Source organism: Selenomonas sp. FOBRC9, assembly GCF_000287655.1.
GTDB lineage: Bacteria > Bacillota > Negativicutes > Selenomonadales > Selenomonadaceae > Centipeda > Centipeda artemidis.
The window spans coordinates 1-57,671 of record NZ_ALJR01000025.1 but is presented as its reverse complement, the minus strand read 5'-3'; the positions used below and the strand labels follow the sequence as shown (position 1 = coordinate 57,671).

Here is a 57,671-nt window from a genome sequence, read left to right as displayed (position 1 = left end):
TCCGGCGGCAGTTCACGCTCCTTGAGAGCGAGCTGCGCCGCTACCTTGCGCAGCAGGCGCGTGTTCTTGTGCTGGCGGGTGGGAGCGAACGGGCAAACCTCCTCCGCGATATGCTTGCAGGATGGAAGCTGCCTGCGGCGCTCCTCCGGCGGGAGGCGACACCTGCGCCGGGAGAGATCTCGGCTGCGGGCGGAGCGCTGCGCGCAGGCTTTGAGCTGCCGGCAGCGAATGTCGTCATCCTCACCGAGCAGGACATCTTTGGGCGGCACAAGGCAAAGCTGCGCCGCAGTGCGGGCGCGGGCGAACGCATCCGGCATTTCCGTGAGATTGCGCCCGGCGACTACGTTGTGCATGTCTCGCACGGCATCGGCAAGTACCTCGGCGTGGAGACGCTCGAGGTGGCGGGCGTACACCGCGACTACCTGCACATTCAGTACGGGGGTGACGACAAGCTCTTCGTCCCGACGGATCAGGTCGGTCTCCTGCAAAAATACATCGGCGCGGAGGGGGCGGCGCCGCGTCTGCACCGCATGGGGACGGCGGATTGGGCGCGCGCACGCGCGAAGGCGCAGAAATCCGTCGAGGACATCGCGGATCATTTGCTCGAGATCTATGCCAAGAGAAAACTCGCCGCAGGTCACGCCTTTACACCGGACGACGCGATGCAGCACGAGTTCGAAGAGGCGTTTCCGTACGAGGAGACGGAGGATCAGCTGCATGCCATCGAGGAGATCAAGCGCGATATGGAGAGCGAGCGCCCGATGGATCGCCTGCTCTGCGGCGATGTTGGATTCGGCAAGACCGAGGTCGCCGTCCGCGCTGCGTTTAAGGCGGCGATGGACGGATTTCAGGTCGCAGTGCTCGTGCCGACGACGGTGCTCGCGCAGCAGCATTATCAGACCTTTGCCGCGCGCTTTGCCGACTTTGCGCCAAAGGTCGATGTGGTCTGCCGCTTTCGTACACCGCGTGAGCAGGCGGAGACGCTGCGTGAGGTGGAACGGGGGCGTGTGGACATCCTCATCGGAACACATGCAATTCTCAATCGTACGCGCGTGCATTTTCGAAAGCTTGGACTGCTCATTGTCGACGAGGAGCAGCGGTTTGGCGTGACGCAAAAGGAGCGCATTAAGGAGTTTGCCGCAGGTGTAGACGTGCTCACGCTCTCAGCGACGCCAATCCCGCGCACGCTTCACATGTCGCTTGCGGGCGCGCGCGATATGAGCATCATCGAGACGCCGCCTGCCGACCGACTGCCTGTGCAGTCCTACGTCGTGGAGAGCAGCGACGCGATGATGCGCGGTGCGATCGAGCGCGAGCTTTCGCGCAAAGGACAGGTGTATTTCATCTACAACCGCGTGGAGAGTATCGATCGGATGCGCGAGCACCTGCTGCGCCTCATGCCGGAGGCGCGTATCGCCACGGCGCACGGGCAGATGAATGAGGACATCCTCGAGCAGGTCATGATGGATTTTTACGAGGGACATTACGACATCCTCCTTGCGACGAGTATCATCGAGAACGGTATCGATGTGGCGAACGCGAATACGGTCATCATCTACGACGCGGATCGGTTCGGGCTGTCCCAACTCTATCAGATGCGCGGACGCGTGGGGCGATCGGCGAAGATGGCGTTTGCCTATTTCACCTATCGGCGCGACAAAGTGCTGAGTGAGACGGCAGAGAAGCGGCTGCAGGCAATGAAGGAGTTTGCGCAGCTCGGCTCGGGCTTTAAGATCGCGGTGCGAGACCTTGAAATCCGCGGGGCAGGGAGCCTGCTCGGGGCACAGCAGCACGGGCATATCGCGGGCGTCGGCTTTGAGATGTATGTGAAACTGCTCGAGGAGGCGGTGGCAAAACGGCGCGGCGTGGCGAAGGAATCGCCGGAGGTCGAACCGGTTATCGATCTGCCCGTCGAGGCGTATATTGATGGCGGCTACATCGAAGATGCGATGCATAAAATCGAAATTTATCAAAAGATCGCGGCGGTGCGTACCGGTGAGGATCTGGATGCGCTGCTCGACGAACTGATCGACCGGTTCGGGGAACCGACTCCGCCCGTGCTCGCACTGCTTGATATCGCGCGCATCAAGAATCTTGCACGCAGCTTTGGGGCACGCAGTATTACTGCCCACGGCGAGGCATTTGATATCAGCCTGCCCGAGGGGACAAAGCTGCCTCTGCAGGCGCTCGTGCGTCTCAACGAACGCTGGGGACGGCAGATCGGCCCCGTTCCCGAGGGCGCGGGCTACCGCATCCGGCTGAATGCGAAGGAACGCAAATATATTTTGGATACCGCACTGGAAATTGTGCAGATGATCTGCGGAGAGTGATACAATGGGAAAATATCGGCTGACGGTCGCAGGGCTCGGACCCGGGGCACCCGGACTGGTGACGCGCGAGACATGGGATCGTATCGCCACGGCACGGCACATTATCCTGCGGACGCGTATCCATCCGACGGTGGAGGCACTCGATGCAGCGGGCATATCGTATGAAAGTTACGATGATTTTTATGAGACTGCAGCGGATTTTGAGGAATTGTATGCGCGCATCGCAGGAGATCTGCTCCGACGTGCGGCACAGGAGGAGATTTTATACCTTGTGCCGGGCAGCCCGTTTGTCGCCGAGCGCACGGTGCACCTCCTGCGGGCGTGGACACACGCGGAGGGGGAGGACGTCAAGATCCTGCCCGCAATGAGTTTCTTGGAGCCGCTCTTTGCGGTGCTCGGTCTCGATCCCGTGCATGGACTTTCCATCGTGGACGCCGCCGATGAGGATCGCATTGCCGAGGGGCTGCGCGGCGATACGATTGTGACGCAGGTCTATGCGCGTGAAATAGCGTCTAATCTGAAGCTGTTGCTCATGGAGCATATGGAGGATACACGGGAGGTATACTATCTGCATCACCTCTGTCTGCCGGATGAACGGATTGCACGGATCGCTCTTTTTGAACTCGATCGGCAGGAGGATACGGATCATTTGACGAGCCTTTTCATCCCCGATACACCCCTTTTTTGGGAAAAATGATGAAAAAATATACTTTTTTTCGTGGAAATGTGGCTTTTTTCACTCTCCCCCCCTTGATTTTTCGAAGTAATTCTGTTAAATTCTCTCATGACGGTGCGGTCATTAGGGTCGCAGGGAAAAAGAAAATATCTTAAAGGAGGATGCTACTTTGAACAAACAGGAATTAGTCGCAAACGTAGCAGAGCAGGCAAATCTCACGAAGAAGGACGCGGAAAAGGCTGTCAACGCCATTTTTGAGACAATCAAGGGTGCTCTTTCCGAAGGTGACAGAGTTCAGCTGATTGGTTTCGGCACGTTCGAGGTGAAGGCGCGTCAGGCGCGCAAGGGGCGCAATCCCCGTACGGGTAAGGAGATCAATATCCCGGCTTCGAAGACGCCTGTGTTCAAGGCTGGCAAGGCTCTGAAAGATTCTGTAAACTGAGTCGAAACGGCGTGAGACCGGGTTCCCCGATGGGGGAATCCGGTCTTTTTTGTCTATACGGTGAGGTCGTATGAAAGAACTCGTTTTCGCGGCCACTGCTTTTGCAGGGCGGACGGTACTGATCTCAGGGGGGACGTCGGGGATCGGATATGCCGCGGCGGAGATCTTTCTTGCGTGCGGCGCGTCGGTCGTTCTGATGGGGCGCGATCAGGTACGCGGAGAAACGGCGCTTGTGCGTCTTGCGGGCGGTGCGCGTGCAGTCTACTGCGCGGGTGACGTACGCTTGACTGAGGACTGCCGTGCGGTGGTGGAGGAGGCGGTACACGCCTTCGGCGGGCTTGATATTCTTGTCAACGCGGCGGGAATTTATGCAGAGGGGGCGCTTGAGGAGCTTTCTGATACGACGCTCGAGGAACTCCTTGACGTCAATCTAAAGGGGACAATGCAGATGACGCGCGCGGCTCTGCCGTATCTGCGTGCTGCGCGGGGCAATATTGTGAACGTCGCGTCTGATGCGGGGCTGCATGGCAACTACTATTGCGCGGCGTATGCGGCGACAAAGGGGGCGGTCGTTGCCTTCACACGTTCACTCGCTCTTGAGACGGCACGGGACGGCCTGCGTGTCAACGCCGTTGCGCCTGCGGATATTTTAACACCGCTCACGGAGCGGCAGCTCAGACCGGATCTGCCGCGTGAGGAGCAGCTGCGCACGATGGCGGAACTCTATCCGACGGGACGCATCGGCACGCCGGAGGAAGCGGCGTCGGTGATCGCATTCCTCGCATCGTCCGGTGCGGCATGGGTGACGGGCAGTGTCTATACGGTGGACGGCGGGCTCACAGCATAGCTGCAAAAAAACTTTTGTCCGCGGCATGGAATTGTGATACAATAAACGTATTCAGCGGAGGAGGCGATCATGGGGCGCGTTCATATTCTCATTTTGACCGCTTCCATCGGCGCCGGACATACGCGGGCGGCGGAGGCGATTCGTGCGGCAATTGCTGCGCGTGCGGGCGAGGACGTGCGTATTTCCGTTGTGGATTTTATGGCGCGCGACGTCTCTGTGATTCACTACCTCATGAAGCGTGTTTATCTCATGATGCTGCGTTTTGTCCCGAATTTGTACGATGTGTTCTTCCGCTTTGCGGGGAGTGCGGCGGGGGGCGGCGTGGTGCGCTCCGCATTTGCGTGGGTGATGGTGCGGACGATGGGGCGGCTTATACGCTCTTATCGTCCGGATCTCGTTGTTGCGACGCACCCTTTTCCGGAGGGGGCTGCGGCGTTGTGGCGGGCGCGATACGGCGGGGACTTTTTGCTCGCGGCGCTTCTGACGGATTATGCACTCCACCGGATCTGGCTCTCACGCGGTGTGGATACCTACTTCGTCGCGACCGAAGCGATGGCGGCGCAGATGGCGGAGCTGGGGATTGACCACAGCTTAGTGCATGTGACGGGCATCCCCATTGCGCGTGCAGAGCGTCATGTGAACCGCGCAGCGGCGAAGGAGCGCGCAGGAGTTCCCTTCGAACTGCCGGCGCTTCTACTCATGGGTGGTGGGCTCGGGCTCGGCGATATAGAGCGGACGCTGTGTGCACTCGAGACAAGTCAGGAACGGCTTGCCGTTCTTGTTGTGGCGGGGCACAATGCGGCACTTGCCGCGGATGCGCGGCGTGCAGCCCGGACATCGCGCCATCTGATCCGTGTATGGGATTATACCGATGAGGTACCGCTGCTCATGCGGGCGGCGGATCTGCTTATTACAAAACCGGGGGCACTCACAATCAGCGAGGCGTTTGCAGCGGGGCTGCCGCTTCTGCTGCATGATCCGATCCCGGGACCTGAGACGGAGAATGCGGTCTACGCGACACGGCGGGGCGCCGCAGTATGGCTGCATCCGGGCGAGCAGATCGTACCCGCCGTCGCGGAGATTCTCGCAAATCGATTGCCTGCAATGCGCAAAGCAGCGCACGCATCGGCACGAGAAGAGGCGGCGGACTGCGCGGCGCAGATATTGATGGAGATGTGCAGGAGCAAGAGAGGAGATAGAGATGGCGCGAAAGAGACCGTCTAGACGACCGCGCTGGTTCGTCATTGTACTCATCCTCATTCTGGGCTATTTTGGCTCGATTCTTGTGTCGCAAGGGCTTTATCTCTCCCATGTCCACGAAGATCAGCGAGGTGCGGCGGAACGCCTTGCGGCAGCGCAGGCGGAGAACGAGCGCCTCTTGGCAGAAAAGCAGCACCTTGGCGAACTCCCATATATCGAAAAATTGGCACGGGAAGAGCTGGGAATGACGCGCGTCGGAGAACTGCCCTATGCCCCCGGAAAACGCAGCGGCGGCAACTGATTTTCTTGACACACGGCGTATGTGTTGGGTATAATAAACGGGTCATCAATCATCGGGGGCGACCCCGCCGGTTTTGTATTGAAGGGAAGAAGTGTTTTGGCCATTGAAGTTGGCAGTGTAGTAGAAGGCGTCGTTACAGGGATCACGAATTTTGGCGCTTTCGTCGAACTCCCGGAAGGAAAGACAGGGCTCATTCACATCTCGGAGGTTGCCGATGTCTATGTGAACGACGTGCATGATTTCCTCAAGGAGCGCGATACGGTTCGCGTGAAAGTTCTCACCGTGGATGACCGCGGTAAGATCGGTCTTTCCATCAAGGCGCTTCAAGATAAGGCGCAGGCACCGGCGCAGCCGTCCGCCGCCCCCGCGCGCCCACCGCGTCCCCCCCGCGATATGCGGCGCACGGCGGCATCACGGCAGCCGGGATCTCCCTCGTTCGAGGATAAGCTCTCCCGGTTCCTGAAGGACAGCGACGAACGTCTGACGGATCTGCGCCGCAAGACGGACTCCAAGCGGGGCGGCAGAGGATCGCGCCGCGGATGATGTAAAGTAAGCGGCAGCGCATGGGTGCGGCAAAACATCCGGTTGGAACGCCCCTCATGCGGGGCATTACTGTAAAATGGGTGAAGGGCACTCTGTAAGGAGTGTCCTTTCTTTGTTGGAGGCGTCTGTGCAAACAAAGGTTGAACATGTTCTGCGCGCGCACGATTTTTTTTCACCGCTGCGCCATATCCTCGTCGCGTGTTCCGGCGGTGTGGATTCGCTCGCACTGCTTGATGTGCTCGACCGCTTCCGTCGTGCAGGGGGCGCGCATATTACATGTGCACATGTGGAGCACGGTATCCGCGGGGCGGCATCACGCGCGGATGCGCGGTTCGTCAAAGACTATTGTGCGGTGCAGGGCATTCCTTTCACCTGTGCAGCGGTGGATGCGCCCGCCTACGCGCGGGCACATCGAATGTCCCTTGAGACGTCAGCACGGATCCTGCGCTATGAATTTTTATATCGCGCGCGCGAAGAATGTGGCTGTGACTGTATTGCGACGGCACATCATGCGGACGATCTCGCCGAGACGGTTCTCATGCGCATCCTGCGGGGGACGGGAACGGCGGGGCTGGCTGCCATGCAGGAATGGGACGGTGTGCTGCTGCGCCCGCTCCTCACGGCGACACGGACAGAGATTGTCTCTTATGCACGTGCCCGCGCGCTTGCGCCGCGTTCTGATGAAACGAACGAGATGTGCGACGCGATGCGCAACCGGATACGGAACAAACTCCTGCCGATCCTGCGTGCCGACTATAATCCCGCAGTAGGGGCAGCGCTCGTGCGCTTGAGCACGCTCGCGCGGGAGGAAGATGAATTCATCGCGGAGCTTTCCGCCGATGCACTCAGACGGGCGGAGGACGCGGGGGGGCTCTCCACAGCCGTCCTGTGCGGGCTCCATCCCGCACTGCAGCGGCGCGTCCTGCGGCTCTATTGGCAGAAGGCAACGGCGGGGGGCAAGGATTTTTCCTATCTCCACGAGGAGCAGATGCGCAGCCTGATTTTCGTGAGGGGCGTTGCGCAGATCGATATGCCGCACGGTTATACGGCGGTCTGCCAATACGGGCGGCTGATACTGAAAAAGAAAGAAATACAAAACGATCAACCAAAAGATCCTGAAATTATACTTCCCATAGAACGTGAATATGCTATAATAGACTTTCAAGACTTTCAAATCCGTACCAGACGGATCCGGGGTGTCCGCCCTGCGGACTGCCTGCGCCGTGCGGGCGCGTATACGATCTACGCGGATGCGGCGCATCTGCCGCCCCTTATCCTGCGCACACGACGCGCCGGAGATTATCTGCGGCTTCCGGTCGGTCAAAAAAAACTCAAGAAGATTCTCATCGACGACCGTGTACCGCAGGAACAAAGGAACCGAATGCCGCTGATCGCCGTTGCGGGCGGCAGCGAGATCCTATGGATCGTCGGCGGCAGGCGGAGCATCCTCGCTCCGCTCACGGAGGAGACCGGAGAAATTGTAGAGATCAAATGTGTGAAGGAGACGATAGCCACATGATGAGCGACGATATTGAACGCATATCCTTTTCCGAAGAGGAAATTGCGGCGCGCGTACGCGAGCTCGGCGCGCAGATTGCCGCCGACTACCGCGATGCAAAGGAGACGGTCTACTGTGTCGGCATCCTCAAGGGAGCCGCCGTGTTCTTTACCGATCTGGTTCGCGCTATCGAACATCCTGTGTCCTTTGACTTTATGATCGTGTCGAGTTACGGCGATGCGACCGTGTCGAGCGGACAGGTTAAAATTTTGAAAGACCTCGATTTTTCGATTGAAAATAAACACGTCATTATCGTTGAGGACATCATTGACTCGGGGACGACAATGCGATATCTGCGACAAATGCTGGAGGGGCGGCATCCGAAGAGCATCAAGCTTTGTGCGTTCCTCTCAAAGCCGTCGCGCCGTGTTGCGCCCGTCGAGATCAACTACCTTGGCTATGAGGTGCCGGATGAGTTTCTCGTGGGCTATGGGCTCGACTATGCGGAAAAATACCGGAACCTTCCCTATATCGGTGTATTGAAACATTCCGTTTATGAGTAATTCGGAGGAGGGATGAGTTGAATCAATCACTTTTACGCAATCTCGCATTTTATGCGCTGATGTTCTTTGTCGTATGGACGGCTGCCGACTATATGTCGGGGGAGCACCGCAATGCACAGCAAAGTACGGCGCTTGGATACAGTGAATTCACGGCGAAGGTGAACGCGGGTGAGGTCGATAAAGTCGTCATCATTCAAAACAATATACGCGGAACGCTCAAGGACGGTACGGCGTTTACGACCATTACCCCCGAGGCGCCGAACAGTGACCGGGATCTCTATCAGCGTCTTTCGGAAAAAGGCGTCAATATCTCTGCGGAGAATCCACCCGAACCGCCGTGGTGGCAGACGCTGCTCTCCTCGCTCATTCCAATCGCGCTGCTCATTGGATTCTGGTTCTTCATGATGCAGCAGTCGCAGATGGGCGGCGGACGGCTGATGAATTTCGGCAGGTCACGCGTGCGGCTCATGATCAGCGACAAGAAAAAGGTGACGTTCGCCGATGTTGCGGGTGCGGACGAGGCGAAACAGGAACTCGAGGAAGTCGTTGAGTTTCTAAAAACCCCTGATAAATTCAACGAGCTCGGTGCGCGTATACCAAAAGGGGTTTTGCTCTTCGGCCCTCCGGGCACAGGAAAAACCCTGCTCGCAAAGGCTGTTGCAGGCGAGGCGGGCGTGCAGTTCTTTACCATCAGTGGTTCCGACTTTGTCGAGATGTTTGTCGGTGTCGGCGCTTCGCGCGTGCGCGATCTCTTTGATCAGGCAAAGAAAGCCGCGCCCTGCATTGTCTTCATTGATGAGATTGATGCAGTCGGTCGTCAGCGCGGTACAGGACTCGGAGGCGGGCACGACGAGCGCGAGCAGACCCTCAATCAGCTCCTCGTGGAGATGGATGGCTTTGCGTCCAACGAGGGGATTATTATCATCGCGGCGACGAACCGTCCCGATGTACTCGACCCTGCGCTGCTGCGCCCCGGACGCTTTGATCGGCAGATTGTCGTCGATAAGCCTGATGTGCGCGGGCGCGAGGCGATCCTCAAGGTGCATACAAAGGGGAAACCCGTTGCGGACGATGTGAATCTCGACGTTCTCGCACGGCGTACGCCCGGTTTTACGGGCGCAGATCTCAGCAATCTCGTCAACGAGGCGGCGCTGCTTGCCGCACGGCGCAACAAGAAGCAAATCCACATGGCGGAAACGGAGGAAGCGATCGAGCGTGTCATGGCGGGTCCCGAACGCAAATCTCATGTCATGAACGAGGAGGAGAAGCGACTTACCGCCTATCACGAGGGCGGGCATACGCTCGTCGGCATGATGCTCGAGCACGCCGATCCCGTGCATAAGGTTACGATCATTCCGCGCGGGCGTGCGGGCGGATATATGCTCTCTCTGCCGAAGGAGGATCGTTCCTACCGCACGCGCTCGGAGCTGCTCGACCGCATCAAGGTTGCACTTGGCGGACGTGTCGCCGAGGAAGTTGTGCTCGGCGAGATCAGCACGGGCGCATCGAGCGACATACAGACCGCAACGCAGATCATCCGCAGCATGATCATGCAGTATGGCATGAGTGATACGATCGGACCCATCGCCTACGGAGAGGAGAACCATCAGGTATTCCTTGGACGCGACTTCAATCGCGACCGCAATTACTCCGAGGACATCGCGGGGCAGATCGACCGCGAGGTGCGCCGCTATATCGACGAAGCCTACGAAGCGTGCCGCACGATCATCGTCGAGAACCGCGACAAGCTCGACCTCATTGCAAACGCGCTGCTCGAACGAGAGACGCTGAATGCGGCGGAGCTTGAGGAACTGATGAACCGGGGGCATATTGCCGAAAAGTCGGACGAGTCTGAGGACGATGATGATGACGATACCGCGTTCCTCATCCCCGTGGATGTTGTGATCGACGACTCCTCGCAAACGAGCGAAGAGGCGGAGCGTACCGTAGAGGAGCGTACGGTTCCCATTCCAACGGCGGAGCCCAAATTCAACCTGACTCAGTGGAATAAGTAACGCAGCTAAGGTGCTGCCGCATGGAATCGGCGTGCGGCAGCACCTCTTCTTTTAGAACTGAAGGTATTTCGTCGATAATAAATAGAGTATCAATATCTGTGCTTTGATTGGTAAAGTGCAGAGAGAAATGAGAGGGCGCATATGCATTGGTTTGATGAGATACTAGGCGCGGCGGATGATGCCGTTCGTTATGTTGATAAGACGCTGCGTGAACCGGGAGGGCTCACGGAGGAATCAAGAGACGTCCTTGAGAATCTGGCGGCGGTGATGGAGCACGTTGCGGAGCGTCTCGCGCAGGAAGGGGCGTTCTCATCGAAAAATGCCGCCGCTACGCGCTGAACACGGCGCACTCCGCGCAAAAGGCGCTTGCCGCGCAGACATCACAGGCGGCGTACAATCTATTTGCGTTCGAGGTACAGCCGCTCTTTTCGGATCTCCGGTATCAGCTCGATCTCGAATACAACGTCCTGCGCGACGAGGCGGCGCGCGAGGCTCGTCTGAATCAAGTGCTTGCGGCGTTCGAAGCGGCACGGCGGCGTCCGCGGCGCACGGACTTTAAGTACCGCGTCACCATCATCGTTCCTGCGTACAACAAGGTGGAGTTCTCGCGCTGCGCGCTCGAGAGCCTGTTCCGCCATACGGATTTTTCACGCGGAGACATCGAGCTGATCACGATCAACGACGGCTCGACGGACGGGACGGAGGAATATTTTAACAGCCTGCCCCATGAGAAGAAGATCAACCTCAAATACAATGTCTACAATCACCTCGGATGGGGCATCGCGCGCCATATCGCGGAAGGGGCGTACGTCGTCTATTTCTCGAACGACGCCGTAGCGACGCCGCACTGGCTTGAGAATTTGCTCCGGGTGCATGAGGAGATGCCCAAGGTCTTTTGGTCTGTCCCGAACTGCGGCGAGAACTGCATCTCGAACGAGCAGGGGATTCCCGTCGACTATGACAACACCTTCGCGGACATGGGGAAAATGGAGGCGTTCGCCGCGCGCAATAATCGCTCGAACCCGCTGCTATGGGAGGAGCGGGCGGCGCTCATGCCCTTTGTCAGCGTCGTGCCGAATCTCTTTGACGTGCCGGAGATCTGCGCGGATTACACCTATACCATGTGTGATTTCGAGGACGACGATTTCTCAACGATGCTTCGGCGGTGGGGATTCAAACAGATCCTCGCAAAGGATACGTTTGTGCATCATTTCGGCGGGGTGACGCTCAGCGAGGTGCGCAGAAAATCCGTCAACTTTGCAAGTCTGGTCAAGATGCGTCCCGTTTTTCGTGAAAAATGGAAGGTCGATCCATGGCAGTCTCTCGCACGCATACCGCATCTCAAAGAGGCGCTTTCGGCGTGGACTTGTACGAATAATCCGGTGCGTGCGCTTGTGATTGAGCCGATGTTCGGCGAGGGGATTTTCACGATACGGAATTTCTTTCGGCGCACGCAAAAGCGCGTAACGATCGATGCAGTCGTTGCGGATGAGCGGTATCTGCCGGACAGCAAGTATACGGCGGATCATGTGTATGCGCTGCCGCATCTCGACAATATAGAGGAACATATCCGGGAAAAATACGACATCATCGTTATGGGCGCGGCGCTCAATGATCTTTCCGTGCGGCGCGTTGTTCCGTTCTTCCGAATGTGTCGGCGTATGCTGCGTGCCGGGGGATTCATCCGGTGCCGCATTGTCAATTACAGCAGCGCTGAGAATATTCTGCAAAGGCTGCCGAACAGCATTCCGCCTCTTGTCTACGATATTGTTCCCGGTGCGGACGGGTACCGTGCGTTTTCCATTGATGAGACGGTCGGCGCCCTGCAGAGAGAGCTCGGCGCAAGGGAAATTAGTCTGCACTACATTACAACCGGGCATTTTTTCCCCGGCACAGAGGAATTCGAAGCCCTCGCGGCGCGCCTGACGGACTGCACGGATGCGCAGCGCGGCACGCTCCGAAACCTTCTGTACGGCGATCTTTTGATTCTGCATATTACGTAGTGTATCGTGCATATCGTCTTCCAGCGCATCAATAGGGAGGAAGCAGCGTGCCAAAATTAAGTATTATTATCCCCGTGTATCGGATGAAGTCGCAATTGCAACAGTGTTTGGCATCGATTCGCCGCACCGTTCGGATTCCCTATGAGATCATCGTCGTTGACGACGGCTCGCCGCAGGGCGAAGAACCGGCGTACGAACTTTCCAACGAAGATGGGATTCGGATGCTGCGGTCAAAGGAGCATCGCTCCATGGGACATGCGCTGTGTATGGGACTGCAGGAAGCGGACGGCGATGTCATCCTGTTCCTCCACGCGGACATTATGCTGAGTCCCTATACGGTGGAGGATATGCTCGATGCCCTCATCGCGCGCCCGGAGATCGGTGTGGTGAGTGCGGTCACGATGCGGATGAATGAGCACCGGCAGTTCAGTTCGCAGCCGAGCTATCGGGGGTGGGAGGATTTTGCAGCGGCGGCAGAGCAGCGCAGGAGCGGCGGTCTTACGATGCATCCAACGCTCTATTTGGAGCTGTTTTGCTTGATGGCACGAAGGGATGCCGTATGCGCGGCGGGGCTTCCTGACGAGGCGTATCGGACACCGTGTATGACGGCGATCGACTATACATTGCGTATGGTGAGGGCGGGGTATCGCTTAGGGCTTTTGTCGTCCGTCTATGTACATCATCAAGAGAACGCGCATGCGCAGAACATAGATGCTTACGATAAGGAAATATTGGCGGAAGCCGATCTGTTTCATGAAAAATGGGGCGTGAGTCTCACTTATTCGTTCGGCGTTCGAGACGACCTCTTCTCACTGATGGATCTGTCCTTGGAGGGGCTCCGCATCCTAGAAATCGGATGTGCGTGCGGGGCAACGCTCATGGAGATCGGCGCACGCAGCCCTTCGGCAAAACTGTACGGCGTGGAGCTGAACGAAAGGGCGGCTGAGATTGCACGGACGTATGCCGACGTGCTCGCGATGGATGTGGAACGCGTGGATGAAAACGACATTCGGGAGCGGTTCGACTACATCCTCATGCCCGATGTGATCGAGCACTTGCTTGATCCGTGGACGGCGCTCCGCAATATGCGAAAACTCCTCGCGCCGGGTGGATGCATCGTTGCGGGCATCCCCAATGTCGCGCATATCTCGAACCTCTACCATCTCCTGCGCGGGATGTGGCAATATGAAGATGCGGGGCTTTTAGACCGCACGCATTTCCGCTTTTTCACACAGCGCGAGATCGCGCTGATGTTTGAGGGGGCGGGACTCCGCATTGAGGATATGATGCTGCGCCGATTCGAGATGCCCGCGCCGATCATGGAACTTCGCAGGGAACTGCTCTCTCTGCAGTCGATCAAGGTGCGCCCCGAGGATCTGGATGCATATCAATGGTGCGTCCGCGCGCGGAGAGAATAAAATCTATTTTTTTGTAGCGTAGAGTCGTTATCTGCTGTATAATGGGGCGGATAACGGCTTTTTTGTTTGGAGGCATAATATGCGTAGTGATGTGCTGGAACTCCTGCGTGAAGCGGGCGGTTATATATCGGGTGAACGGATGGCGGAGCGTCTCGGTGTGACGCGTGCCGCGATATGGAAGAAGATCGCGGCGCTGCGTGAGCAGGGCTATGACATCGCGAGCGCGCCCCGGAGTGGCTATGCACTGCGCGGTGCGCCGGACAGCCTGATCGAAGCGGAGATCCGCAAAGACCTGGATACGTCGCTCATCGGACGCCGCGTTGCTTGCTACGGCGCGGTGGATTCGACAAATCTCATCGCGAAGGAGCTCGCACGCGAGGGGGCGGCGGACGGCACGGTCGTCGTCGCCGAGAGTCAGGGCACGGGACGCGGACGGCTCGAACGCCGCTTCTTCTCGCCGCCGGGCAAGGGCATCTGGGTGAGCATCCTGCTGCGTCCCTCGTTCCTGCCGCAGGATGCGCCGAAGTGCACGCTGATGGCGGCGGTCGCCGTAGCGCGCGCGATGGAGAAATTCGGACTGCACGCCGAAATCAAATGGCCGAACGACATTCTCCACGACGGGAAAAAACTCGTTGGCATCCTCACGGAGATGAGCGCCGAGATGGATCGCGTGAATTACATCGTCGTCGGCATCGGCATCAATGTGAACATCGCTCCCGAGGATTTCCCCGCCGACCTGCGGGAGATTGCGACCTCGCTCATGCAGATGAAGGGGGCGCCGCTCCCCCGCGTGGCGTTCCTGCAGGAGCTCTTGCGCGCGCTGGACGATCTTTACAGCACTGTGCAGCGCGAAGGATTTGCCCCCGTGCTCGCGGCGTGGCGCACCTATGCGGTCACGCTCGGCAGACCCGTCCGCGTGATCGCCGCGGCGGGCGAAACCTTTGACGGGGTCGCGGCGGATATTGACGAAGAGGGCGCGCTGCTCATCGACACGGCGTCCGGACGGCGGCGCGTGCTGGCGGGGGATGTCTCCATCCGCCCGCAGCAATAGATGAGATATCATACGGAGGGAAAGAGCTTTGCTACTGGTACTGGACATCGGCAACAGCAACATTGTGATGGGCGCATATGAGGGCAGGAAACTCCTGCGTCACTGGCGCATTTCGACCGATCGGCAAAAGACGGTCGACGAGTACGGCATCCTCATCAACGAACTATTTCGGTATCAAAATATCAGCATGGAGGACATCAAGGCGATCATCATCTCGTCCGTTGTGCCGCCGCTCATCGTGCCGCTGCGCAAGATGTGCGAGCGTTACTTCCATATCCGCCCGCTGATCGTCGGCCCCGGGATTCGCACGGGCATCCGTCTCAACTATGAAAATCCGCGCTCCATCGGCGCCGACCGCATCGTGAACGTCGTCGGCGCGCACGAACAGTACGGCGGCCCGCTCATCGTCATCGACATCGGGACGGCGACAACATTCGACGTCGTTGCGGAAAACGGGGACTTCCTCGGCGGCGTGATCGCACCGGGACTCGGGCTGAGCGCCGAGGCGCTGTTTCAGCGCGCCGCCCAGCTCCCGCGCATCGAGCTCGTCCCGCCGAAGACGGTCGTCTGCCGCAGCACGATACAGGGAATGCAGGCGGGCATCATCTACGGCTATGTCGGACAGATCGACGAGATCGTCCGCCGCATCAAGGAGGAGACGGGGCAGGAGATGAAGGTCGTCGCGACGGGCGGCTTTGCCCGCATGGTGGCAAAGGAGTCCAAGACGATCGACAAGGTGGATCACTTCCTCACGCTCACGGGACTGCGCGTCCTGTATGAGAGAAATCAGTCGTGAATCCGCTGAAACTCGGCGGCTTTACCTTTCCCGAGCCCGTATTCCTCGCGCCGATGGCAGGCGTGACCGATACCGCGTACCGCATCATCGCGAGCGAGATGGGGTGTCCGCTTGCCTTCGCCGAGATGGTGAGCAGTCAGGGCATACATTACCGCAACGAGCACACGCTTCTCATGCTGCGCTCGGAACCCGCCGAGCGCCCGCTCGCCATGCAGATCTTTGCAAAGTCCGCGGCGATGGCGGCTGAGGCGGCGGCGTATATCGAGGAACTCGGCACGGCGGACATCCTCGACTTTAACATGGGCTGTCCCGCGCCGAAGGTCGTCAAAAACGGCGAAGGATCGGCGCTCATGCGCGAGCCGAAGAAAGCGGAGGAGATTTTAACGGCGATCCGCCGTGCAGTGAAGCTGCCCTTCACCGTCAAGATGCGGCTCGGCTGGGACGACGACTCACGCAACGCCGTTGAGATCGCGCGCATCGCCGAGGCGGCGGGCGTCGACGCCGTCGCCGTCCACGGGCGGACGCGCGCGCAGTTCTACAGCGGCAGCGCGGACTATGAAGCGATTGCCGAGGTCAAACGTGCCGTCGGGATTCCCGTCATTGTCAGCGGCGATATTCGCCGTCCCACCGATCTGAAGCGTGCCCTCGCCATCACGGGCGCGGACGGCGTCATGATCGGACGCGGCGCACAGGGAAATCCATGGGTGTTCCCGCAGCTCATTCATTGGCTGCGGACGGGCGAAGAACTCCCACCCCCGACGCCCGCAGAGCGCGCGGCAGTCGTCCTCAGACACCTCGACCTCCTCATCTCCTACAAGGGGGACTATATCGGCATCCGCGAGATGCGCAAACACGCCGCATGGTACACGCGCGGACTCCCCGGAAGCGCACAGCTGCGCGAGCAGTTCAACCGCGCGGACACGCGGGACGCATTTGTTGAGATCCTGCACGAAGCGGGATATATGTAGAAAGGTTCTATCATGAGCGATACCAAAGAGCAGTCCGTCTGGCTGAAATATACAAGCGAAGAGCGCGCGGCGGTGGATGACCTCGCCCGCGATTACATCGATTTCCTCTCGACCTGCAAAACCGAGCGCGAAAGCGTCGTCGAGGCGGTGCGCCTCGCAGAGGCGTGCGGCTATCGCGACCTCGGGGGGCTCGTCGCGCGCGGAGAGAAGCTGAAGGCGGGCGACAAAGTCTACGCCGTCAATATGAAAAAGGCGATCGTCCTCTTCCACATCGGCACAGCACCGCTCGAAGAGGGCATGAACATCCTCGGCGCGCACATCGACACCTGCCGCCTCGACGTCAAGCAGAACCCGCTCTACGAGGACGGCGGGCTCGCGTATTTTGACACGCATTACTACGGCGGCATCAAGAAGTACCAGTGGGTGACGATCCCCTTAGCGCTGCACGGCGTCGTTGTGAAAAAGGATGGCACTGTCGTCGAGATCGTCCTCGGTGAGAAGGACGGCGATCCCGTGTTCTGCGTGACCGACCTCCTCATCCACCTCTCGCAGGAACAGCTTGAAAAGACGGCGGCAAAGGTTATCGAGGGCGAAAAACTCGACATCCTCATCGGCAGCGTGCCGCTCAAAAAGGACGACAAGGAATCCGTCAAAGACGGTATCCTCGCCCTGCTGGAGGAACATTACGGCATTGCGGCGGAGGATTTCCAATCGGCGGAACTGACACTCGTTCCCGCAGGACGCGCGCGCGAGCTCGGTTTTGACCGAAGCCTCGTCCTCGGCTACGGTCAGGACGACCGCGTCTGCTCCTATACCGCGCTCCGCTCCATGCTTGAGACCGATGCGCCGCGCCGCACCGCATGTACGCTCCTCGTCGACAAGGAGGAAATCGGCAGCGTCGGCGCGACGGGAATGCAGTCGCGTTTCTTTGAGAACATGGTCGCCGAAGTCCTCTCTGCGTGCGGACAGTATAGCGACATCGCCCTGCGCCGCACGCTCATGCATTCGAAGATGCTCTCCTCGGATGTTTCCAGTGCATACGACGGGCTCTATGCCGACGCTTTTGAAAAGAAAAACGTCGCCTACCTCGGGCGCGGCATGGTATTCAACAAGTTCACGGGCGCGCGCGGAAAATCCGGCTCCAGCGACGCGAGCGCGGAGTATCTCGGCGAACTGCGCCGCATTATGGACGGCGCGGGCGTCAGCTATCAGCTCGCAGAGCTCGGGCGTGTCGACCTCGGCGGCGGCGGAACAATCGCCTATATCATGGCGAACTACGGCATGAACGTCATCGACAACGGCGTCGCCGTCATGAGTATGCACGCGCCGTGGGAAGTGACGAGTAAAGCGGATATATATGAGATGAAGAAGGGGTACGACGTATTCCTGAAGGCGTGACGCGGGAGGTGTGAGACGTGATCTTTGCGCACAGCGTTGTCATGACATCGAATGCTTCGCTAGGAGTAGCTTTTTTACTACGCCGTCGCTCGCATTCTCGTTATTCCTAGCTGTGCATCAAAGCTGACGCCTCACTTACTGTACGGTGTGCAGCGGGATTTTGGCGCATAGCTGTGTCATATCGAAAAAACACTGCGCTTGTAGTAGCTTTTCTACGCCGGCGCTTGTGTTTTTCTCATTCCTTGCTCTGCATCCAAACTTCCATGTCACTCAGGTTGCGGCGATTGGATGCGGGATTTTGGCGCCTAGCGTCGTTATACGCCCTTTACTGCGCCTGACGTATCATATGCTGCCATATACTGGAAGAGGGCGGCGCGGAGTCATGGTTCCATGAAAGAGCCATATGCCGTAGGGCGCTGCATTGATAACAAACATAGAAAATAACCGTGCATTGTGCTAAAATAATGCACGGTTTTATATTGCGCTTGGCGGAAGGAGTATTCTATGGTTTCGGAGGAAATGTATCGGCTTGGGACAAAGAAGTCTACGATTCGGTCGATTTTTGAATATGGACGGCAGCGTGCGGCTGAGGTCGGTGCGGAGAATGTGTTTGATTTCAGTCTCGGCAACCCGAATGTGCCGGCGCCGGATTTTATTCGTGACGCGGCGGTCGATATTCTGATGCATAACGATCCGATCGAGGTGCACGGTTACACGATTGCACCCGGCAAGCCCGAGGTGCGTGAAACGATTGCAGCGGATCTGTCCAAGCGGTTGGACATGCGTGTTGCAGGGAAAAATCTCTTCATGACCGCGGGCGCAGCGGCGTCCGTGACGATTGTATTCAAGGCGCTTTGCGAGGCCGGGGATGAGTTCGTCACCTCTGCGCCGTTTTTCCCGGAGTACCGTGTGTTCGTGGAGTCGGTAGGCGGTCGGCTTACTGTCGTTCCTGCAAAGACGGATGACTTTCAGATCAATTTCGATGCTTTTGAGCATGCTGTTACGTCCAAGACCAAGGCGGTCATTGTCAATTCGCCGAATAATCCGAGCGGCGCTGTCTACAACGCGGAGACGATCACTCGATTAGCAGATTTTCTGCGGCGGAAAGAAGAGGAATACGGGCATACAATCTTCATCATTGCGGATGAGCCGTATCGCGAGATTGTCTATGTCGAGGCGGCAGTGCCGTGCATCCCCAACTTTTACGACGATACGATTGTCTGTTATTCGTACAGCAAGTCTTTTTCGCTCCCCGGAGAGCGCATTGGTTACATCCTCGTGCCGGATGCAGCTGCAGATTTCGACCGCGTCTATGGAGCAATCGCAGGGGCGGCACGCGTCCTCACGCATGTCAATGCACCGTCTCTATGGCAGCTCGTAGCGGCGCGATGCGCAGGTCGAGATGCCGATCTTTCAATGTATCGCATGAATGCGTCACTGCTTTTCGAAGGACTTACGGAGGCGGGATTTTCCTGTATGCGTCCGCAGGGGGCGTTCTATCTCTTTCCACAAGCACTTGAGCCGGATGACGAAGCATTTTGCGAACGCGCAAAATCCTATGATCTTCTGCTTGTACCGGGGGCAGATTTCGGCTGTCCCGGATATTTCCGCGCGGCGTATTGTGTGAGCACGGATATGATTCGGCGTTCCTTGCCGCAATTTCAAAAACTGGTAGAATCCTATCGGTAAAATACATGAATGAACTTCATCTATAAGTTCTTCATTAAAACCTGTATTGACAATCAGTCTCTACGGGGCTATACTTAAATCTGATTCTGATTCTGATTCTGATTCTGATTCTGATTCTGATTCTGATGCGGCAGTCTATTTTATTTATTGCCAAACCTATAGGGGACATGGGGATATTGTGTAAGGAAGGTGTTCTTTTTGACCAGTGCGGAACTCTTTGAAAAAGGCGGACCGATGATGTATCTGCTGCTCCTGTGCTCGCTCACGGTGGCGGCGATTGCGATTGACCGCTTTATGCTTTATCGGCGTGCGTCGCAGGGAGCGCGCGCGCTGGAGGCTGAGGTTTCAAAATCGCTGCGCGGCAGAAAGGTGAATGAGCTTGCCCCTGCCGCAGAGGGGCAGGACAATATGGTAGCGTACCTTGTTCGGACGGCGCTTGATGCGCGCGCGGCAGGGGAAGATGTGCCGATGGCACTCGATGCGGCATACGGTGAGGCAGCAATGCTCCTGCGCGCGCGGCTCAACTATCTCTCGATGATCGTTACGATGGCACCGCTGATGGGGCTGCTTGGAACGATCTCCGGCATGATCGAGTCATTCAGTATTTTTAATTTGCAGGCAGGTCAGCCGATGGCGATTACGGGCGGCATTGGCGAGGCTCTGATTGCAACGGCAACGGGACTGTTGGTCGCGATCTTCTCGCTCGTTGTGCACACGTATTTTGCACAGCGTATGGATGTGATGCTGACCCTGCTCGAAAAGACGATGAATACATTGCAGGCCGGATTCGCGGTCGTGGACGGAGGCAATCGTCATGCGTCGTAATTTTCATGAGGTGCGCGAGCCGCTCGTCATGATTATTCCGATGATCGATATCATGCTCTTCCTGCTCGTGTTCTTCATGCTCAGTACGATGTATATGGTGAATGCGAGCACGGTGCAGGTCAATCTGCCGCAGGCGGCGACCGCGCAGCAGGATACGCGTCCGCACATCATCTCGATCACGGTCACGGAGGACGGCAAAATTCTCTTCGATCGTGACGATGAGCCGACGCGCGAGCTTTCGGCACGGGTGAAGACGCAGCTCGAGACGGACCCCGATACGGTTTTTGTCGTGCGTGGAGACAAGAAAACGGACTATCAATACGTTGTCTCCGTGTTCGATGTTCTCAAGGAAGCGGGGACGCGCCATGTGTCCATCGCAACGGAGACGGGAGGGGTCTGAGTGCACTACCGGACACATTGGCGGCTCGCCTTTGTTCTCGCATTCTTCTTCCATCTCGTCGTATGGCTCGTGCTCATGCTCCTCATCCCGATGGTGTTCAAGATGATAGAACCGCCGCCGCAGGAAGATCCGATGGAGTGGGTCGATATTGCAGAAGCTCCCGGCGATCCGCAGGAAGAGCAGCAGGAGCAGCAGCCCGAACCGCCGCCCCCGCCTCCGCCGCCTGCCGAAGAGCAGGTGGAGGAGGAACCCGCCGTCGTTGAGGCGGAGCTCCCGGAGGAGGCCACAACGGAGCTCCTCAAAGAAGCGGAGAATATGACGGATGAGCCGAAGGATAATGTCATCCGCTCGACCTCAACACAGCAGAAGGGGCTTCCGGGGAAGATCCTTCATGCCGAGCAGCCGGCATACGGCGTTATTCCGTTTAAGGGACGCATTGCAGTAACAGCGCGCATCGGCAAGGATGGAAAGGTCATTAGGACGGCCATTCAGGTGACGTCGGGCAATGCGCTCTATGACCGCTTGGCACGGCGTATCGTTGAAACCAAATGGAAATTCGAACCGGCAAAAGATATTAAGGGCGAGCCCATGGAGTCGGATATGCAGTGCCCTGTCTATTTCAACATGCCGCCCGCGAGAAAGATTAAGTAACGCTCCGGGAGATTGAGAGGTGTGTCGATGAAGCGATTCGTTTTTACAATGACACTCATCGCGCTGCTCGGCGTCGGTTTTAGCACAGCGTATGCAGAGCAGTCGGAATCGCCGCAGACTTCCGAGGAAATGCGGCAGCAAGACAGTTGGAACCAATCAAGTCCGGGGATCATCCTCCACGCCGTACAGCCGCCGCCCGGCGGGTCCTTCAAAGGGCTTGTCAGCGTTAGGGCACGCATCGGCACGGACGGCAGCGTGCTCGAAACCACGATTATGCGATCTTCCGGGAAGCTGTTATACGACAGGACGGCATGCCGCCTCGTTGAAACGGAATGGGTATTCCGGCCGGCGATGGTGAACGGAGAATACATCGTGTCTAATATTATGTGTCCCGTGTATTTCAATATGAAACCGAAACATAGGGAACGATGACGAGAGGGCTCTTTTATGAAACGCTGTATTTTAACGATGGTACTGACTGCACTCCTCGGTATGGGGGCTTTGATGCCGCAGGCAGATGCCGCAGTGGAAGAACATAGACCCGTGCAGCCGCCCCAAGTCATTCAGCGGGCGCCGCTCTATAGCCTGGGCATAGAAGGACGCGTTGCTGTGGATATGTATGTCGACGCAGAGGGGAAGGTTCCATCTGTACGGATTTGGCGTTCGTCGGGCTACCCGCTCCTTGATGCGTATATGCTGGTGTATTTTCATGCCGGAAGCGTGATATTTTCTCCTGCGCTTGATGCCGAGGGACAGCCCGTTCCCTGTTATGTCCGTCAGACATTTTCCTTCTCCAAGGGAGAAGAAACGCAGATAAAACTTGCCGAGGCGGTAAAACAGGTACAGCCGAAGATCAAGAAATACCCGGATGTGAAAACACAGACGGTTATTTCTGCAAAACTTGATGATAAGGGTAAAGTGCAGGAGACGAAAACCCTCGTCTCGTCAGGGAATGAGGAATACGATACGGCGGCAGCCGAGCTCGTGCAGAAAAAATGGAAATTCTCCCCCGCGCACGACGCGGAAGGCAAGGCTGTAGCAAGCGGGACCGCCTGCGTCATATACTTCGGGTATCTGCCCGATCCGCCCGAAATGCAGACAGGGAAGAAAGAAGGGTGATCACGCTATTATGAAAAAAATTCTTATGCTGATTGCAGCAATATTCCTGCTCCTGCCGTCTGCACCTGCGAATGCAGCGCAGACATGGCAGCAGATTCACGACCATATCCGCACCGAACTGGATAATGTTTACACGATCTATCAGTCCGGTGATGCCGAGGGGGCGAAGAACGCCGTCAACGACATCTATTACGGCATCTATGAGAAGGACGGCCTTGAGAGCGCCGTGCGCAGCGGCATCTCGTCCAAGAGTGCCAACCTCACGGAGTATCAGTTCTACACGCTGAAAAAGGTGATCCGTGCGGGGGCGACGCAGGATGAGGTGAAGGCCGAGGGGGATAAGCTCCTCGACATGATCCAAGTGGAGGTCACAACGCTCGAGAACTCCGGCGTCCAGTCGGGCGGCTGGGCGATGTTCCTCCAGGCATTCGTCATTCTGCTGCGCGAGGGCATTGAGGCGATGCTCGTCCTGCTCGGCATCATCGCCTATCTTGGACGTGCGGGGCATGAGAAGGAACTCTCCGCCATCTACAACTGGGCGATTGCGGGTATTGTGATGAGCTTCATCAGCGCCTATCTCTTCAACTCCGTGCTCGATGCGAATGCGACGGGCGCGAGCCGCGAAGCGATCGAAGGATTTACCGCGCTCTTTGCCGTCGTCGTCCTCCTTGGGACGTCGGCATGGATGGGCGGCAAGTCCAATGCGAATGCGTGGAAGAAATACATCGAGAGCAAGGTGAAGCTCAGTCTCTCGACGGGAAAGGCGCGCGCACTCGGCTTTGCCGCGTTCCTCGCCGTGTACCGCGAGGGCGCGGAGGTCATTCTCTTCTATCAGGCGCTCTTTAACAACGCGGCGGGCGATATCGATATGATCTGGGCAGGCTTTGTCGCAGCATGCGCCGTGCTTGCCATTATGTTCTTCCTCATGCAGCGGGGCGCGCTGCGCATTCCCATCGGGCCGTTCTTCAAGGTCACGAGCATCTTCATGTTCGTCCTTGCCGTTACGTTCCTCGGCGGCGGCGTCAAGGCGCTGCAGGAGGCGGATGTCGTCTCGACATCGGTCATCGAGGCGGTCCCCATTCCAAGCATCGATGTGCTTGGCCTTTACCCCACCTATGAAACCATCATTCCGCAGATTTTGCTTGTCATTATCGCTGCGGCGGTGGTATCATATAAAAAACGCTCTGCAACAGCAGCGGCGTAAGTCGTTTTTCCTCGATAGAGAGGAAAGAAGTTATTTTCTTTAAGGAGGATTTACCCATGAAGAAATCCGGTCTCAGTATGCTCAAGAAGGCTCTTGCCGTCGGCGCGATTGCGTTCTCGACCTTTGCGATCAATGCGAGCGTCAGTGAAGCTGCGTTTGAGGAATTCCCGATCGGCGACGAGCTTGAGGACACGACGAACCACTTCAAGGTTGCGCTCGTTTACTTCCAGCCGGTCACGATGGAGCCCGCAGGAATGAGCCTTCCCGCAGATCAGGCGGATATCCACATCGAGACGGATATCCATGCGACCGAAGGCAATGAGTGCGGCTTCGGCGTCGGCGAGTGGATTCCGTATCTGACGGTGCACTACAAGTTCACGAAACGCGAGACGGGTGAGAGCCTTGAGGGCGTATTCATGCCGATGAGCGCGGACGACGGCCCGCACTACGGTGCGAACGTCAAGATGCTCGGCGCGGGAACCTATGACTGCGAGTTTTCGATCGACAGCCCCGCACGTCAAAACTACATGCTCCACACGGATCCTGAGACGGGCGTTCCGGGTCACTTCTGGACCGAGCCGGTCAAGATGAGCTGGGTGTTCAACTACGTTCCGCGTAAGTGGTAATTTCCAGCGCACACATGATGGCAGCGGCGGCACGATGATATCGTGTCCGCCGTGTTCCTGCCGGTATTAGAACGGCTGCCGCCCGACCGGGACGGCGGCTTTTCTAATAGGAAAGGGAAATTCTAATGTTACAGGCATTTTTACAACAATTGGTACCGGCACTGGAAGAGAGTGTGAAACTCGCCGTGCCGCTCGGCATTTTGCTTGCAATCATTTTGCCTCTGCCCGATCAAAGTATTCGCCGCACATTTACACGCGTTCTCAAATGGGGCTTTTTCCTCTCGGTATTCATGACGGCGGTGCGCGTCGGCACGCGCTCGGCGGTGAACCGCGAGATCTTTGAGAGTATGGCGATCACTGTTGATCTCGTCGGTGCGATCGTGCTCTGCACGATTCTCCTGCGCAGCATCCACAGGACATGGACGGGAAGAGAGGAGCGCGTCTTTCGCATCGGCACGGGGGCGCTGACACTTGGACTCTTCCTCTATCACGGACTCGAACTATGGCTGATCCCCGTCGCCATCGTGCAGGTTGCGATGGGCGACTATGTGACATTGAACTTTTTCATCAAGATGCTCGGTTTTGTCGGGGGCATTTTTCTCGGCTTCCTCTCGGGCTATCTTGCCTATAAAGCGGCAGCGGCGCTCAATCATGGACGATTGGTGTTCGTATTCACCGTACAGATCATAGCGACCGCGATTCAACAGATCATCTTTGTCATGACGGTCATGATGGCGCGTCAAGTGTTTGGCGCCGAGAGTCTCATCTCTTTCATGGCGCCGTTTATCGACAATCAGAATAAAGTTATCTATGCGATCTACTTCGTGTCGATCCTCGTTCCCATCACGCTCTTTTTACAGCCGCGTCCGGAGCGTCCGGACTGGGCGAATCCGGCGCAGTACCGTCAGATTCTTTCGCGTTCCATTCGTCGGAAACGCTGGGGTTCGGGGCTCCTCGCCATGCTGTTTGTGACGGTGCTGGTCTCAAGCGTCGGCGGCTGGTACGCGAATAAGAAGGAAGCGCTCGTCCCCGCGGTCGCCGTGAAGGCAGAGGACGGTGTGGTGCACATTCCCCTCGAGGAGGTCTCGGACGGACATCTCCACCGCTTTGCGTTCCGTGCCTCGGACGGGACGGAGGTGCGCGTTATCATCGTGCAAAAGGGCGGCTCTGCCTTTGGCGTCGGACTTGACGCGTGCGAGATCTGCGGCCCGACGGGTTATTTGGAACGTGACGGTCAGATCGTCTGCCGGCTCTGCGATGTCGTTATGAACAAGGCGACGATTGGACTGCCCGGCGGATGCAACCCGATTCCCGTGGATTATCGTGTGGCAAGCGGCGAAGTGCAGATTCAGGCGGATGCACTTGAGGCTGCGCGTGTTCACTTCCGCTGATGGGGCGGCATGAGAGGAGGTAAGCCATGTTTTGGCAAATGGTAAAAGGGGCGCTGATCCGCCAGCGCGGGAGGTTCATCCTCATCGCTCTGACAGTCGCGCTCGGCGTCTCACTCGCAACCGCCATGCTGAACGTCATGTTTGACATCGGTGAGAAGGTGAACCAAGAGCTGAAGGCGTTCGGCGCGAATATCACGGTGACGCCGCGCAACTCGATGGTGCTCAAGGATCTCTACGGTGTGGAGACGACGACAAGCACACATCGCGAATACCTTGAGGAAGAAGACCTCGGCAATATCAAGACGATCTTTTGGACAAACAACATCGTTGCCTTTGCTCCGTCCCTGACGACGAGCATTACGCTCGCGGACGGTGAGAAGGAACAGCTCTTCGGCACGTGGTTTGAGCATACGCTCACGCTGCCGACGGACGAGACCTACACGACGGGCGTGAAATTCATGAAGTCGTGGTGGCATATAGACGGCGACTGGGCGGATGACGCACAGCAGGACGAAGTGCTCGTCGGCGCAAAGCTCGCGCAGAAACTCGGCGTATCGGCGGGCAGTACGCTGTCCTATACGAAAGAGGACGGCACGGAGGGAACGCTCCGCGTCATGGGCGTCGTCTCGGGCGGCGGCAATGAGGAGAATCAAATTGTCGGCGCACTCAGCCTCGCACAGAGCCTTGCCCATGCCGAAGGAAAGATCGATCAGGTCGAGGTCAGCGCCATGACGACGCCGGAGAACGACCTCGCGCGCAAGGCGGCGGAGAATCCAAAGTCGCTTTCGCAGGCGGAATACGATATTTGGTACTGCACCTCCTATGTCGGATCGATCGCCTATCAGATCGAGGAAGTCATGCAGAACGCTGCGGCGCATCCCGTGCGCCAGATCGCGGAGTCCGAGGGCAAGATCCTCGATAAGACGCAGCTTCTCATGCTCCTCATTACCGTACTCTCGCTGCTCTCCTCGAGTCTCGGCGTCAGCAACCTTATCAGTGCGAACATCATGGAGCGCAGCCGCGAGCTGGGACTCCTCAAGGCGCTCGGCGCAACGAATATCGCCGTCGTACTCTCCGTGCTCGCGGAGATCTTCATCGCAGGCATCATCGGGGGCGTGTTCGGCTACTTCGTGGGGCTGGGCTTTGCACAGCTCATCGGCGAGACGGTGTTCGGCTCCGGCATTGCCGTGAATCCGTATGTTGTGCCGCTCATCGCCGTCCTGATGTCGCTCGTGCTCATCATCGGCAGCGTGCCGGCGATCCGTATGCTGCTCTCACTTCATCCCGCAGAGGTTCTACATGGCAGGTGATATACAATGAATCGCTATAAGATGTTTTTTATCATGATCGCCAACTCCCTCCTGCGGCGCAAGGCACGCATGGCAATTGCCCTGCTCGCCGTCGCAATCGGAGCGACGATCATCTCGGGCATGATTACGGTATACAAAGAAGTACCGGAGCAGATGGGACGTGCGTTCCGCGCGTACGGCGCGAATATGCTCATCCTGCCGGGCGGAGATCAGCCGGTGATCCATGAAGATACGATTGCAAATGTCCGAAAGACCCTCTCGGACTATGAGATCGTCGGTATTACACCGTTCCTCTATGATACGCTTCTCGTCAATCATCAGACGGTGATGGCGGGCGGCACGGATTTTGCCGTTCTGCAGGAGGTCAGCCCCTATTGGCAGATTCGCGGCGACTGGCCGGCGCCGGGAGAAAAGGATATTTTGCTCGGCGCGGAGTTCGCACAGAAACTGCGTGTCTCGCCCGGCGATACCGTGACGGTATCGGGCGGCGAGGGGACGATCGTGAGCGATTACCGCGTCTCCGGCATCGTCCGCACGGGCGGCAACGAGGAGAACTTCGTTTTTGTCCCGCTGGGAGAACTGCAGAGCATTAAGAATCGTCCCGATGAGATCAGCCTCGCGCAGGTCTCCGTCGTCGCGGGGCAGGAGGATCTCGCACGCGCGGAGGCAAAGATTCGCGCCGACGTGCCGGGCGCCGAACCGCAGCTTGTCAAGCAGATCGCGCAGTCGCAGGACACAGTGCTCGGAAAGCTCCAAGCGCTCGTACTCATCGTGACGATCGTTGTGCTCGTGCTGACGCTCATCTGCGTGTCGACCACGATGATGGCAATCGTCACGGAGCGGCGCAAAGAGATCGGCCTTAAAAAGGCGCTCGGCGCAGACAACCGTCATATCGTGGCGGAGTTCTTCGGCGAGGGATGTCTCCTCGGCGCGCTCGGCGGCGTGCTCGGCTCGGGATTTGGGTACCTCTTCGCCGAGAGCGTCAGTGTAAATGTATTCGGGCGCGGCATCGAGTTTTCGGCAACGATTGTTGTCGTGGCATTGATCATGTCCATCTTCGTCACGGGCGTGGCGTCGCTCCTGCCCGTACGTATTGCGACGAATGTGGATCCCGCGATCATCCTGCGCGGCGAATGAGTTGGAGGAGGAAATAATGAGTCTGCTTGAACTAAGGCATGTATCAAAGGCCTACAATGAAAAATTCCTCGCGCTCGAGGATGTCAATCTGAAGGTCGAAAAGGGCGAATGGCTTGCCGTCATGGGCCCTTCCGGCTCAGGAAAGTCTACGCTGATGAACATCATCGGCTGCATGGACAGCGCGACGAGCGGCGAGGTGATCCTCGACGGCGAGGTGCTGACGGACGCGAGCCCCGAGGAACTCACTCGCTATCGCCGCGATAAGATCGGGATCGTTTTTCAGCAATTTCACATGATTCCCTACCTCACGGCAGTTGAAAATATCATGGTTGCGCAGTATTATCATAGTATGCCCGACCGCGACGAGGCGATGGCGGCACTCGAGCGCGTCGGACTTGCCGACCGTGCGAGCCATCTGCCGAGCCAGCTCTCGGGCGGCGAGCAGCAGCGTGTCTGCATTGCGCGTGCGCTGATCAACTACCCCGTCCTCATTCTCGCGGACGAGCCGACGGGCAACCTTGACGAACAGAATCAGAAACTCGTCATGAAAATTTTCCACGAGCTGCATGACGAGGGGCATACGATTCTGACCGTTACGCACTCCGCTGAGGTCGGCGAGGAGGCGCAGCGTTGCGTTATTATCGAACATGGGCATATGCGTGAAAGGACGGCGTGAGACGATGAAAAGAAGTATAACACTCGGCACCGCGATTCTCATCAGTGCGGGACTCCTCCTTACGGGATGCGGCGACGATAAATCGGCACAGAAGGATGCCGGTAAAGAAACATCACAGGAAGCCGTACTCGATATGACGGGTGTCAAGGACGGCACGTTCTCGGCGGACAGTTCCGAAGCGAAAGTCGGTCACTCCCATGTCGAGCTAACCATCAAGGACGGCGCAATCACTAAGGTTGTTCATACCGGTATCGATAAGAATGGCAATGTGAAGGACGAGCACTACGGCGAGGGCAAGGAACCGGGCGCACAGAAGAAGGCGCAGAACGCCTACAAGGCGATCGGCTCCTACGCAAGTCAGCTCGAATCCAAAAAAGATCTCTCGAAGGTGGACGCCGTCGCAGGTGCGACCATCAGCTACGATCAGTTCAAAGAAGCGGTCGAGAAAGCTGTCGATGAGGCAAAAAAATAATTTTTTAGCGTGATAATTTTTAGCATGAATGGAGGCGGACATACGGTTGCGTATGATCGCCTCTTTTGCATTGTGTTGTGAGCGCCCGCAGGGGCAAGGAGGAGAGCTATGATAGACGATGAGAAACTGCTCGAAGCTGTGATTGCGGAATTTGAGGCGCTGACGCATATTCCGCGCCCTTCGGGACATGAGCGCGCCGTCAGCGATTACCTAAAGAAACGATTTAGCGATCTAGGCTGCACGGTCACGCAAGATGAGCACAATAATATCATTGCCGATCTGCCGGGGGCGCAGGGGAAGGAACATGCGCCGCTGACGATTTTGCAGGGGCACATGGATATGGTCTGCGTCGCCGCACCCGGTGTTTCGTATGATCCCTTGCACGATCCCATCAAAATGGTGCGGACAGCAGAGTTTATCAGCGCGGAGGGAACGAGCCTCGGCGGAGACGACGGCATCGGCGTCGCCGAGATCATCGCTGTCTTTCAATATACGGAAGAACACGGACCGCTCCGCGCAATTATCACCGTTGACGAGGAGGTCGGCATGACGGGGGCGCAGAAACTGGATGAGGCGTATCTTGCCGAGGCAAAGTATCTCATCAACTGTGACTCCGAGGACTACCACATCATGACCGTCGGCAGCGCGGGCAGCGTCAACCTCGACTATGCACGGAGCCTCACACGGCATGAGGGGGATGGGACGGCCTACCGCATCGAGGTACAGGGACTGCTCGGCGGGCATTCAGGCGAGCGCATCGGTGCGGGACGAGGCAATGCGATACGGACGCTCGCGCTTGCCCTGCGCCGCATCCATGAGCAAGGTCGCATCACTCTTGCCGATTTCCATGGCGGTGTCGCACGCAATGCGATCCCTTCGACAGCATCCGCAGTTATCTATACGGAGATGAACGAACGGGAACTGGTCGATATTCTCGTGGAGGAAGAAAAGCGGTTCCACAGCATCTATGGTGCTGCCGATCCCGGCATGAAATTTTCCTTTACGCCCGTGCAGAATGCAGGCAAAGCAATTGGCGGACAGGAGATGCACGACCTGCTTGCGCTGCTTATCATCCTGCGCACAGGTGTCTACGAGATGTCGCGCCTGCACCCGGGGCTCGTCGAGACCTCGGCGAACCTCGGCGTCGTTGCCATGGACGAATACGAGGTACGCGCCGCGTATTTCCCACGCTCCTCGGTCAACGAGCAGCTGTCCGAAATTATTATGACGTCGCGTGCCGTGTCGGAGCTCACCGGCTTTAACCTTGTCATCGGCACACAGTCTCCCGCGTGGCGCGAGAACGCAGAGAGCGCACTTGCGAAAATTATGGGAGAGGTCTATGCCGATCAGAACGGCGGCAAGGCAATGACGATCGAGAGCATCCATGCGGGGCTCGAGACGAGCTGGCACGCGGCGAAGAATCCTGCGCTCGACATGGTGTCCATCGGTGTCACAGCACACGATATCCATACGCCGAACGAGCGCATCGAGGTCGCGGCGGTCGTCCCCGAGGCAAAGCTCATCATGGAAACCTTGCGGCGTATTGCAAAGTGAACATTTTTGTAAAATATTCTTCATGAATGAATGAACACTATAGCAAAAGTGTCGCGTCTGTGCTATACTATTCTCAATGATTGTGATTATATGTTAGGAGCGCCATAGTGTCACCGGGACATGGAGGGGAAAGAATATGGCAGATACTTATACCATGGAGGATCTCAAAAAACGACTGCAGGCAACGCAGCGTAAGATGACGCCGCAGCGCCAGATCGTGCTGCAGGTCATCCTCGATCATCCGGGCGAGCATTTGAGCGCGGAGAAGATTTATGACCTTCTGCGCGGCACGGAATCCGAGATCGGGCTTGCGACGGTATATCGCAGCCTTGAGATCCTGGTCTCGCTCGGCATTCTTCAAAAAATTGAATTTGGCAAGGAATTTGACAAACGCAACAAGGGATCGTATTCATACGAGCTGAATCCTGTCGATCCGAACCAGCATTTCCATCATCATCTCATCTGTACGGAGTGCAAGGAAATCACGGAGTTCGAAGAGGATATGCTCGAGCATCTCGAGGAGGATATTTTCAAAAAGACGGGCTTCAAGGTGGAGAACCATCAGGCGAAGTTCTTCGGCATCTGCGGCAAGTGTCGGGAGAAGAAGAGCAAGGCGTGAGAGTAAGGACACTGACCGTAAACAGCCGCGCCGAGGTCGTCCGTAAAATCATCCGCGAGGTGCTGACGCTCTTTCACATCGAGATTGTGGGTACGGCGGGGGCGGCGGACTACGCGCAGCTGTCGGTGGTGAACCGGGAACGGTGGGCGCAGCCGCCCGTCGTGACGACCGAGGTGCTGCTCTTTCATATAGACGGCACGAGCGAGACACATTCGTATACGTCGGCGGGCTGTGCGGACGAGCAGGTACGTGCAGCCGTGCACCGCGCAATCAAACGGAACTTCTATCAATTTGTCAGAGAACACTTTCAAATGCCCCATGCTCCATGGGGTATTTTGCATGGGGTACGTCCGACCAAGATCGTACATCGGTGGATGCGCGGCGGGATGACTGCCGCGGCGGTCGTTCAAAGGCTGCAAGACGATTATTTTTGCAGTTTGGAGAAAGCGGCGCTCATCACGGAGGTCGCCGTGCGCCAGCAGCCGCTGCTCGCGCGGACGGATGCGCGGACGGTGAGCGTCTACGTCGGCATTCCGTTCTGCATCACGCGCTGTCTCTACTGCTCGTTCCCGGCGAACATCCTGCCGCGCGAGGAGAAGCTGCGCGGCTTTATGTGCGTGCTCGCGCGCGACATTGCCGCCGCCGCCGCGGACATCGCCGCGCTCGGGCTCACCGTGCAGAACATCTACGTCGGCGGAGGGACGCCGACGAGCCTGCCGAATGATTTTTTTGCCGAAATGCTCGAAATGGTATATAATGCCTTTTATGGATCGTCGATTGTGGAATTCACGGTCGAGGCGGGGCGTCCCGACAGCATGAGCGCGGAGAAGATTTCCTGCATGAAAAAGTACCGCGTGACGCGCGTCAGCGTGAACCCCCAGTCCATGCAGGAGCGCACGCTGCGCCGCATCGGGCGGCGGCATACGCCCGCGGAGGTCGTACAGATGCTTCGCGATTTGCGTGCGGCATACGATGTGCATATCAACATGGACGTCATCTTGGGTCTGCCGGGCGAGACGGCGGAGGACGTCGCCTCGTCGATGGCGCAGGTGACGGCGCTCGCCCCCGACGACATCACACTCCACGCGCTTGCGATTAAGCGCGGCTCGCAGCTGCGCCGCATGATGGAGGAGACGCATGTCGCGCTCCCCTCCGGCGAGGAGACGATGCGCATGAGCGCTGCCGCGACGGATGCCGTGCGCCGTGCGGGATACCGCCCGTACTATCTCTATCGGCAGGGATATATGAGCGGCGACCTTGAGAACGTCGGCTACGCGCGCCCCGGTGCGGAGAGCATGTACAACGTTCAGATCATGGAGGAACAGCAGACCATCATCGGCATCGGCGGCGCGGCGACGACGAAGGTCATCGGCGTGCGCGGCGACAGGATGCGCTCGGTATTCAATGCCAAGGATTTGACGACATATCTGCGGGACATCGACATTTATATTGAAAAGCGCCGCGCGCTCCTGCGCGGCGAGTATGAGGAGGAACCTAGATGCTGACGAAAGCGCCGCGGGGGACAAAGGATATACTGCCCGGGGAAGTCGGCGCGTGGACGCATGTGGAACGCGTGATTCGCGGACTCTGCGATCGGTACGGATACAAGGAGATCCGCACGCCGCACTTTGAGCATACGGAGCTTTTTCAGCGCGGCATCGGCGACGGGACGGACGTCGTCGACAAGGAGATGTATACCTTTACCGACCGCGGCGACCGCAGTCTCACGCTGCGCCCCGAGAACACCGCTGCGGCGATCCGCGCCTATCTCGAGCACAAATTCTATGCGGACGGAGGACTCCAAAAACTCTTCTACATCGGATCAATGTTCCGCTATGACCGCCCGCAGGCGGGGCGGATGCGCGAATTTCACCAGTTCGGCGTGGAGGCGGTCGGCGAGGAAAGCCCGGCGGTGGATGCCGAGATCATCCTGCTCGCGCTGGACTTCCTTGAGGAACTCGGGCTTACGGGGCTGACGCTGAAACTGAACGCGGTCGGCTGCCCGCAGTGCCGCCCCGCGTACCGCGAGCGGCTGCAGGCGTATTTCAAAGAGTATCTGGGAGAGCTCTGCGAGGACTGCCGTGACCGATACACGCGCAGTCCCCTGCGCATTCTCGACTGCAAGGCAGACGCGGCGCAGCCGTTCATGGCGGGCGCGCCCGCGATTACGGACTGTCTCTGCGCCGAATGTGCGGCGCACTTTGATGCGGTGCAGTCGTATCTGACGGCGGCGGGCGTCTCGTACACGCTCGACACGCGTCTCGTGCGCGGGCTCGACTACTACACACGGACGGCGTTCGAGATCGCCTATCCGCCGCTCGGTGCGCAGAGCGCCGTCGCGGGGGGCGGGCGCTATGACGGACTGGTCGAGGAACTTGGCGGGAGTCCGACGCCCGCCGTCGGATTTGCGGCGGGGATGGAGCGTGTCCTGCTCGCCCTCACGCAGCAGAATCTCCTCCCGGAGGAGCCGCCTGCGGCGGACGTATTCATCATCGCGCTCGGCGCTGCGGCGGGGGCGGCGGCATTCCCGCTGCTGCACGACCTGCGGCGCGGCGGCGTGCGCGCACTCATGGACTATGCGGGGCGCAGCATGAAGGCGCAGATGAAGCAGGCGAACAAGGCGGGCGCGCGCTATGCCGTCATCCTCGGCGAGGATGAGCTGCGGAGCGGCACGGCGGCGCTGCGCGATATGATGGAGAGCACGCAGGAGACGATTCCTCTTGCAGATATGGTACAACGACTGATTTCTGAGGTGAAGGGCTGACATGGAAACAATGCAGGGATTAAAGAGAACACATGGCTGCGGCACGCTGCGCAAGGAGCACGTCGGCGGCGAGGTATCGCTGTGCGGCTGGGTATCGCGCCGCCGCGACCACGGCGGACTGATTTTCGTCGACATGCGCGACCGCTCGGGGCTCGTGCAGATCGTCTTTGACGAGGCGGTCATGGCGGGCGGCACATTTCATGATGCCGAGGCACTGCGCTCGGAGTTCGTCATTGCCGTGCGCGGCAGCGTGCGCGCGCGCAGTGCGGACACGGTGAACCCAAACATGGAGACGGGCGAAGTCGAGATCGTCGTGAGCGAGCTGCGCATTCTCAACAAGGCAAAGACGCCGCCGTTCTACATTCAGGACGGCATCGACGTCGACGAGATGATACGTCTGCGCTACCGCTACCTCGACCTGCGCCGCCCCGAGATGCAGGCAAACATCATGCTGCGTCACCGCGTCGCAAAGATCATGCGCGACTTCTTCGACCGCAGCGGATTCCTCGAAATCGAGACGCCGATGCTCTGCAAGAGCACGCCCGAGGGCGCGCGCGACTTCCTCGTGCCGAGCCGTCTCAACGCGGGCGAGTTCTACGCACTGCCGCAGTCCCCGCAGATCTTTAAGCAGCTCCTCATGGTCTCCGGATTTGAGAAATACTTCCAGATCGTGCGCTGTTTCCGCGACGAGGATCTGCGCGCGGATCGTCAGCCCGAATTTACCCAGCTCGATATCGAGATGTCGTTCATGGATCAGGAATCCATTCTCTCCCTGATGGAAGAGCTCGTCAAAGAAGTATTCGAAAAGACGCTTGGCGCGCACATCGAGACGCCGCTGCCGCGCATGTCGTGGGACGAAGCAATGGAGCGGTTCGGCTCGGACAAGCCCGATCTCCGCTTTGGCATGGAGCTGCAGGACATTACGGAGTACGTCGGCGGCTCGGAGTTCAAGGTGTTCAACGCCGTCATGGAAGCGGGCGGGCGCGTCAAGGTCATCAACGTTGAGGGCTACGCCAACATCCCGCGCCGCGAGCTCGACGGGCTCGTGACCTATGTGCAGAACTACGGGGCAAAGGGGCTCGCGTGGATTCAGTACACGGAGGAGGGCGTCAAGTCTCCGTTTAAGAAGTTCTACGCGGACGAGACGTTCGAGACCATCAAGAACGCCGTCGGCGCAAAGACGGGCGACCTCCTGCTCGTCGTCGCGGATCAGCCCGCCGTCGTCGCGCAGGCGCTCGGCGAACTCCGTCTCGAAATGGGACGCCGCCGCGGGCTCATCGACCCGGACGCGCTGTCCTTCCTGTGGGTCGTCGATTTCCCCATGTTCGAATACAGCGCGGAGGAAAAACGATACAAGGCGATGCATCATCCCTTCACCGCGCCGCGCGACGAGGACATCCCCATGCTCGCAACCGATCCCGGCAAGGTTAAGGCAAACGCGTACGACATGGTGCTCAACGGCGTCGAGATCGGCGGCGGCAGCCTGCGTATCTATCGGAGCGACTTGCAGGAGCAGGTCTTTGAGACGCTCGGGCTCAGCCCCGAGGAGGCGCGCGAGAAGTTCGGCTTCATGATGAACGCGTTCGAATACGGCACGCCGCCGCACGGCGGGCTCGCGTTCGGGCTCGACCGCCTCGTGATGCTCATGGCAAAGCGCCGTTCGATCCGCGACGTCATTCCGTTCCCCAAGACGCAGAGCGCGTCGGACGTCATGTGTCAGGCACCCTCGCCGGTGGACGAAAAGCAGCTCCGCGAGCTCTACATCCGCACCGCCGTTCCGAAGAAGAAGCAGGACGGCGCGGCGCAGTAACGGGAAATAGGGGAGAGCGTCTATGAAGGCGCTCTCTTTTCACGACATCGGGTCGTGATACGGGAGGAGGAAATGCCCCTTGGCGGAGCGTGTGAATATTTTGGGCGTTGCGGTGGACGCCGTGACGATGCCGGAGGCGGTCGCCGCCGTCGAGTACTATATGGATGCGCGCGCGGGGGTGACGGTCGCGACGGCGAACGCGGAGATGATCATGCGCGCGACGAAGGATGCCGCCCTGCGGGACGTTCTCGCCGCGGCGGCGCTCGTCGTACCGGACGGCGCGGGGACAGTCTGGGCGGCACGCCACCTCGGGCACGCGATGCCAGAACGCGTTGCGGGCTACGACCTCGTGCAGGAGCTCTTGCGCCGCGCGCCTGCCGCACACCGCCGCATCTATTTCTTCGGCGCTGCGCCGGGCGTTGCGGAGAAGGCAAAGGCAAAGGCGGAGCAGCTATATCCCGGCATCAAGATCGTCGGCGTCCGCGACGGTTTCTTTTCGGCGGACATGAATGATGCGATTATTTCAGATATTCGCACCGCCCGCCCCGACCTCCTGCTCGTCGCCCTCGGCGTGCCAAAACAGGAGAAGTGGATTCACGAACATCTCGCGGCGCTCGGCGTTCCCGTCGCCATCGGCGTCGGCGGCACACTCGACGTTATGGCGGGCGTCATGAAGCGCGCGCCGCGCTGGATGCAAAAGGCAAAGCTCGAATGGCTCTTCCGCGGAATGCTCCAGCCGAAGCGTGCGGGCAGACTGCTCGCCCTGCCGAAATTCGTCCTGAAGGTACACGCCGCGCGAAAATGAGGGCGGCACTTGTGGACAAAGAATAGGCTTTCCATTATAATATGAGAGAATAAAAGGAGGCGCAGACGCATGGTCATTGTCAGCGAGGGCTATAAGTTCATTGGCGCGGCACTCGTGCTCGCGGCGATCCTCGGCGGATTTGCGCATCCCTACGCAGCCGTTCCGTTTGTGATACTCGCCTGCTACTTTGCATATTTTTTCCGCAGTCCCGCACGCGAGATCGTGCAGCACAGGGATCATATTCTCTCGCCTGCGGACGGCACGGTCACGGAGATTTGCCCCGTCCCAGCGGATGAATTTGTCGGCGAGCCGTGTAACAAGATCGTCATCTTCATGTCCGTGTTCAACGTGCATGTGAACCGCAGTCCGATCGACGGCGAGATTAAACTGCAGCGGTATTACTGCGGGCGATTCCGCCCCGCGTATAAGGACGAGGTCGGCTTTGAGAACGAGCATCATCTCATCGGCATCGACCGCGGCGATCTGCGCGTCACGGTGAAGCAGATCGCGGGCATCCTCGCGCGGCGCATCGTCTCGTGGGTGACGCTCGACGACAAGATGCAGCAGGGTGAAATCTACGGCATGATCCGGTTCGGCTCATGTCTCGAGGTTGTCATGCCCGTGCGGGCAAAGGTGCTCGTGGAGAAAGGCGAAAAAGTACAGGGCGGGATCACCGTTCTGGGGAGGCTTGACGGCGAATGAATTACAGACGGTTCCTGCCGAATCTCTGTACGGCGATGAATTTGGTCTTTGGCATGTGTTCGATTCTCTCGACCGTGCAGGGACATCTCGATTGGGGCGCAATCTTTATCTTTTTGGCGCTCATCGCGGATGGACTGGACGGGCGGACAGCGCGCTTTTTCGGCGTCTCAAGCGAGTTCGGCAAGGAGATGGACTCGCTCTGCGACCTCGGCTCGTTCGGCATCGCGCCCGCGCTGCTCGCGTGGACGTTTGTGCTGCACAGCTATGGATCGCTTGGCGTCGCCGCAACGATCTTCTTTGCCATCTGCGGCATGTGGCGGCTCACGCGGTTCAACGTCAATGCCGCGGTCGTGCACGGCTATTTCATGGGGCTCGCGATTCCCGCGGGGGGCAACCTCGTCGGCATGACCGTGTGGCTGCTCCTCTCGCTCGGCATCGACCCGCGCGCGTTCGGCGCCGCCGCGCCGATCTTCGTCGCGGTCGTCGGTTATCTCATGGTCAGTCATATTCACTATCCCGATTTTAAGGGCGGCGGAGAAAAAATCTACCTCGGCGCGAAGCTCGCGGCGCTCGTCATTTTCGCGGGCATCATTTATCTTGGAAGCGCGGCGGCGCTGCCCGCCGTCTTTGCCGCGCTCTTTGCAACCTATGCGGTCTTTGGCATCGTCAACCACACGATTGCCGCCGTCATGCCGAAAAAGGAAGGCTGAAGCTGCATGACTGAGATTATTCACTCTCTCTCGCCGCTCCTGCCGGCACATCCCTTCGATATCGTCATGATCCCGGTGCAGATTTTCATACTGCTCTTCACGCTGTATTTTTTCTTCATCGGCTTTTGCTGCCTGTGGCGGCGCAAGGAGAAGAAGATCCTCACGCCGGAAAAGACCTTTGCCGTCGTCGTCGCCGCGCACAACGAGGAAGCCGTCATCGGACAGCTCATCGAGAATCTGAAGCGGCTCGACTATCCCGACGAACTCTATGACATCTACGTCATCGCGGACAACTGCACCGACGCGACCGCGCAGATCTCGGCGGACGCCGGCGCGATCGTCTGCGAACGCACGCACCCGATGAAGAAGAGCAAGGGATTTGCGCTTGAGTGGATGTTCGACCGCCTTTTCACTATGGACAAGGAATACGACGCCGTCGCCATCTTTGACGCGGACAACCTCGTCCACCCGAACTTTCTCAAAGAGATGAACAACCGCCTTCTCAAGGGCGACAAGGTGATACAGGGCTACCTCGACGCGAAGAACCCCTACGACACATGGGTCGCGGGAACGTTCGCCATCGCGTTCTGGGTCATCGACCACATCTCGCACCTCGCCAAGACGAACATCGGACTCTCCGCGTGTCTCGGCGGCACGGGCATGTGCATCACGACCGACGTGCTGAAACGCCACGGCTGGCGCGCGACCTGTCTCACCGAGGACATGGAGTTCACCATGAAGCTCCTCGCCGAGGGCATCAAGACCACATGGGCGCACGACGCCATCGTCTACGACGAGAAACCGCTGACGTTCCGCCAAGCGTGGAACCAGCGCCGCCGCTGGGCGCAGGGGCAGTTCGACGTCGCGCATCGATTCATTCCGACCATGCTGCGCGAGGGATGGCGGCGCAGGGACATCCGCATTTGGGACGGGTGTCTCTACCTCCTGCAGCCGCACTTCCTCATGATCTCAACCTTGTTCATCATCATCAGCTATGTGCAGCTTGCATTCCCGCCCTTTTATACGAGCATTTATAAATTCCTCCCGTCCCAGCTCATGACCGTCATCATGATCGGGCAGTATGTCCTGCCCATGATCATCCTGATCAAAGTCCGCGCTAAACTCAAAGCGTGGTTTTACCTCCTGCTCTATCCCGTGTTCATCTACTCGTGGATTCCGATCATCTTCCTCGGGTTTATTCACAGGAACGAGCACGAGTGGAGTCATACGAAGCATACGCGCGCGATGAGTATGGACGAAGTAGTGAAGCGCGATTTTGGCGCATAGCTGTGTCACTGCGAAAAATCCTGCACTCGACGTAGCTCTTTCACTACGCCTTCGCTTGGATTTTTCTAGTTCCTTGCTCTTCATCCAAACTTGCGCTTCACTTAGGTTGCGGCGATGTGACGCGGGATTTTCGCGCCTAGAGGTGTGACAGCCGATCTTGGCGCCTAGCGTCGTTATTTCGGAGAATGCTTCGCTAGGAGTAGCTTTTTACTACGCCGTCGCTCGCATCCTCCTCATGCCTAGCTATGCATCCAAGCTTGACTTCCACTTACTGTACGGTTTTATGTTCTGGATTTTGGCGCATAGCTGTGTCACTGCGAAAAATTCTGCGCCTATATGCGTGGAATCATAGAGAGATAAAACATGGCTGCTGCTTCTATGCGGCAGTCTTTTCAGTAAAGGAGACTTTATGTACACACTGCGCGTTGAGGGCGCTTTTGAGGCGGCGCACCGGGTGGTCGATTACCCGGGGAAATGCGACCGCCTGCATGGTCATAACTGGGTGGTCGAGGCGGCGTTTCGCGGGACGCAGCTCGACGATCTCGGAATGCTGATCGATTTTAAGATTGCAAAGAAGGCGCTTGCCGCCGTCTTGGACGACTACGATCACTACTATCTGAACGATATCCCGCCGTTCAGCGAGGGGCTGAACCCAACGGCGGAGAACCTCGCGCGCATCATATATGAACGCCTTGCCGCGCGTGAGGAGCTTGCGGGGACGGGAGCGGAGCTTGCGGCGCTGACCGTGTGGGAGTCGCCGAAGTCCTCCGTCACCTATACGAAGGACTGATATGCGCGAGAATATCATTGAAATATTTTCCTCCATTCAGGGCGAGGGGAAATATGTCGGCTGCCGGCAGGTATTCGTGCGCCTCGAGGGATGCAATCTCGACTGTACCTACTGCGATACGGAGAACGAGATCGGGCGGCATCCAACCTGCGTGGTGGAGATGCCCGCGGGTTCGTACGAGCTGCATTCGTACGACAATCCGCTCTCTGTCGAGACCGTCGCCGCACTCGCCGCGCAGGTCGCGGCGGATGTGCCGCATCATTCGCTGAGCGTGACGGGTGGCGAGCCGCTCCTGCATGTGCCGTTCATTCGTGCGCTCAGTGCCCGTATCCCGCTGCCGATTTTTCTGGAGACGAACGGCACGCTGTACGAGGCACTTGCGCACTGCATTGACTGCGTGTCGTACATCAGCATGGACATCAAGCTCCCGGGCGTCCTCTCGCATCCCGTGTGGGACGCGCACGCACGCTTCCTAAAAATCGCGCGCACGAAGGACGTCTATGTGAAGGTGGTCGTTGCGGCCGAGACGCGAGAGGACGAGGTGCGCACGGCGGCGCGGATAGTCGCCGATACTGCGCCCGATGTGCCGCTGATTCTTCAGCCCGTGACGCCCTACGGCGGATGCACGGCGCCGACGCCTGCGCGGCTGCTTGCATTACAGCAAATCGCGCTTGTACACGTCCCCGATGTGCGCGTGATCCCGCAGACACACCGCATGATGGATTTGCTCTGACCTCGAATGTCTCTTTCGTTACGGAAAACTATTGACGCCTGTGGTAAACTAAACGGACAGCATAAATAGATACTGCATAGAAAAGAGATCGATATGAAGATCATTGATGCACATTTGCATTTTTCCATGTGGGAGCATTTTGACGAGATTGCGCGTGCCGCAGGGCACGAGAATACGGCGGAGGGGCTGCGCCAAGACTTTGCTGCCGAGGGGATCGTGCACGGCGTCGTCATGGGAAATCTGCCCGTGGAGGAGCTGCACCCTGACTATCCGGACTATCTGCACTACTGCGTGGGGATTGCGGGCGACGGCGTGACCGAGATGACGCACGCGCGCATCGAAAAGCTCCTGCCCGCACTGGAGCGGCACCTCCAAAGCGACCGCTGCGTCGGAGTGAAGCTCTATCCGAGCTACAATTATTTCTATATTTACGAGGACTACCTGACGCCCGTGTACGAGCTCGCGGCGCAGTACGGGAAGCCCGTCGCCGTGCATACGGGACTGACGGCGACGGAGAAAGCGCTGCTCAAATACGCGCATCCGAACGTCATTGACGAGGCGGCGACGAAGTTCCGCGATGTGAATTTTGTCATGTGCCATTTCGGCGAGCCGTATTTCACGGATGCCGTCGCGGTGATGGAGAAGAACCTCAATGTGTCGGCGGATCTCTCGGGGATGCTCGAGGGGAAGATTCCGGATTTTGCAGAGTTCTGCCGCCGCCGTCGGTTCTACATCGACCAGCTCAAGGGTTGGCTCTCGTACCTCAGCGCATACGACCGCCTCATGTTCGGGACGGACTGGCCGCTTGCGAACCTCGGCGATTACATCGCGTTTACGAAAGAACTCATTCCGCAGGAGCATTGGAACGCCGTGTTCTACGACAACGCCGTGCGGATCTATGGTCTGCATTTGGACGAATCATAAAGATAAAGGGAAAATATATGGCTGTTTTAGAGATTAAAAAAGCGGGAGATCCCGTGTTAAAGCAGGTGGCGGAGCCGATTGACCGTCTGACGAAGCGGCACCGGCAGCTCCTCGACGATATGGCGGAGACGATGTACTCTGCAAACGGGGTTGGTCTCGCCGCGCCGCAGATCGGCAAATCCATCCGCATGGTAGTGATCGATGTGGAGGATGAGCACGGTCTGCTTGAGCTGATCAACCCCGTCATCACGATGCGCGAGGGCACGGTCGTCGGCTCGGAGGGGTGTCTCTCCGTGCCGAAGATGTTCGGCGATGTGGAGCGCGCGGCGCGCGTGACGGTGGAGTACACGGATCGGCGCAGCCGCAGGCGGTCGCTGACCGCCGAAGGGCTGCTCGCGCGCTGTATTCAGCACGAGTGCGATCATCTCGACGGCAGGCTCTTCATCGACATCGCCGTGAATCTGCACAAAGAGGAAGAGAAGGGGTGAGTGCGATGCGCGTCGTCTTTATGGGAACGCCGGATTTTGCCGTGCCGATCGCGGCGGCGCTCGCCGCACGTCCCGATCTCACAGAGGTTGTTGCCGTCGTGACGCAGCCCGACCGTCCGCGCGGGCGCGGGAAAAAGGTGCTCGCGTCCCCCGTCAAGGCGTGGGCGATCGAGAACCGGATTCCTGTACTCCAACCCGTGCGCGCCCGCGATGCGGCGTTCATCGAGGAGATGCGCGCCCTGCATCCCGACGTCGCCGTTGTCGCGGCATTCGGTCAGATTCTATCGCAGGAACTCTTAGACGTTCCGACGTACGGCTGCATCAACGTCCACGCGTCGCTCCTGCCGCGCTGGCGCGGAGCGGCGCCGATTCAGCACGCGGTGATGGCGGGCGATGCGGTCTCGGGCATCACGACGATGCAGATGGACGCGGGGCTCGATACGGGCGATATGCTCCTGCGCCGCGCGGTTCCGATTACGCCCGAGACGACGTACGGGATGCTCCACGATGCGCTGATGGAAATAGGCGCGGAGCTCATCGTCGAGACGATGGAGCAGCTTGCCGCGGGCAGGCTCGTTCGCACGCCGCAGACGGGGGAGAGTTGCTACGCGCCGCGCATCACGCGCGAGACGGAGCAGATCGACTGGTCGCGTCCCGCGCGTGAGCTGGATGCGTTCGTGCGCGGGTTGAATCCCGTGCCCTATGCCGTGACCTCACACGCGGGCGAGGTCTATAAGATCGGGCGTCTCCATGCGACGGGACGTCCCGCGTCCGCCGCTCCGGGAACGATCGTGTCCGCCGATCCAAAGGGCGGACTGATCGTCGCGGCAGGGGACGAGGACGCTGCGGTGACGGAGCTGCAAGCGCCCGGAAAGAAGATGATGGAAGCGGCGGCGTATCTGCGCGGGCATTCCTTTGAGAAAAATATAAGGTTTGGGGTATGAGTGAACAGGTATTAACGGTCAACGGCGCGGCACGCGGGGTGAAAAAGACCATTGTACTGCCGTCGCGCCCGAAAAAAAGGCTTTTCATCGGGATGCTCTCGCTCGTGACACTGCTCACGGCGGCGCTCCTCTTTGCTATATGGTACATCGGCGTGCCGGGGCTTGCGCGGATTCAGCCGATGCTGCCGTGGGGACTCGGGGCGCTTCTTTCGATCGCTGTGCTGATTTCGTTTTTCGGGATCTTTAACATGGTGCTCGCGATCGCGGGACTGCCTTATGTGCCGTGGATGAAGCGGCAGACGTACGAGCTGATCAACCTCCTTTTCCCCGCCGCCGTGCGGCTCGGCGCCGTCTTTGGCATCAAGCGGCGGCGTTTGGAGGGGTCGTTCATTGCGGTGAGCAACCTGCTGTTTCACCGGATGCACATCCGTGTCCCCGCGAACCGCCTGCTCGTCGTGACGCCGCACTGTTTACAGCTCGCGAGCTGCCCGCACAAGGTGACGCGCGATCCGAACAACTGCAAGCGATGCGGCGGCTGCAACGTTGGCGATCTCGTCGCGCTCGCGGAGGAGATGGGATTCCATTTCTTCATCGCGACGGGCGGCACGCTTGCGCGGCAGATGGTCTACAATACGCGCCCGAAGGCGGTGCTTGCCATCGCGTGTGAACGCGACCTCATGAGCGGGATTCAGGACGTCTACCCGCTGCCCGCCGTCGGCGTGCTCAACATCCGCCCGAACGGACCGTGCTACAATACGAGCGTCGATATGGCGGAGGTGCGCGCACAGCTCGAGCAGATCATCGAACCGGTCAAGGAGAAATAAAGGGGAAGGCTGAATGAACGAAAAACGTCCCGCCGCGCGGTATGCCGCAGATAAGATCGATCCCGTGCGGGAGCTTGCGATGCAGGTGCTCACGGAGGTGCATGTGGACGGCGCGTACGCGAACGTCGCGCTCGTCCGTGCGATGCGCGCGGCGCAGCTCACCGACCGCGACCGCCGCTTTTTGACGGAACTCGTTTACGGCACAGTCAAGGCGGGCGACACACTCGACGATATGATCGCCAAGTATCTGCGCGACGGAAAAGCGCGCATAAAGCCGCAGATCCGTGAAATTCTGCGCCTCGGCATCTATCAGATCTTCTTCATGGATAAAGTACCCGCATCCGCCGCCTGCAACACTGCCGTAGAACTCGCGAAAAAACACGGCAAGAGGGGGGCGGATTCGTTTGTCAATGCGGTGCTGCGCGCGGCGGTCAGAGAGCCGGAACGCGCCGCGATCCCGGCGGGGCGCAATGCGCGACTGCTCGCGCTGCGGGAGCAGCATCCGTTTTGGATGGCGAACCGGTGGGTGCGTCTCTACGGCTATGAGCGCGCGGAGGAGCTTTGCCGCTGCAACAACGGGAGCGCGCCGCTCGCTCTGCGCGTGAACACGCTGCGCATCGACCGTGAGGGGCTGCTCGAAAAACTCGCGGCGGCGGGGGCGCAGGCACGCCCGTCGGCGACCGTGCCCGACGGCATCGTGGTGACGTCGCACGGGACGCTCGACGCGCTTGCGCCGCTGCGCGAGGGGCTTTGTCAGGTACAGGACGAGAGCTCGATGCTCGTCGCGCATGTGCTCGGCGCCGCGCCCGGCATGACCGTGATCGACGCCTGCGCCGCGCCCGGCGGCAAGACGACGCACATCGCGCAGCGCATGGAGAATCGCGGGAAAATCTATGCTTTCGACGTCTATGAGGGCAAGATCGCGCGCATCGAGAACAATGCGCGGCGGCTCGGCATCGACATCATCGAGCCCCGCCTTCTCGATGCGCGGGAGATCGGCGCGCACTATGCGGGGACGGCGGATCGCGTGCTCATCGACGCGCCGTGCAGCGGATTCGGCGTACTGCGGCGCAAGCCGGACGCGCGCTGGCGGAGAAAGCCCGAGGAGCCCGGCGCCCTGCCGAAACTCCAGCAGGAGATTCTAGCCGGCGCCGCAGCGGCGGTAAGGCCGGGCGGAGCGCTCGTCTACAGCACCTGCACGATGGAGACGGCGGAGAACGAGGGCGTCGTGCAGCGTTTTTTGGAACTGCATCCGGAATTTGTTCTTGAAAGGGCGGGCGCGTTCCTCCCAGTGCAGCAGACCGAGGACGCCATGGTGCAAATTTTCCCGACGGAGGACGGAGGGGACGGGTTCTTCATCGCCCGTATGAAACGGCTATGAACATCTTTGGAATGACGGTGGAGGAGCTGCGCGCCGCGCTCGCGCCGTTCGGCATACCCCGCTTCCGTGCCGCGCAGATCGCAGAGGGGATCTATCGGCGCGGGGCGGTTTCTTTTGATGCCATAACGAATTTGCCGAAATCCCTGCGCGCGCAGCTTGCGGAACATTTTACCGTCCAACGCCCGACCGTCGTGAAACATCTGCACTCCGCGGACGGCGCGACGATCAAGCTCCTCTACGCGTTCGCCGACGGGCAGACGGCGGAGACAGTGCTCATGCGGCATCCGTACGGGAACTCGGTCTGCGTCTCGACGCAGGCGGGGTGCGCGATGGGGTGCGCGTTCTGTGCCTCGACACTGCACGGGCTTGTGCGCAATCTGACGCGCGGGGAGATCGCGGCGCAGGCGATTGGCATCGCCGATTTCCTCCGGCAAGAGGGGGCACGCGTCGATACCATCGTTGTCATGGGCTCGGGCGAGCCGCTTGAGAACTACGACAATGTTGTCGGCGCGCTGCGCCTGCTGCATGAGGACTATGTTTTGGGGCTCGGATACCGCGGCGTTACCCTCTCGACCTCGGGCATCGTGCCGGGCATCGAGCGGCTGGCGGACGAGGGCATCCCCATTTCGCTCTCGATCTCTCTGCACGCGCCGACGGACGCGCTGCGCTCGCGCATCATGCCCGTCAACCGCACCTATCCGCTCGCAGACGTCCTGCGCGCAGCAGAGCATTATGCGGCACGGACGAAGCGGCGCGTCACCTACGAATACATCCTGATCCGCGACGTGAACGACGGCGTGCGCGAGGCGGAGCAGCTTGCCGCACTCCTGCGCGGGCAGCTCGCGAGCGTCAATCTCATTCCGATCAACCCCGTCGCCGAGCGCAATCTGCACCGCCCGAGCAACAACGCGATCCGCAGGTTTCAGCGCACTTTGGAGGAGCGGCACATCACCGCGACGCTGCGGCGCGAGATGGGGACGGACATTCAGGCGGCGTGCGGACAGCTGCGCAACCGTCTTTTGGAAGCGGGACTGTAAATTTTCCGCGGTTTGTGGTATGATAACGAAGATAAAGACTGATTAGGCATTTCGTTTCACAGGAGAACACTGCGCAATGATCGAACGCGTAGAATCTTTTTTGGGGGATCACATCGAGGGATTCTTCAACCGTAAATTCAGCAGCCGGCTTGAGCCGGTCGAGCTTCTCAAAGGGCTCGAAAAAGAAGTGCGCCGCCGGGGCGCGCCGCTGCCCAACGCGTATGTATTCACGCTCGGAACGGAGGATTACCGGCGGCTGTGCTCGCACCGCATCGCCGACGAGCTGGGCATCGCGCTCAAGAAGCACATCATTCGTGCCGATCTCTCGATGGACGGGAAACTGAGCATCTGTTTCGGATTGGACGAAGAGCTGCGCGCGGGCACCTATCGGCTCGACGCGCGCGTACAGCAGGAGTGCGTTCCTGAGGCGGACGGCGCAGCGTCCTATGACGAGGAGGCGCAGACCATCGTTCTCGAACGTCCCTCGCTCTCGGAGGTGCGCTGCCTGAACCTCCCGCCCGAACACGACCTCGCCGCGCTATCCGTGACGGGGGGCCCCGATGCGGGGACGTCCGCGATGCTGAGCGAGCGCAAAATCTACATGGGGCGCATGGAGCGCAACGAATTTATCCTGACAGATACGAATGTGTCCCGGATGCACGCGTGGATCGCGTACGAACATCACCGGCATACGATCTGCGACGCCAAGAGCCGCAACGGCACGTTCGTCAACGGCGTGCGCATAACGGCGCACCGCCTGTGCGACGGCGACGAGGTGCGGATCGGCGCGACGACGCTGCGGTACGAGGCGCTGTGACGATGGAGACGGCGGTATTACTCAAGGGACTGCGCGCCGCGCTCGAATACGGGATGCTCTTTTGGCTCGTCTATTTTTCCGTCCGGCTCGCGCGCAGGATGTTTGCCGTCACGCGCGCCGATCTGCGCGCGGCGGAAAAGGAGCGATCGGCGGGGGCGACCGCTGCACATGCGGAGGCGGTACTGCACGTACTCTCGGGCGAGGGGCTTGCGGGGCGCAGCTTTCCCATCGGGCGCGAGCTTTCGATCGGGCGGAGCACGGACAACGATATCGTGATTCCCGATCAATTTGTCTCCCATCATCATGTGCTGATCTATCGGCGGGAAAATCAATATGCGGCGGAGGATCTTGGCAGCCGCAACCACACATATCTAAACGACGGCATACTGACGGGGCGGACGTACCTGCACGCGGGCGATGTGCTCCGCATCGGGGCAGTCTCTCTGCGGTTTGAGAGGTAACGGTATGATAGAGGTTTCCGGCGCATCGGACATCGGATGCGTACGAACATCGAACGAGGACAGCTTCGGCGTCTTTGACGGCATATACGTCGTGGCGGACGGTCTCGGCGGACACGCGGCGGGCGAGGTGGCGAGCCGCATGGTGGTCGCGGCGGTAGAGGAATTAGCGCACTGCGGCGCAGGGGATGCGGCGGCGCTCGTCGCCGCCGTGCAGGAGGCGAACGCGCGCGTGCACCGTGCCGCGGGGGAAAATCCCGCCTATGAGGGGATGGGATCGACCGCGACGGTGCTCCGCATCGACGAGGGGGCGGGGATGGCGTACTATGCCCACGTCGGCGACAGTCGTCTCTACCTCCTGCGCAGGGGGCTGTTGCGGCAGGTGTCGCGGGATCATTCCTATGTGGAAGAACTCGTTGCGCAGGGCAAAATCAGCGAGGACGAAGCACAGCATCATCCTCGGAAAAATCTGCTCATGCGCGCCGTCGGCGTGGATTCTGAGATCGCAGTGGACGGCGACGCTTTTCCGTTGGCGGCGGGCGATCGACTCCTCCTCGCGACGGACGGGCTGACGAATATGGTGGAGGACGAGGAGCTGCGAATGATCCTCGGCGGCGGCATCGCGGACGCCGCGCAGCGTATGGTGCAGCGTGCCGTTGCCGCGGGAGGGCGCGATAATATCACGGCGATTGCGCTCTCCTATGAGCCGTCATGAGCGCGGCAATACGGCTTGCCCCGCTCGGCATCCTGCTGTCTGGGCTCGTCATCTTGCTCCTCAAGCACGGGGCGGGCGCGCCCGGCGCGGCGATTGCCTCTGCGCGGGAGCTGCCCTATCTGCCGTGGCTCGCGCTCCTGCTCGTCCTCGCCGCCGCGTCGTACGCGCTCGCCGCGCGGCGGCATCTCGATACGGTGCCGCTTGGCATCGCGTATGTCCTGCTCGCCGTGGGGCTCTCGGAGATCGCGCGCCTGCGTCCGGAGCTCTTTATCGCACAGCTGCGCTGGGCGTCGGTCGGCATTTTCCTCTGGGGCGCGACGGTAATTGCGTGGAAGCATTGGCGCCGCCTCTTAGACTATCCCTATGTGCTCGGGCTTTTAACGACCGGCGTGCTGATTTTGCCACTGCTCTTCGGCGTCAGCATCGGCGGCAATCGGAACTGGCTGACGTTCGGCGCGTTTTCCGTGCAGCCGTCGGAGTTTGGGAAGATTCTCTTGATTTTCTTCCTTGCGGCATATCTCGCGGATCATCTTGCGGTGCTGACGCTGCCCGCGCGGCGCGTGTTCTTTCTCCGGCTGCCGCCCGTGCGCTTTATCGCGCCCCTCGCTGCGCTTTGGGGGCTCTCCGTGCTGATGTTCGTCATCGCGCGCGATCTCGGCTCGGCGCTGCTCTTCTTTGGGATGGCGGTCATTATGACCTATATGGGGACGGGGCGTAAATCCTATGTGTTCCTCGCAGGGCTCTTCATCCTGCTCGCGGCGGCGCTCAGCTATGCGTTCTTCGGACACGTGCGCGTCCGCTTTGACATCTGGCTGCACCCGTGGGCAGACCCAAGCGGCATGTCGTATCAGGTCGTGCAGTCGCTCTTTGCCGTCGGTACGGGCGGCGTTTGGGGGACGGGCTTTGCCGAGGGGCATCCGAACCTCATCCCGGAGGTGCATACGGACTTCATTTTTGCGGCGATCGCCGAGGAACTTGGACTCGTCGGCGCGGCGTTTGTGCTCGTCAACTTTGCACTCCTCTTTTGGCGCGGGAGTCGGATTGCGATCGGACTCAGCCGCCCGCAGGAGTCGCTGCTCGCGGCGGGCTGTGCCGTGAGTCTCCTCCTGCAGGCGTTCATCATCACGGCGGGTGTGACGAAGCTCCTGCCGCTCACGGGCATTACACTGCCGTTCATCAGCTACGGCGGCAGCTCGATGTCGGCGAGCTTCATCCTCATCGGCATCTTGACGGCGCTCTCGGGCGAAAAGCAGGAGGCGAGGACGGATGGCTGAGCCACGGATTCGAAAGCACATCGCCGTCGTTGCGCTATTTTTGCTCGGGCTCGTCGGTGTCCAGCTCCTCTATCTCGTTAAACTGAGCGTGTGGGACGGCGCGGCGCTTGCCGCACACCCGCTCAACGCGCGGACGGCGCTCGCCGAAAACGACGTGCGGCGCGGGCGCATCCTCGACCGCACGGGCAATATCCTCGCCGAGAGCGATGCCGAAGGGCATCGGTTCTATCCCTACGGCGCGGCGCTCGCACCCGTGACAGGCTACCGTACGGAGCGGTATGGCGCGGCGGGGATGGAGCGCGTGGAGGGGAGGGCGCTCTCGGGCGTGACCGCCGATATGGATCGCATGGGACCGCTGCGCACACTCCTGCGTGCGGATGCGGGCTATGATGTGCGGCTGACGGTGGATGCCGCACTCTCGGAGACGGCATGGCGTGCGCTCGGTGCGCATCGCGGCGCGGTCGTTGTGATGGATGCCGCGACCGGCGCCGTGCGCGCGATGGTGAGTACACCTGCCGTTGATCCCGCTGCCGTTGCACGGGACTGGGATGCCCTCACCGCGCGTGCGGACAGCCCTCTACTGAACCGCGTGACGCAGGGACTGTACCCGCCCGGCTCGACGCTCAAGCCTCTCATCGCGGATGCGGCGCTGAATGCGGGCGTGACCTCGGAGGATGAGGTATTCACCTGCACGGGCGAGCTTGCCGTGGGGGACTATGTGCTCCATGAGAGTCACGGAGAGGCTCATGGAAAGCTAAACCTTGCGGACGCGTTGCGCGAGTCCTGCAACGTGACGTTCGCGACACTGGCACTCCGCCTCGGGGCGGGCGGGCTTTCCAAGGGATTCTCCCGGTTCGGCGTCGGGGAGGAGCTGACGACGCCCGAACTAACGTCGGCGGCGGCGCATGTACCGGAGTTATCGCAGCTCAGCGACGGCGAGATCGCGCAGATTGGCATCGGGCAGGGGCAGATTCTCGTGACGCCACTCCAGATGGCGCTGATTGCGGACGCCTTTGCAAATAACGGCGAGATCATGCAGCCCTATCTCGTAGACGCCGTGCTCTCGGCGGACGGGACGGCGCTCTACCGGGGCGCCCCGTCCGTGTGGAGGACGGCGACGACACCCGCGCGCGCGGCGCTCATTGACAGCTATATGGCGCAAGTCGTTGCGGCGGGCACGGGGACGGCGGCGGACGTTGCGGGCGTGCGCGTCACGGGCAAGACCGGGACGGCGGAGAATGCGACCGGAACGGATCATGCGTGGTTCATCGGTTCGGCGGAGCGCGGGGGGAAAAAGATCGTCATGGCAATTCTCGTGGAAGAGGGCGGCTTTGGCGGCGCAGCCGCCGCAAGGATCGCGCATCGGCTTATCGGAGCATATTTTGAAGGATAATCCCTTTTACCAATAGAACACCGGAGATTGAGGAGGAACGATTATGGGTGAGCGCGTCCTGGACGGTCGCTATGCGCTGGAGATGCCGATCGGCAGCGGCGGTATGGCGGATGTCTATCGGGCAAAGGATCAGCTTTTGGAGCGCACCGTCGCCGTTAAGATTCTTCATCGGCAATATGAAAACGATACGGAGTTCATCGCGCGTTTTCAGCGTGAGGCAAAGGCGGCGGCACGCATCACGCACCCGAACATCGTCAACGTCTACGATGTCGGCGTCGCCGAGGGGCGGCATTACATCGTGATGGAGTATGTTCCAGGGCGCACGCTCAAAGAGCGCATCAAGGAGGAAGCGGCGCTGCCTGTACCCGAAGCGCTGCGCATCGCGGGGCAGATTGCGAGCGCGCTTGCACAGGCACATGCGGATCAGCTCGTACACTGCGACATCAAGCCGCACAACATCCTCGTCATGCCGGACGGCACGGTGAAGGTCGCCGATTTCGGCATCGCACGCGCGGTGACCGAATCCACTATGACCTATAACGACAGCGTGATGGGGTCGGTGCATTATTTCTCGCCCGAGCAGGCGAGCGGCACGACCATTACGCCGAAGTCCGACGTCTATTCGCTCGGCATTGTGCTCTATGAGATGCTGACCGGGCATGTGCCGTTTGACGGCAATACCGCGGTGAGTATCGCGCGCCGGCACCTCGACGAAGAGCCGCAGCCCCTGCACGCTATCCTCCCGGGGATTCCTCCGGTGGTCGACGCGCTTGTCATGCGCATGATGGCAAAAGACCCCGCGCAGCGCCCGGACAGCGCACAGCTCGTCCGCGACATCCGGCGGGCGGAGCAGCTTTGTGTCTCGGTCGGTGAAATGGCGGGTGTCCCCGCGTTTGATCCCGATGCCACCCGCGTGCTCACGCCGGGCGAGGCACAGGAGATCTCCGCATTTGCCGAAGAAGGGGAGGAGTCTCCGGATGCGGTGGAAAAACGCTCATTCTTCCGCACGAGGAAATTCATTTTCGGGCTGGTACTCGTGCTCATTTTGGGCTTTTTTACAGGGATTTTCCTCAGCTTTGGAAAGTTCTGGAGCACGGTCGAGGTCACCGTTCCCGACGTGACGGGCAAACAGATGACGCTCGCGCGTCAGATACTGGAGGATCAGCATCTGCGCGTGACCGTCGCCGAGACCTTCGACGCGGATGTGCCGGTCGGCGTCGTCGTCTCGCAGTCGCCCGAGGCGGGCATGACGGTTAAGGAAGAGCGCGCGATCACCATCTACGTCAGCAAGGGCGGCGAGGCACTTGAGATGCCGAACCTGCGCGGGTTGAAGCAGACAGACGCCATTGATCGCCTGCAAAAGATGGGGCTGCGGCTCGGCTCGTCCTACGAGACGTTCTCCGACGAGGAGGTCGGCACGGTCATCTCACAGGATCCGCGCAGCGGCGCACGCATCAGCAAAGGGCAGACGGTTGACATTACGGTCAGCAAGGGGCAGAAGGTGAAAAAGACCAATGTCCCGAATGTCAAGGGGGTTCCCATTGACCGCGCGCGCAGTATGATCGAAGAGAGCAATCTGAAGGTCGGCACCGTCGCGCAGGAGGAGAACAGCCAAGCGGCGGGAACCGTCACCGCGCAGTCTCCCGCGGCGGGGACGGAGGTCGACGAGGGAACTGCCGTCCGTCTGACCGTCTCCGAGGGCAGCAAGTCTGCGCCCGCGAAGGGCAAGGACACGAAGAATAATAATAGCGAGAGCAGCGAGAAGCCGCCGTCGGCACGCCGCATCCAAGCGGAAAAAACCGAGTAGAAACGGGGGACTATGTTGGAGCAGGGGCGTGTTCTGAAGGTATACAACAGCGTGCTCTACGCAGCAGCTGAGGACGGCGTCGTCGCGTGCAAGCTGCGCGGCAAGATGAAGAAAGGGCGCAGCGACACAGGGATCGTCCCCGGGGACATCGTGACCTTCGTCCGCATGAATGAGGAGGAGGGCATCGTCGAGCGCATCGACGCGCGGCAGAATCTGCTCGCGCGTCCGCGCGTGGCGAATCTGACACAGATCGTTGTCACGATTGCCGCCGTCGCACCCGATCCGCATCCGCTCGTCGTGAGCCGTTTCCTCGTCCTTGCGGAACGCTCCGGCGTTCGGAAAATCGTCCTCTGCATCAACAAGACGGATCTCTATCGCGGAGATGTCCGCACGCTTGCGGCGGATTACACGGCGGCGGGCTACCCCGTCCTCTGCACCTCGGCACAGACGGGGGAGGGGATTGCGGCGCTGCGGGACTGCCTCGCAGGGGAGATCACCGTCTTTGCAGGCCCCTCCGGCACGGGGAAGTCCTCGCTCCTCAATGCCGTCGATTCCTCGCTTTCCCTTGCGACGGGAACGGTCAGCGAGAAGATCGGGCGCGGTCGTCATACGACACGGCGCGCGGAGCTGATCCCGTACGCGGACGGCTACGTCGTCGATACCCCGGGCTTTACGCAGCAGGATCTTTCGGATCTCACGCCCGCGGAGCTGACCGCGTGTTTCCCGGAGTTTGCGGGGCATACGTGCTGCCGGTTCGCTCCGTGCAGCCACAGCCACGAGCCGGACTGTGCCGTCAAGGCGGCGGTGGAGGCGGGCGCCGTCTCGCGCGCACGCTATGAGGCGTATGCTGCGCTCCTCAATGAAATTCGTACCAAGAGAAAATAGGAGAATCAAATGTCAAACGAACACGAACATCATCACGACCACGAATGCGGCTGCAGGCATGACCATGCCCATGAGCATGACGAGGGATGCTCATGCGGCTGTGAGGAAGAAGAGCATATCCATGTCGAGCGCCCGATCATCATCGCGCCCTCCATCCTGTCGGCGGATTTTGCCAATCTCGGCGCGGATGTGCGCCGCGTGGAGGAAGCGGGTGCGGATTACCTCCATATCGACGTGATGGACGGGACGTTCGTGCCGAACCTCACGATCGGTTCCTGCGTCGTTGAGAGTCTGCGCAAGGTTTCAAACCTCGTATTCGACGTCCATCTCATGGTCGAGCATCCCGAGACCTATATCGACTCATTTGCGCGCGCAGGCGCGGACAACATTACGTTCCACGTCGAGGCGACCCGGCATCCGCACCGTCTCATTCAGCAGATCAAGGCGGCAGGGTGCAGGGCGGGCGTCGCGCTCAATCCCGGCACTTCCATCTACACGCTCGAAGAGCTTATCGACGATCTCAACATGGTGCTCCTCATGACGGTCAACCCCGGCTTTGGCGGGCAGAAATTCATCGAGAACATGGTCGGCAAGATCCATGCGCTCTATCATACGGTCATGGAGAACGAGCTGAACGTGGACATCGCGGTCGACGGCGGCATCAACGCAGAGACGAGCGAGTCCGTGCGCTCGGCGGGCGCAAATGTGCTCGTTGCCGGCTCCGCCGTCTACGGTGCACCCGATCTTGCGGCGGCGATTCGCGCGCTGCGCGGATAATTTTTTGAAAAGGAAGAGGGGATACCATGCGGGAAAAGGCGGTGATTCTGCTCTCCGGCGGGCTTGACAGCTGTACCTGTATGGCGGTCGCGCAGGAGGCGGGATGCGAACTCTATCCCGTCAGCTTCGTCTACGGGCAGCGGTACGACCGCGAAGTGGACTGTGCCAAGCGCATCGCCGCGCATTTTCACGCGGCGGAGCACCTGATCATCGAGACAAATATGGACGCGATCGGCGGCTCCGCCGTGACAGACCGCTCCATCGACGTGCCCGAGGGCGATCCCGACCGCACGGATATCCCCCTCACCTATGTGCCCGCGCGCAACCTCATCTTTCTCAGCTACGGGCTGGGCTTTGCCGAGCGCGTAGGGGCGGCGCATCTCTACATCGGCGTCAACTCCGTCGACTATTCCGGCTATCCGGACTGCCGCCCGGAATTTATCCGGCAATTTCAAGCGGTGGCGGACATGGCGACCGCCGCGGCGACCGAGCGCGGAAAGCGTATCGTAGTCGAGACGCCGCTCCAATACCTCTCAAAGGGCGAGATTATCGCATTGGGAACGCGGCTCGGCGCGCCGTATGAGATGACGACGAGCTGCTACAACGGCGGTACGGAAGCGTGCGGCGTCTGCGACAGCTGCCGCCTGCGCCTGCGCGGATTTGCGGAGGCGGGGCGGCGCGATCCCATTCCCTATGCGGCGGGGGTGCGCTGATGCTCGACGTACAGAGCCGCGAGGACGCGCGCGGCATCGCCATTCAGCGCGTCGGGGTGAAGGAGGTCAAGCTCCCCTTCCTCATCAAGAAACAGGCGGGCGGCTATCAGCAGGTACTCGCGCGCATCACCTTCACCGTCGCCCTGCCGATGGAGTTCAAGGGGACGCATATGAGCCGTTTCCTCGAGATTCTCCTCCCGTGGCGGGAGCAGCCGCTTGCGGAGGAGGAGATGGAGGCGATGCTCACGGAGGCGCTCGAGCGTCTCCACGCCGAGGAGGCGGAGGTATCGCTCGCCTTTATCTATTTTCTCGAAAAGATTGCGCCCGTCAGCGGGAAAGTCTCGCTGCTCGACGTTGAGGCATCCTTTACGGGGCGGAAACGGCGCGGGATGCCGATGCGTTTTGAGCTCGGGCTCGCGATGCCGTTCACCTCACTCTGCCCGTGCAGCAAGGAGATTTCCGCGTACGGCGCGCACAATCAGCGCTCCGTGGCACGCGTGCGGCTGCGCTATGCCGAGGGCGTACCGTGCATCTACATTGAGGAGCTCGCGGCGCTGCTCGAGCGGCAGGGCTCCGCGCCCATCTATCCGCTGCTCAAGCGCGCGGATGAGAAATATGTCACGGAAGCCGCGTACGAGAATCCGAAATTTGTCGAGGACATCCTGCGCGACACCGTCCTCGCCCTGCGCGCCCTTCCGGGGCTGGCGTATTTTTCACTGGAATGCGAGAACGAGGAGTCCATTCACAGCCACAATGCATTTGCGGCGCACGAAGAGTTTTTGAGAGACTGAGACCGAAGGAGAGAGTGAGCCATGAATAAATTCACGCGCCGCTTTCTCCTTCTTTTTGTGCTCGTCGTCGGCATCTCGGGTGCGGTCATCTACACGACCGTCGACATCAATACGCTGCAAAACCTGACGCGGTTTCAGCCGTGGTCGCTCCTGCTCGCGCTCTGCGCCGTTGGGCTCGGCATGTTCTTTGACGGCAGCCGGCTCATGCACCTCGTCAAGATCTCCAATGAGCGCATCACGCTCTATCAGGCGGTGCAGGTCATCTTCGGCAACTATTTTCTTGCGCTGCTCACACCGGGAGCGACGGGCGGCGCAGTCGCGCAGGTTATGTTCCTGCGCCATGCGGGCGTACCGACGGGAAAGGCGGCGGTGCTCGCCATCGTGCGGACGCTGCTCTCGATCTTCTTTCTTGCGCTCTGTATGCCGTTCATATTCCTGCATGACGAGGGGATCATTCCGGGATTCTCGAACGACGTCCTCATGGGCGTTACGCTTGCGGCGCTTCTCGGCATCGTCGCCCTCGTGGTCGGCGCGCGGCGCGGCTATCTCGATTCTCTCGTCATTTTGATTGCGCGGCGGCTCTGCGCGAAACGGCGGCGACAGCTCTTTGCGCTCTATCGCGATACAAAGAGCGCCGTCGCGCTCCTTACGGGCGCGCCGCGCGCAATGCTCGTCGTCTTCGCGGAGTCGGGGCTCAACCTCCTCTGCATCTATGCCATCGTACCGTGCCTCCTCCTCGGGCTCGGCGTTACGGACGTCGATTGGTACACCGTCATGGGGCGCATGATCTTCCTGAACATGCTGCTGTATTTCAGTCCCACACCGGGCGGATCGGGCATCGCCGAGGGCGGCTTTGTCCTCCTCTTTGCCGCCACCGTGCCCGCCGGCACTGTCGGCATCGTTGCCGTCTGCTGGCGCCTTATCGCCGAATACCTCCCGTTCCTCATCGGTTTTTACTATACGCTTGCCGTCTTTGGCAGAGAATTTCTGCGGCGGTACTAAACATTTTGTAAACGCTGCCGCCTCCGGGCGGTTTTTCTTTTGAAGGACGCTTATTGGCGATATACTAAATTATTTTCAGATGGCGAATTGTCAAATCAAGTGCAACGACCTCTTATAG

The 57,671-nt window shown here is 59.6% G+C and carries 58 protein-coding genes (1 of these 58 running past the window's edge); all 58 read left to right on the top strand.

Features of this window, described 5'->3' with window-relative positions:
* A protein-coding gene (mfd, locus tag HMPREF1147_RS05835) for a transcription-repair coupling factor (RefSeq protein ID WP_009658084.1) crosses the window boundary here: on the top strand, positions 1–2,330 show its 3' portion. Its footprint begins 955 nt before the window's first position; 2,330 of the gene's 3,285 nt are visible here — the last part of the coding sequence; the start codon falls outside the window, past its left edge; its stop codon occupies positions 2,328–2,330.
* A 4-nt stretch (positions 2,331–2,334) separates the two neighbouring features.
* Entirely contained in the window at positions 2,335–3,027 is a 693-nt protein-coding gene (locus tag HMPREF1147_RS05830; RefSeq protein WP_009658093.1) for an SAM-dependent methyltransferase, read from the top strand.
* A gap of 148 nt (positions 3,028–3,175) precedes the next feature.
* A complete protein-coding gene (locus HMPREF1147_RS05825) occupies positions 3,176–3,448 on the top strand; it encodes an HU family DNA-binding protein (RefSeq protein ID WP_009349955.1) in 273 nt (90 codons plus the stop codon).
* Positions 3,449–3,518: 70 nt separating this feature from the next.
* Positions 3,519–4,295, top strand: coding sequence for an SDR family NAD(P)-dependent oxidoreductase (locus tag HMPREF1147_RS05820; RefSeq protein ID WP_009658095.1), 777 nt, complete (start codon positions 3,519–3,521; stop codon positions 4,293–4,295).
* A 69-nt stretch (positions 4,296–4,364) separates the two neighbouring features.
* Positions 4,365–5,519, top strand: a complete 1,155-nt coding sequence (locus HMPREF1147_RS05815) for a glycosyltransferase (protein ID WP_009658063.1) — start codon at positions 4,365–4,367, stop codon at positions 5,517–5,519.
* Positions 5,497–5,796, top strand: coding sequence for a septum formation initiator family protein (locus tag HMPREF1147_RS05810; protein WP_009349958.1), 300 nt, complete (start codon positions 5,497–5,499; stop codon positions 5,794–5,796). Before HMPREF1147_RS05815 ends, HMPREF1147_RS05810 begins: the two co-directional genes overlap by 23 nt.
* A 96-nt stretch (positions 5,797–5,892) precedes the next feature.
* Positions 5,893–6,339 carry a S1 domain-containing RNA-binding protein gene (locus HMPREF1147_RS05805; protein WP_009658107.1) on the top strand — a complete coding sequence of 149 codons (447 nt, stop codon included), beginning with the start codon at positions 5,893–5,895 and terminating at the stop codon, positions 6,337–6,339.
* A gap of 76 nt (positions 6,340–6,415) precedes the next feature.
* A complete protein-coding gene (gene tilS, locus HMPREF1147_RS05800) occupies positions 6,416–7,858 on the top strand; it encodes a tRNA lysidine(34) synthetase TilS (RefSeq protein WP_198002977.1) in 1,443 nt (480 codons plus the stop codon).
* On the top strand, positions 7,855–8,400 hold the full coding sequence (gene hpt / locus HMPREF1147_RS05795) for a hypoxanthine phosphoribosyltransferase (RefSeq protein WP_009438108.1): 546 nt from the start codon (positions 7,855–7,857) through the stop codon (positions 8,398–8,400). Before tilS ends, hpt begins: the two co-directional genes overlap by 4 nt.
* Before the next feature lie 17 nt (positions 8,401–8,417).
* A complete protein-coding gene (gene ftsH, locus HMPREF1147_RS05790) occupies positions 8,418–10,415 on the top strand; it encodes an ATP-dependent zinc metalloprotease FtsH (RefSeq protein WP_009438019.1) in 1,998 nt (665 codons plus the stop codon).
* A gap of 141 nt (positions 10,416–10,556) precedes the next feature.
* Entirely contained in the window at positions 10,557–10,754 is a 198-nt protein-coding gene (locus HMPREF1147_RS12275) for a hypothetical protein (protein ID WP_009658111.1), read from the top strand.
* A 167-nt stretch (positions 10,755–10,921) separates the two neighbouring features.
* The gene (locus HMPREF1147_RS05785; RefSeq protein WP_009658109.1) at positions 10,922–12,418 is read left to right on the top strand and encodes a glycosyltransferase family 2 protein; all 1,497 of its coding nucleotides are present in this window, start codon (positions 10,922–10,924) and stop codon (positions 12,416–12,418) included.
* Between the two features lie 47 nt (positions 12,419–12,465).
* On the top strand, positions 12,466–13,836 hold the full coding sequence (locus HMPREF1147_RS05780; protein ID WP_037351236.1) for a glycosyltransferase: 1,371 nt from the start codon (positions 12,466–12,468) through the stop codon (positions 13,834–13,836).
* A gap of 79 nt (positions 13,837–13,915) precedes the next feature.
* Positions 13,916–14,887, top strand: a complete 972-nt coding sequence (locus HMPREF1147_RS05775) for a biotin--[acetyl-CoA-carboxylase] ligase (RefSeq protein WP_009658101.1) — start codon at positions 13,916–13,918, stop codon at positions 14,885–14,887.
* A gap of 28 nt (positions 14,888–14,915) precedes the next feature.
* Positions 14,916–15,683, top strand: a complete 768-nt coding sequence (locus tag HMPREF1147_RS05770) for a type III pantothenate kinase (protein ID WP_009438123.1) — start codon at positions 14,916–14,918, stop codon at positions 15,681–15,683.
* Complete coding sequence (gene dusB, locus HMPREF1147_RS05765; RefSeq protein ID WP_009658064.1) at positions 15,680–16,651, top strand: tRNA dihydrouridine synthase DusB; 972 nt, start codon at positions 15,680–15,682, stop codon at positions 16,649–16,651. The genes HMPREF1147_RS05770 and dusB overlap by 4 nt, the downstream gene beginning before the upstream one ends.
* 12 nt (positions 16,652–16,663) lie before the next feature.
* Positions 16,664–18,049: an aminopeptidase gene (locus tag HMPREF1147_RS05760; RefSeq protein WP_009658114.1), complete on the top strand. Its 1,386-nt coding sequence runs from the start codon at positions 16,664–16,666 to the stop codon at positions 18,047–18,049.
* Between the two features lie 504 nt (positions 18,050–18,553).
* Complete coding sequence (locus tag HMPREF1147_RS05755; protein WP_009658085.1) at positions 18,554–19,738, top strand: pyridoxal phosphate-dependent aminotransferase; 1,185 nt, start codon at positions 18,554–18,556, stop codon at positions 19,736–19,738.
* A gap of 237 nt (positions 19,739–19,975) precedes the next feature.
* Positions 19,976–20,563, top strand: coding sequence for a MotA/TolQ/ExbB proton channel family protein (locus HMPREF1147_RS05750; protein WP_037351246.1), 588 nt, complete (start codon positions 19,976–19,978; stop codon positions 20,561–20,563).
* Positions 20,553–20,963 carry a biopolymer transporter ExbD gene (locus tag HMPREF1147_RS05745; RefSeq protein WP_009438110.1) on the top strand — a complete coding sequence of 137 codons (411 nt, stop codon included), beginning with the start codon at positions 20,553–20,555 and terminating at the stop codon, positions 20,961–20,963. Before HMPREF1147_RS05750 ends, HMPREF1147_RS05745 begins: the two co-directional genes overlap by 11 nt.
* Positions 20,964–21,614 (top strand): energy transducer TonB, encoded by a 651-nt coding sequence (locus HMPREF1147_RS05740; RefSeq protein WP_009658106.1) that lies wholly within the window; start codon positions 20,964–20,966, stop codon positions 21,612–21,614.
* A gap of 27 nt (positions 21,615–21,641) precedes the next feature.
* Positions 21,642–22,046 carry an energy transducer TonB gene (locus tag HMPREF1147_RS05735; RefSeq protein ID WP_037351233.1) on the top strand — a complete coding sequence of 135 codons (405 nt, stop codon included), beginning with the start codon at positions 21,642–21,644 and terminating at the stop codon, positions 22,044–22,046.
* Positions 22,047–22,061: 15 nt separating this feature from the next.
* The gene (locus HMPREF1147_RS05730) at positions 22,062–22,733 is read left to right on the top strand and encodes a TonB family protein (protein WP_009658062.1); all 672 of its coding nucleotides are present in this window, start codon (positions 22,062–22,064) and stop codon (positions 22,731–22,733) included.
* A 10-nt stretch (positions 22,734–22,743) separates the two neighbouring features.
* A complete protein-coding gene (locus HMPREF1147_RS05725) occupies positions 22,744–23,937 on the top strand; it encodes an FTR1 family protein (protein WP_009658112.1) in 1,194 nt (397 codons plus the stop codon).
* A gap of 56 nt (positions 23,938–23,993) precedes the next feature.
* Entirely contained in the window at positions 23,994–24,563 is a 570-nt protein-coding gene (locus HMPREF1147_RS05720) for an iron transporter (protein WP_009349976.1), read from the top strand.
* A 125-nt stretch (positions 24,564–24,688) separates the two neighbouring features.
* Positions 24,689–25,954 carry a DUF2318 domain-containing protein gene (locus HMPREF1147_RS05715; protein WP_009658117.1) on the top strand — a complete coding sequence of 422 codons (1,266 nt, stop codon included), beginning with the start codon at positions 24,689–24,691 and terminating at the stop codon, positions 25,952–25,954.
* A gap of 26 nt (positions 25,955–25,980) precedes the next feature.
* Positions 25,981–27,264: an ABC transporter permease gene (locus HMPREF1147_RS05710; protein ID WP_009658082.1), complete on the top strand. Its 1,284-nt coding sequence runs from the start codon at positions 25,981–25,983 to the stop codon at positions 27,262–27,264.
* A 6-nt stretch (positions 27,265–27,270) separates the two neighbouring features.
* Positions 27,271–28,401: an FtsX-like permease family protein gene (locus tag HMPREF1147_RS05705; RefSeq protein ID WP_009349979.1), complete on the top strand. Its 1,131-nt coding sequence runs from the start codon at positions 27,271–27,273 to the stop codon at positions 28,399–28,401.
* A 16-nt stretch (positions 28,402–28,417) separates the two neighbouring features.
* Positions 28,418–29,077 (top strand): ABC transporter ATP-binding protein, encoded by a 660-nt coding sequence (locus HMPREF1147_RS05700; protein ID WP_009438041.1) that lies wholly within the window; start codon positions 28,418–28,420, stop codon positions 29,075–29,077.
* 4 nt (positions 29,078–29,081) lie between these two features.
* Positions 29,082–29,549, top strand: a complete 468-nt coding sequence (locus HMPREF1147_RS05695; RefSeq protein ID WP_009658059.1) for an FMN-binding protein — start codon at positions 29,082–29,084, stop codon at positions 29,547–29,549.
* Between the two features lie 108 nt (positions 29,550–29,657).
* Positions 29,658–31,103 (top strand): beta-Ala-His dipeptidase, encoded by a 1,446-nt coding sequence (pepD, locus tag HMPREF1147_RS05690; protein ID WP_009658068.1) that lies wholly within the window; start codon positions 29,658–29,660, stop codon positions 31,101–31,103.
* 136 nt (positions 31,104–31,239) lie between these two features.
* Positions 31,240–31,722: a Fur family transcriptional regulator gene (locus tag HMPREF1147_RS05685; RefSeq protein WP_009349983.1), complete on the top strand. Its 483-nt coding sequence runs from the start codon at positions 31,240–31,242 to the stop codon at positions 31,720–31,722.
* A complete protein-coding gene (gene hemZ / locus HMPREF1147_RS05680; RefSeq protein ID WP_009658118.1) occupies positions 31,719–33,227 on the top strand; it encodes a coproporphyrinogen dehydrogenase HemZ in 1,509 nt (502 codons plus the stop codon). Before HMPREF1147_RS05685 ends, hemZ begins: the two co-directional genes overlap by 4 nt.
* The gene (gene hisS / locus HMPREF1147_RS05675; RefSeq protein ID WP_009658071.1) at positions 33,221–34,486 is read left to right on the top strand and encodes a histidine--tRNA ligase; all 1,266 of its coding nucleotides are present in this window, start codon (positions 33,221–33,223) and stop codon (positions 34,484–34,486) included. Before hemZ ends, hisS begins: the two co-directional genes overlap by 7 nt.
* Position 34,487: 1 nt before the next feature.
* Positions 34,488–36,296 carry an aspartate--tRNA ligase gene (gene aspS, locus HMPREF1147_RS05670; RefSeq protein WP_009658110.1) on the top strand — a complete coding sequence of 603 codons (1,809 nt, stop codon included), beginning with the start codon at positions 34,488–34,490 and terminating at the stop codon, positions 36,294–36,296.
* Between the two features lie 79 nt (positions 36,297–36,375).
* Positions 36,376–37,101: a WecB/TagA/CpsF family glycosyltransferase gene (locus HMPREF1147_RS05665; protein WP_009438012.1), complete on the top strand. Its 726-nt coding sequence runs from the start codon at positions 36,376–36,378 to the stop codon at positions 37,099–37,101.
* A 69-nt stretch (positions 37,102–37,170) separates the two neighbouring features.
* A complete protein-coding gene (locus tag HMPREF1147_RS05660; RefSeq protein ID WP_009438026.1) occupies positions 37,171–37,803 on the top strand; it encodes a phosphatidylserine decarboxylase in 633 nt (210 codons plus the stop codon).
* Positions 37,800–38,513, top strand: coding sequence for a CDP-diacylglycerol--serine O-phosphatidyltransferase (gene pssA / locus HMPREF1147_RS05655; RefSeq protein WP_009349989.1), 714 nt, complete (start codon positions 37,800–37,802; stop codon positions 38,511–38,513). Before HMPREF1147_RS05660 ends, pssA begins: the two co-directional genes overlap by 4 nt.
* Before the next feature lie 6 nt (positions 38,514–38,519).
* Complete coding sequence (locus tag HMPREF1147_RS05650) at positions 38,520–39,800, top strand: glycosyltransferase family 2 protein (RefSeq protein WP_009658086.1); 1,281 nt, start codon at positions 38,520–38,522, stop codon at positions 39,798–39,800.
* Positions 39,801–40,209: 409 nt separating this feature from the next.
* Positions 40,210–40,590 (top strand): 6-carboxytetrahydropterin synthase QueD, encoded by a 381-nt coding sequence (queD, locus tag HMPREF1147_RS05645; protein ID WP_009658098.1) that lies wholly within the window; start codon positions 40,210–40,212, stop codon positions 40,588–40,590.
* Between the two features lies 1 nt (position 40,591).
* Entirely contained in the window at positions 40,592–41,323 is a 732-nt protein-coding gene (locus tag HMPREF1147_RS05640; protein WP_009658055.1) for a 7-carboxy-7-deazaguanine synthase QueE, read from the top strand.
* 93 nt (positions 41,324–41,416) lie between these two features.
* Positions 41,417–42,247, top strand: a complete 831-nt coding sequence (locus HMPREF1147_RS05635; RefSeq protein WP_009658113.1) for an amidohydrolase family protein — start codon at positions 41,417–41,419, stop codon at positions 42,245–42,247.
* Between the two features lie 17 nt (positions 42,248–42,264).
* Positions 42,265–42,735, top strand: a complete 471-nt coding sequence (def, locus tag HMPREF1147_RS05630; protein ID WP_009438062.1) for a peptide deformylase — start codon at positions 42,265–42,267, stop codon at positions 42,733–42,735.
* Positions 42,736–42,740: 5 nt separating this feature from the next.
* Positions 42,741–43,679 carry a methionyl-tRNA formyltransferase gene (gene fmt, locus HMPREF1147_RS05625; protein WP_009658119.1) on the top strand — a complete coding sequence of 313 codons (939 nt, stop codon included), beginning with the start codon at positions 42,741–42,743 and terminating at the stop codon, positions 43,677–43,679.
* Positions 43,676–44,503: a DUF116 domain-containing protein gene (locus tag HMPREF1147_RS05620; protein ID WP_009658108.1), complete on the top strand. Its 828-nt coding sequence runs from the start codon at positions 43,676–43,678 to the stop codon at positions 44,501–44,503. Before fmt ends, HMPREF1147_RS05620 begins: the two co-directional genes overlap by 4 nt.
* Positions 44,504–44,516: 13 nt before the next feature.
* Positions 44,517–45,884 carry a 16S rRNA (cytosine(967)-C(5))-methyltransferase RsmB gene (rsmB, locus tag HMPREF1147_RS05615; RefSeq protein ID WP_009658057.1) on the top strand — a complete coding sequence of 456 codons (1,368 nt, stop codon included), beginning with the start codon at positions 44,517–44,519 and terminating at the stop codon, positions 45,882–45,884.
* On the top strand, positions 45,881–46,921 hold the full coding sequence (rlmN, locus tag HMPREF1147_RS05610; RefSeq protein WP_009658097.1) for a 23S rRNA (adenine(2503)-C(2))-methyltransferase RlmN: 1,041 nt from the start codon (positions 45,881–45,883) through the stop codon (positions 46,919–46,921). The genes rsmB and rlmN overlap by 4 nt, the downstream gene beginning before the upstream one ends.
* 76 nt (positions 46,922–46,997) lie before the next feature.
* The gene (locus HMPREF1147_RS05605; protein WP_009658104.1) at positions 46,998–47,738 is read left to right on the top strand and encodes a DUF3662 and FHA domain-containing protein; all 741 of its coding nucleotides are present in this window, start codon (positions 46,998–47,000) and stop codon (positions 47,736–47,738) included.
* A gap of 2 nt (positions 47,739–47,740) precedes the next feature.
* The gene (locus tag HMPREF1147_RS05600) at positions 47,741–48,199 is read left to right on the top strand and encodes an FHA domain-containing protein (RefSeq protein WP_009658099.1); all 459 of its coding nucleotides are present in this window, start codon (positions 47,741–47,743) and stop codon (positions 48,197–48,199) included.
* Positions 48,200–48,203: 4 nt separating this feature from the next.
* Positions 48,204–48,911, top strand: coding sequence for a Stp1/IreP family PP2C-type Ser/Thr phosphatase (locus tag HMPREF1147_RS05595; protein ID WP_009658094.1), 708 nt, complete (start codon positions 48,204–48,206; stop codon positions 48,909–48,911).
* Positions 48,908–50,185, top strand: coding sequence for an FtsW/RodA/SpoVE family cell cycle protein (locus HMPREF1147_RS05590; protein ID WP_009658100.1), 1,278 nt, complete (start codon positions 48,908–48,910; stop codon positions 50,183–50,185). Before HMPREF1147_RS05595 ends, HMPREF1147_RS05590 begins: the two co-directional genes overlap by 4 nt.
* Entirely contained in the window at positions 50,178–51,578 is a 1,401-nt protein-coding gene (locus tag HMPREF1147_RS05585; RefSeq protein WP_009658092.1) for a penicillin-binding protein 2, read from the top strand. Before HMPREF1147_RS05590 ends, HMPREF1147_RS05585 begins: the two co-directional genes overlap by 8 nt.
* A gap of 43 nt (positions 51,579–51,621) precedes the next feature.
* Positions 51,622–53,385 (top strand): Stk1 family PASTA domain-containing Ser/Thr kinase, encoded by a 1,764-nt coding sequence (gene pknB / locus HMPREF1147_RS05580; protein ID WP_009658102.1) that lies wholly within the window; start codon positions 51,622–51,624, stop codon positions 53,383–53,385.
* Positions 53,386–53,397: 12 nt separating this feature from the next.
* Positions 53,398–54,270: a ribosome small subunit-dependent GTPase A gene (gene rsgA, locus HMPREF1147_RS05575; RefSeq protein WP_009350006.1), complete on the top strand. Its 873-nt coding sequence runs from the start codon at positions 53,398–53,400 to the stop codon at positions 54,268–54,270.
* Between the two features lie 9 nt (positions 54,271–54,279).
* Positions 54,280–55,047, top strand: a complete 768-nt coding sequence (gene rpe / locus HMPREF1147_RS05570; RefSeq protein WP_009658087.1) for a ribulose-phosphate 3-epimerase — start codon at positions 54,280–54,282, stop codon at positions 55,045–55,047.
* A 26-nt stretch (positions 55,048–55,073) separates the two neighbouring features.
* Positions 55,074–55,760 carry a 7-cyano-7-deazaguanine synthase QueC gene (queC, locus tag HMPREF1147_RS05565; protein WP_009350008.1) on the top strand — a complete coding sequence of 229 codons (687 nt, stop codon included), beginning with the start codon at positions 55,074–55,076 and terminating at the stop codon, positions 55,758–55,760.
* Positions 55,760–56,551, top strand: a complete 792-nt coding sequence (gene folE2, locus HMPREF1147_RS05560) for a GTP cyclohydrolase FolE2 (protein ID WP_009658073.1) — start codon at positions 55,760–55,762, stop codon at positions 56,549–56,551. Before queC ends, folE2 begins: the two co-directional genes overlap by 1 nt.
* A gap of 21 nt (positions 56,552–56,572) precedes the next feature.
* Positions 56,573–57,553 carry a lysylphosphatidylglycerol synthase transmembrane domain-containing protein gene (locus HMPREF1147_RS05555; protein WP_009350010.1) on the top strand — a complete coding sequence of 327 codons (981 nt, stop codon included), beginning with the start codon at positions 56,573–56,575 and terminating at the stop codon, positions 57,551–57,553.
* Positions 57,554–57,671: the final 118 nt, after the last annotated feature.

Excerpts from the sequence above, each read along its gene's own strand:
- HMPREF1147_RS12275 (WP_009658111.1), top strand. The coding sequence starts at position 10,557 with ATGCATTGGTTTGATGAGATACTAGGCGCGGCGGATGATGCCGTTCGT.
- rsmB (WP_009658057.1), top strand. The coding sequence starts at position 44,517 with ATGAACGAAAAACGTCCCGCCGCGCGGTATGCCGCAGATAAGATCGAT.
- queD (WP_009658098.1), top strand. The coding sequence starts at position 40,210 with ATGTACACACTGCGCGTTGAGGGCGCTTTTGAGGCGGCGCACCGGGTG.
- queC (WP_009350008.1), top strand. The coding sequence starts at position 55,074 with ATGCGGGAAAAGGCGGTGATTCTGCTCTCCGGCGGGCTTGACAGCTGT.
- HMPREF1147_RS05650 (WP_009658086.1), top strand. The coding sequence starts at position 38,520 with ATGACTGAGATTATTCACTCTCTCTCGCCGCTCCTGCCGGCACATCCC.
- HMPREF1147_RS05595 (WP_009658094.1), top strand. The coding sequence starts at position 48,204 with ATGATAGAGGTTTCCGGCGCATCGGACATCGGATGCGTACGAACATCG.
- HMPREF1147_RS05605 (WP_009658104.1), top strand. The coding sequence starts at position 46,998 with ATGATCGAACGCGTAGAATCTTTTTTGGGGGATCACATCGAGGGATTC.
- hpt (WP_009438108.1), top strand. The coding sequence starts at position 7,855 with ATGATGAGCGACGATATTGAACGCATATCCTTTTCCGAAGAGGAAATT.
- HMPREF1147_RS05725 (WP_009658112.1), top strand. The coding sequence starts at position 22,744 with ATGAAAAAAATTCTTATGCTGATTGCAGCAATATTCCTGCTCCTGCCG.
- HMPREF1147_RS05715 (WP_009658117.1), top strand. The coding sequence starts at position 24,689 with ATGTTACAGGCATTTTTACAACAATTGGTACCGGCACTGGAAGAGAGT.
- HMPREF1147_RS05755 (WP_009658085.1), top strand. The coding sequence starts at position 18,554 with ATGGTTTCGGAGGAAATGTATCGGCTTGGGACAAAGAAGTCTACGATT.
- folE2 (WP_009658073.1), top strand. The coding sequence starts at position 55,760 with ATGCTCGACGTACAGAGCCGCGAGGACGCGCGCGGCATCGCCATTCAG.
- HMPREF1147_RS05720 (WP_009349976.1), top strand. The coding sequence starts at position 23,994 with ATGAAGAAATCCGGTCTCAGTATGCTCAAGAAGGCTCTTGCCGTCGGC.
- HMPREF1147_RS05750 (WP_037351246.1), top strand. The coding sequence starts at position 19,976 with ATGTATCTGCTGCTCCTGTGCTCGCTCACGGTGGCGGCGATTGCGATT.
- pepD (WP_009658068.1), top strand. The coding sequence starts at position 29,658 with ATGATAGACGATGAGAAACTGCTCGAAGCTGTGATTGCGGAATTTGAG.
- HMPREF1147_RS05810 (WP_009349958.1), top strand. The coding sequence starts at position 5,497 with ATGGCGCGAAAGAGACCGTCTAGACGACCGCGCTGGTTCGTCATTGTA.
- def (WP_009438062.1), top strand. The coding sequence starts at position 42,265 with ATGGCTGTTTTAGAGATTAAAAAAGCGGGAGATCCCGTGTTAAAGCAG.
- HMPREF1147_RS05775 (WP_009658101.1), top strand. The coding sequence starts at position 13,916 with ATGCGTAGTGATGTGCTGGAACTCCTGCGTGAAGCGGGCGGTTATATA.
- tilS (WP_198002977.1), top strand. The coding sequence starts at position 6,416 with ATGGGTGAAGGGCACTCTGTAAGGAGTGTCCTTTCTTTGTTGGAGGCG.
- HMPREF1147_RS05700 (WP_009438041.1), top strand. The coding sequence starts at position 28,418 with ATGAGTCTGCTTGAACTAAGGCATGTATCAAAGGCCTACAATGAAAAA.
- HMPREF1147_RS05815 (WP_009658063.1), top strand. The coding sequence starts at position 4,365 with ATGGGGCGCGTTCATATTCTCATTTTGACCGCTTCCATCGGCGCCGGA.
- pknB (WP_009658102.1), top strand. The coding sequence starts at position 51,622 with ATGGGTGAGCGCGTCCTGGACGGTCGCTATGCGCTGGAGATGCCGATC.
- HMPREF1147_RS05705 (WP_009349979.1), top strand. The coding sequence starts at position 27,271 with ATGAATCGCTATAAGATGTTTTTTATCATGATCGCCAACTCCCTCCTG.
- HMPREF1147_RS05710 (WP_009658082.1), top strand. The coding sequence starts at position 25,981 with ATGTTTTGGCAAATGGTAAAAGGGGCGCTGATCCGCCAGCGCGGGAGG.
- HMPREF1147_RS05635 (WP_009658113.1), top strand. The coding sequence starts at position 41,417 with ATGAAGATCATTGATGCACATTTGCATTTTTCCATGTGGGAGCATTTT.
- HMPREF1147_RS05830 (WP_009658093.1), top strand. The coding sequence starts at position 2,335 with ATGGGAAAATATCGGCTGACGGTCGCAGGGCTCGGACCCGGGGCACCC.
- rpe (WP_009658087.1), top strand. The coding sequence starts at position 54,280 with ATGTCAAACGAACACGAACATCATCACGACCACGAATGCGGCTGCAGG.
- HMPREF1147_RS05760 (WP_009658114.1), top strand. The coding sequence starts at position 16,664 with ATGAGCGATACCAAAGAGCAGTCCGTCTGGCTGAAATATACAAGCGAA.
- pssA (WP_009349989.1), top strand. The coding sequence starts at position 37,800 with ATGAATTACAGACGGTTCCTGCCGAATCTCTGTACGGCGATGAATTTG.
- HMPREF1147_RS05585 (WP_009658092.1), top strand. The coding sequence starts at position 50,178 with ATGGCTGAGCCACGGATTCGAAAGCACATCGCCGTCGTTGCGCTATTT.
- HMPREF1147_RS05640 (WP_009658055.1), top strand. The coding sequence starts at position 40,592 with ATGCGCGAGAATATCATTGAAATATTTTCCTCCATTCAGGGCGAGGGG.
- hisS (WP_009658071.1), top strand. The coding sequence starts at position 33,221 with ATGCTGACGAAAGCGCCGCGGGGGACAAAGGATATACTGCCCGGGGAA.
- fmt (WP_009658119.1), top strand. The coding sequence starts at position 42,741 with ATGCGCGTCGTCTTTATGGGAACGCCGGATTTTGCCGTGCCGATCGCG.
- aspS (WP_009658110.1), top strand. The coding sequence starts at position 34,488 with ATGGAAACAATGCAGGGATTAAAGAGAACACATGGCTGCGGCACGCTG.
- rlmN (WP_009658097.1), top strand. The coding sequence starts at position 45,881 with ATGAACATCTTTGGAATGACGGTGGAGGAGCTGCGCGCCGCGCTCGCG.
- HMPREF1147_RS05695 (WP_009658059.1), top strand. The coding sequence starts at position 29,082 with ATGAAAAGAAGTATAACACTCGGCACCGCGATTCTCATCAGTGCGGGA.
- HMPREF1147_RS05620 (WP_009658108.1), top strand. The coding sequence starts at position 43,676 with ATGAGTGAACAGGTATTAACGGTCAACGGCGCGGCACGCGGGGTGAAA.
- HMPREF1147_RS05745 (WP_009438110.1), top strand. The coding sequence starts at position 20,553 with ATGCGTCGTAATTTTCATGAGGTGCGCGAGCCGCTCGTCATGATTATT.
- HMPREF1147_RS05555 (WP_009350010.1), top strand. The coding sequence starts at position 56,573 with ATGAATAAATTCACGCGCCGCTTTCTCCTTCTTTTTGTGCTCGTCGTC.
- rsgA (WP_009350006.1), top strand. The coding sequence starts at position 53,398 with ATGTTGGAGCAGGGGCGTGTTCTGAAGGTATACAACAGCGTGCTCTAC.
- HMPREF1147_RS05590 (WP_009658100.1), top strand. The coding sequence starts at position 48,908 with ATGAGCGCGGCAATACGGCTTGCCCCGCTCGGCATCCTGCTGTCTGGG.
- HMPREF1147_RS05820 (WP_009658095.1), top strand. The coding sequence starts at position 3,519 with ATGAAAGAACTCGTTTTCGCGGCCACTGCTTTTGCAGGGCGGACGGTA.
- HMPREF1147_RS05660 (WP_009438026.1), top strand. The coding sequence starts at position 37,171 with ATGGTCATTGTCAGCGAGGGCTATAAGTTCATTGGCGCGGCACTCGTG.
- HMPREF1147_RS05685 (WP_009349983.1), top strand. The coding sequence starts at position 31,240 with ATGGCAGATACTTATACCATGGAGGATCTCAAAAAACGACTGCAGGCA.
- HMPREF1147_RS05730 (WP_009658062.1), top strand. The coding sequence starts at position 22,062 with ATGAAACGCTGTATTTTAACGATGGTACTGACTGCACTCCTCGGTATG.
- HMPREF1147_RS05600 (WP_009658099.1), top strand. The coding sequence starts at position 47,741 with ATGGAGACGGCGGTATTACTCAAGGGACTGCGCGCCGCGCTCGAATAC.
- HMPREF1147_RS05735 (WP_037351233.1), top strand. The coding sequence starts at position 21,642 with ATGAAGCGATTCGTTTTTACAATGACACTCATCGCGCTGCTCGGCGTC.